Origin of the sequence: Micromonospora sp. NBC_00330 (assembly GCF_036136635.1) — a bacterium.
GTDB classification, from domain to species: domain Bacteria; phylum Actinomycetota; class Actinomycetes; order Mycobacteriales; family Micromonosporaceae; genus Micromonospora; species Micromonospora salmantinae.
This window is the reverse complement of record NZ_CP108012.1, coordinates 2,070,071-2,127,741: the sequence shown is the minus strand read 5'-3', so window position 1 is coordinate 2,127,741 and position 57,671 is coordinate 2,070,071. Positions and strand designations below refer to the sequence as shown.

Genomic DNA, 57,671 nt, shown 5'->3' with positions numbered 1-57,671 from the left:
CCGAGCGGGTAAGCGCTAGGAGGTGAAGCTCCAGAGGAAGTAGAAGCCGGGGGCGTTGGGGCCGTACTGGCGGTACTCGCAGTAGTACCGACTCCAGAGGCCGGTCCGAACACCCTCACTGCCGTAGCTGTTGCAGAACTGACCGTCGGAGTAGACGTTGCGCAGCGTGCCGCCCGGCGGATCCGCCGCAGCCGGAGCGGCGCTGAACCCCACCAATCCGCCCAGCGCCAGCGCCACCGCCGTCACCAGGGTCGCCCATCTGCGTCCACGCATGAAGCCTCCTCGCATCACTGTCCACAGTGCAAAGCGGCGCCACGCTGAGCCGAGACCAGGACATCGAAGTTCGTAAAAGTAGAGGCTTGCATGGCCACGTGCGGTTCGGCTCCTGACAACGGGCGGCGCTACCGCGACGATCCGCCACCGATCTCCGTCGAATGGACATCCGCCCCGAACAAGCGTCAGCCGCCCTGCTGAACGGGGGCGTCAGGACGGACACCCTGGGACAGCCCGGTCGGTGTGTTCTCTCTGGGTCTAACCGCCGAAGCTCAACGCCCGCCGCAGGTCCACGTCCAGGCTCTCGTTGTACTGCGAATCAGGCTCAGCCCCGGCAGCGCTGAGGACGGTGCTGAAAAAACATCTGGCGCCAACGGCGAGGATCACGCCGAAGACGTCCGCGTCATCGAGACCGTGGCCGCGCAGGCCCGCGACGTCGGCTTCGGTGACGGAGTTCGCATCGGCCGCGACCTTTCCGGCGAAGTTGACGACTGCGACCTCCTGCGCGGAGAGACCGGCGCTGCCGTGGTCCGACGCGATGGCGGCAACGGTCGGCGCGTCGAAGAACTTGTCGCGGAGGACCTTTCCATGTGCCAGGCCGCAGTAGGACGACTTCAGGGCCCGGGCAGCGGCGAGGGTCGCCAACTCATAGCGGCGCAGCTCCATCCCGGCCTTCACCGCACCGTTGAGCTGCTGCCATGCCAGGTACGCCGCCGGGCTGTGGGCGAACAACCTGGTGTAGTTGGGTAGGTAACCCATCGCCTTCGTGTCCGTATCGAACATCCGCTCGGTGTCCGGCGACTGCTCTGCCTGCTGCAAGAAACTCATCCGACTCCTCCCATGCTTGACCCGGGACGGTACGCCGTTGGGACTGCGGACGCTGTCGGGAAATCAGCCGTGCACGGGGGCCTCGGTGGTGACCCGGATCAGCAACTCGGAGATGTCCGGTGACTTGACCGTTTCGGGCGCATCAATGCGATCCGCCTCCCACGATGGATCCCAGCGCTGGTCTCCCCGTCCAGGCCCGGTACCCGTCAGCCGTCGTGCCACATGGGGGCGCTGCGGTTGACGGTCTGCACGACGATGGCGGGCTCGGCGAGGATGGTGACCAGCCGTCGGGACGCCGCGACCGCGAGCGGGCCCAACGTCTGGTGCTCGATCACGGCGTGGCACAGCTGGAGTCCCAGCTCGGCCAGCTCGCGTCGGCCTAGCTCGATCCGCCGTGGGTGCTCTCGGCGCCCTGTCAGCACCGCCCGGATACGGCGGCGCAGCTCGGCCCGTTCGTCGGTGTTGCGTCGCATCACCTCGACCGACCAGCGCCATGCCTCGGCGAGAAGCAACAGGTCGACCCGGTCGGGTGGTTGATCGGCGAGGAGTAGTTCCTGATGGCAGACAACCAGTGCCGTGGCGGGTTCACTGTCGTGCACGAGTAGCCCGGCGAGCAGGCCGGCGCCGATGGGCGCCGGCTCCCCGACGTCCTGACTGGCAGCCGTACGCAGCAGGTCCAGGCGGGCGCGCGCGGCTTCGTTGTCCCCATTGACGTGGTGCAGGACGGCCAGGAACTCCCGCGCTCCAGGCGCCGCCGGGCGGGTCGCGGACGCAGGCTCCGGCGTGACGGCGATGGCCCCGTGGCTCAGCTCCTCGGCCGCGACGATCAGCTGTGCCACCGGTGCGTCGTCGGCGATCAGGCGGGCGATCCGCTGCCGCTGCACCGCCAACGGCGTCGGCTCGCCGGGTGGTGGGACAAGTGCCAGCAGGCTCGCCAGCCGGGTCCACTCCCCCGCAGCCGCCCCGGCCAGCAGCGCCCGGCGCAGCGCCGCCACGGTGAGGTCGTCGGCGTGCCCGATGCTCGCGGCCCGTGCCTGCGTGACGTCGGCGAAGACGCCAAACGCCTCCGGCCAGTAGCCGGCGCGGGCAAGTTCGACACCCAGCTCCTCGCGCAGCCGGCTGCCCCGTCGCGCGCTCACCGACCCTCCGGCGAGTCGGCTCTGCAGGCGACCGTGCCGGAACCGGTACGCTCCCGCGCCGTCGCGCAGCAGACCGACGGTCTCGGCGTACGCGAGGAAGGCGAGCAGTCGGTGGGGCGTACGGCCACGGACGGCGAGGGCGGCACGGGTGAGGGCGAAGCGCATCCACGCCCCGCCACCGCGCCGGTGCAGCCACCAGCCCAGCCCGAGCCCCGCCCCGGCCCAGACCAGCGCCGGCAGCGGCGGTACGGCGGGCAGCGCCCCGGTGAGACGCAGCGCCGCGACGACGATGAGCACCCGGAGGACGCCGCTGGCGGCGCTGGCCAGCGCGGAGGCGACGCTGGCGGCACGGTCGGCTTCGACGGTCTCGACCACGCTGGTCGCCCCAAGTTCGGGAGCGGGTGCGGCGACGTCCACCCGCAGTCCGGCCCGGACCGCTCCGTACGCCCAGCTCACCAGACCGACCGCGACGGCGGCCCGGACCGGATCTGACCACGGTGGCAGTCCCGGCACGCGGTCCAGCAGCGCGAGCAGTTGCGGGGTGGGCGCAAAGGCCGTGAGGAAGCCGAACGTGAACAGTGCCAGGAAGGCCCCGCCGAACAACCCACTGAGCAGCCCGTCGCGGAACGCTCGGAGTCCGCCGACGAACGCCACCCGGCGGGGTCGTTCTTGACCGGCCCGACCAGAGCCGCGGACCAACGCCACGACAGAGGCCAGCAGGAAGGCCGTGATCGTCAGGGCGTCCGTCTCGTGGACCAGGTCGTCGAGGAGACGCCGGGTCGGTGGGTGGGTCACCAGCTCCGCCGTCGCCGTGAGGGCGTCCGCGGAGAGGGTCAGCGCCAGCCACACCGCCACCGCGGTACGCGCACCGGCGACGAGCGCCCAGAACGGGCCGGGCTGCGCGTTCGCCAACTGCCACCAGCGGAACTCCCGGACGTCGAGCGACTCCAGGTGCGCCGCGAGGAAGGCCAGGTAGCGCCGGGCGGTCTTGGGTTCCCAGCGCCGTAGGCCCTGGGAACCGCGGCGCGACCGCAACGCGGCGTCGACGGCCCTGGTCAGCAGGTCGTCCTCGACGGAGCGCCGACCCCGCTCGCTAGCCAACGGCACGAGGTCCCGGGGGTCGGTGCCAGGCTGGTCGAAGGCGCTGCGGGCCATCGCCACCATCAGCGGGGTGGAGAGGGCGGCGGTCAACTGCGGGGCGTCCCCGAGTGTGGTGGCGACGGCGGTCCAGTTCTCGACCTGATGTAGCGGAGCCGCGTCCACCAGGTAGTCGGCGACCTCGGCGGGCGACGGCGGTTCGAGCATCACCACGGCGGCACCGCGGAGCTTCTCTCCCTGGGTCAGGTAGCGCTCGTACACCGAGGTCCGGCAGGTGAGGACGAAACGCTGGGTCGGCAGTGCGTTGAGCTCGTCGAGGCAGGTGATCAGCCGGTCCTCGGGCACCTCGTCCAGTCCGTCGAGGACGGGCACCACCAGGCCGGTCTCGACGAGGTCGCGCAGCACGGCGTCCCGGCGCGGGTGACCGGCCGCGAGCTGCGGGTAGCGCCGGGCGAGCCGATCGACCAGCCAGTCGTGGAAGCCCTCCCGATCGGGATCCCAGGAGTCGGCGGGGACCAACGCCGGTACGGGCGTGTCCGGCTCGCGGTGCACGGGCAACTCTCGCGCCATCCGCAGCGCGAGGATCGACTTACCAGAGCCGGCCGGTCCCAGCAACAACAGCCGACCAGAGGGTACGCGCCGGTAGCAGCTCCACAGTGTCCCGTCGCCCCCGGCGAGGTCCACCGGGACGGGTGCGCTGGATCGGCCAATGGCCCGCCAGGAGGGGAGGAACCGGTCGGGAGCGGTGCGCCACCGGACCGGCAGCGGGTACGGCTCGTCGACGGTACGCAACAGCGTCTCGTCAGTCGGGTCGCGTCGGATCAGCTCCACGAGTTCGTCGGCGGCGGCGCGCCGGTGGGCGGCGGCCTCGGCGAGACCCGCCGTTCCGGTGCGGAAGAGCTGATCCAGCAGGACGTAGACGGCGATGACCCCGGCGACGACGCCCCAGGTCCAGTTGACCTTCTCGAAGTCGTACCGTAGCCACACCCATGCCGTGCCGCCCGCCGCCAGCGCGGCCACGACGCCCAGCGATCCCCACTCCCACCCGCGACGCCGCACCGCACGATTGTGGTCGACCCGCGCCCGCCAGGACACCCCTCCGGCACCGTCGCGCTCAGTTGGCGGGCACCTCCGGCGTGGCGGTGGACCGGTCGACCAACGCCTGCCGCAGCGCCGCGGACTGCTCCACCGACCCCCCGCGTACCCCGAGACTGCGCCGGGCCGCCCGGTAGTAACCGTCGCGGGCCTCGTCGACGCGGGTCAGCAGCTCCGCCACGTCCGATGGCGGCTCGACGATTCCCCGGGCGAGCCGTTCGACCTGCCAGACCGCGTCCCGCCAGCTGGCGGCGGCGGCGACAGTCGGCTCGTCGCCGAGCAGGAGCAGGTTCTCCCAGACGATGGTGCGCCGGGCGTCCGCCTCAGCCAGCCGGACCAGCCCCTCCTCGCGGTCGATGGGGTGGCTTCGCGATCCCGGCCGGTGGTCGGCCGTGAGTCGCAGCGCCACCGCGTGACTCTCCTTGAGGGCGTGCGCGTAGTCGACGTACGCGTCGAGCCGCCTCTCGTCCCAGCGGACGCTCTGGCTTCGCCGCCATCGGGCGCGGTCGGCGAGGGAGGTGGCGAGGATCGTGCCCACGGTGCCAACCAGGACGCCGAGGAGCGCCGGAAGTTGCGTCAGAAGGTCGTTCACCCGCCCGAGGCTGCCAGCCCCGGGCAACCCTCGTCCGCCCCGACCCGTCGCGTCAGGTTCGGCGGGTCGCCAAGATGGCGAGGGTTTCCCGGCGTACTTCGTCGACGTCGTGCACGAGGCGGCGGTGGGCGAAGCGGACGACCAGGATCCCGACGGTAGCCAGTAGGGCGTCACGGCGCAGGTCGATCTCCCGCTGGCCTGGGCTGCCGTGGGTGGTGGCCCCGTCGAGTTCGATGTTGACCCGTTCCCCCTCGGCGAACATGTCGAGGTACACCATGCGGCGCCCGACCCGGACCGGCACCTGTCGGCGGAACGCCGGCATCCCGGGACCGGCGAAGACGTGCTCGTGTCCCAGATTTCGAGTGGGCTGCGGCAGCCATCGGCAAGCTTCGTCAGCAGGTGCCGGAGCGCCGCCCGGTCGATCAGCTTCGGCGCCCGCTCCAGGGCTGCCGACAGCCGTTCGGGTGTGGTCAGCCAGTCGTTGACCGCTCGGATCACCAACGCTCGCCGGTCGGCAGGCGGCACCGTCGGCCACGAGTCGACGAGGGCCTGTTCGAGGCGGGTGACCGTCAGGCCCTGCCGGACCATCACCTGCGGCGGCTCGATGCTCAGGCCCTGGCGTCGGTGCACGATCACCCCGGGCCGGGTGCGCAGGCTCGCGCTCGCCGGCGCGCTCAGGTGCACGAGGTCACCAACACCTCGGGGTGCAATCCCCACACAGCGAGCGCGCTGAGATGACTGAGCGCGCCGTGGCCGCCGGCCCAGGCGAGAGCCGCCCGCCGACTCATGGCCGGGTCGAGTCGACTCAGAACCGGAGCGCCGGGCCGGCCAAGGACGAGGTGCGCCGCCACGAACACCTCGGGCAGCGCCCTTACCAACTCGCCGTTACGGCAAGCCTGCTGAAGCGTCCACGACGGCACCACCTGCCTGGCCGTCCCGAGCGTCACCAGCCCACCGCCAAGGTCCACGAGTTCCCGAAGCACCGAGTTCACGCACGGAACCTGGAGCCTTACCTCAGCCCTCCGCAACCGCAGCAGCCGGCCCTCTGTGGACACCCGCCGACCTGTGCACAACGCCCGACCGTAACCAACACGTGCTAGTTCAGGTGATCGGTGGCAGCTCAGCAGGGCCGGCGTCGGCGTGTCGAGTTGCTGAGCTGCCTGCGATCATCGGGACGCCCGAGCCGCGGCTCAGGACGGGACGTCGCGGTGGCGGAAGGCGGCCACGCCGACGGCAAGCAGGGCCGCGGCCACCGCCGCCAGCACCACCAGGGGAAGCGCTGCCGGGTCGACGGCGGGCACGGCCGGCACATGGGTGTACGGCGAGACGTTGAGCGCGGCCTGCGGCAACTCCAACACCGCGCCGAGCTGCCCGAGGAGCAGGAAGACCAGCAGCGCCGTCCAGGACAGCACCACCGACCAGCGGGGCAGCAGCCCGAAGATCGCGGTCACCACACCGGCGATCACGAGCAGGGCGGGCAGGCGCAGCAGCGCGGCACCACCCAGCTCGACGGCCTGGCCGAGCGGGTCTCCGATGACGATGCCGTAGCCGAGGCCGGTGGTCACGCCGGCGAGGAGCAGCAGGGCGACCGCGCCGAATGTCGCGGCGAGCACCTGGGTGCCGAGCCAGCGGGTACGGCTGACCGCCGTGGCGAGGGCGGCCTCCAGCACCCCGTCGGCTTCGTCGCCGCGTACGCGGAGCAGGGCCTGCACGACGTACGCGCCAATGGTCAGGGCGAAGAGGCCGAGCATCGCGGCCAGGTACGCGTTGATCAGGTCGGCTCCGCCACCCATCGCGTTGATCGCTTCGGCGGCGGCCGGATTCGCGTCGATCATGTCGTCGAACTCGTCGGCGGCGACGCCCATGGAGAGGCCGAGCACTGCCACGCCGACCGCCCAGCCGAGCAGCGTGCCGCGCTGCATCCGCCAGGCCAACCCGGCGGGGCTGAGCAGCCGTGGCGCGCCGGTGGCCGGGCCGCGTCGGGGGGCGATCAGCCCGGCGCCCTGGTCGCGTCGCTCGGCGAGGGCGTACGCCAGCGCCACCCCGGCGAACAGCAGCGCGACGGGCAGGGCGAGCACCCACCAGCGTTCACCGTCGAAGGCTCGTACCTGGTTGCCCCAGCCGAGCGGGGAGATCCACGACGGCCAGGCGCTGCGCACGCGGGTGCCGTCGGCGCTCTGTTCGCCGAGGACGTCTCCGGCGGCGCGCAGCACGAAGGACAGCCCGACGGTGGCGGCGGCGAGCGCGTTGGCGCCGCGCGAGGTGACGGAGAGCTGGGCGGTGACCGCGGCGATCGCGGTGAAGGCGACCCCGACGCCGCCGATCGCTGCCGCTGCCGCGACGGAGCCGGCGAGCGGCAGACCGGCGCCGACCAGCGCGACCGCGAGCAGCACGGCGGCCAGTGTGTTCGCCGCGACGATGACGAGCAGCGCGGCGGTGAGCGGCGCGTACCGGCCGACCACGTTGGCGCCGAGCAGTTCGGCCCGGCCGGTCTCCTCGTTCTGGCGGGTGTGCCGGGTCACCGCGAAGGTGCTCAGCAGCGCGACGATCAGGGCCAGCGTCACGTATGTCTCGGCGACGACCACGGCGCCGAGGTCGGTGCCGTGGATGGGGCCGTTGAAGGCGCGGGCGACCAGACTGGACGCTGAGGTGGTGGCGTAGCCCAGCCGGGTCTCCTGGTCCGGGTAGATGCCGGCGACGCTGCCGGCGAGGGCGTAGCCGAGCAGTGGCGTGCCGAGGATCCAGATGGCGAGGCGGATGCGGTCGCGGCGCAGCACGAGCCGGGCCAGCCGGGTCGTGCCGGTGAGGGCGCTCACCGGGCACCGCCCTGCGGGGCGTCAGCCTGCACATCGGCGTCCGAGGAGCCGGCGGCGGGACCGCCCGCGACAGCAGCGGCGGGACCGCCCGTGACAGCAGCAGCGGCGGGACCGCCCGTGACAGCAGCAGCGGGATCGTCGCCGTAGTGGCGCAGGAAGAGCTGCTCCAGGGTGGGTGGTGTGCTGGTCAGCGCCCGGACGCCGAAGCGGATGAGCTGGCCGAGCAGCTCGTCGAGGTGGGCGGGCTCGACCTCCAGGTGGGTGCGGCCGTCGACCTCGTGCACGTCGTGCACGCCGGGCAGCGCGTCCAGGCCGGTGACCGGGCGGGCGGTCTCGACGGTCACCGCCGTGCGGGTGAGGTGGCGCAGCTGGGTGAGGGTGCCGGATTCGACGGTGCGGCCCTCGCGGATGATGCTGACCCGGTCGCACAGCGCCTCGACCTCGGCGAGCACGTGGCTGGAGAGCAGCACTGTGGCGCCGGCCTGCTTGACCCGCCGGACCTCGTCCTGGAACACCGCCTCCATGAGGGGGTCGAGGCCGGAGGTCGGCTCATCGAGCACGTACAGCTCCACCGGGGAGGAGAAGGCGGCGACGATGGCGACCTTCTGCCGGTTGCCCTTGGAGTAGGTGCGGCAACGGCGGGTCGGGTCCAGGTCGAAGCGGTGCAGCAGCTCGTCGCGGCGACGCCGGTCGAGGCCACCGCGTAGTTGACCGAGCAGGTCGATGGCTTCACCGCCGGTGAGGTTGGGCCAGAGGCTGACGTCGCCCGGCACGTACGCCAGGCGGCGGTGCAGGCGGACAGCGTCGCGCCACGGGTCGGCGCCGAGCACCTGGGCGTCGCCCGAGTCGCGGCGGAGCAGCCCGAGCAGGATCCGGATGGTGGTGGACTTTCCGGAGCCGTTGGGCCCGAGGAAGCCGTGCACCTCCCCCTGCTCGACGTGCAGGTCCAACCCGTCGAGTGCCCGGATGGCGCCGAACGTCTTGACCAGGTTGCCGATCGAGATGACGGGCATGGCCCCTCCTGCCGTTGGCTACGTCGACCGACACCACTGTACTGACCAACGGTCAGCCGAATCAACGGTGATCGTGCCCACCGGTCAGGACGTCGCTAGGCTGGCCGGCATGACCGCCGATCCCGCGGACGACACCCGCACCCGGATCCTGCGCGCCGCGCTCGACCTGTTCGCCGAACACGGCTACCAGCGCACCTCGCTGCGCCAGATCGGCGAGCGGCTGCGGCTCACCAAGACCGCGATCCTGTACCACTTTCCGGCCAAGGAGCATCTGCTCGCCGCCCTGGTCGAGCCGTTGGTGGCGGACCTGGAGGCGCTGCTCGACTCGGCGCAGACACAGCCGACCGAGCGAGCCCGGTGGACGGTGCTGGAGGGCTGGCTGGACGTCATGCTCGCCCACCGCCGGCCGCTCGGCATGCTCTTCCACGACATCGCGCTGATCGGCCGGGGCGACACGTACCACCGCCTGATGGAGGTCGCGATGCGGGCCAACGACCTCATCGCCGGACCGAACGCGGGGCGCCGCGAGCGGGTACTCGCGGTCCAGGCGGTGGGCGCGTGCAGCGATCCGGTCGTCTTCTTCACCGATGTGTCCGACGAGGTGCTGCGCGCCGACATGCTCGACGGCGCACGCCGACTGTTGGCCCCGCTGCCCGCGGACCCCGCGGCCGCGCCACGCACGGACGCCTCGGCCGGGCCACATGCCGACGCCGCAGTCGGGCCGCGCGCCGACGCCGCAGCGAGGCCGCGCACGGACGCCGCCGGGCCGCACATGGACGCCGCAGCCGGGCCACACGCAGACGCCGCCGGGCCGGACGCGGACGCGACAGTGGGGAGCGCGATCCCGGCGACGCCAGCGGGCGCTGCCGGCGGGGCGGCGAGCCGACGTCGGCGGCCGGGACGGCCGCCCGCGCTGGGCCGGGAGCAGGTCGAGGCGGCCCGCCGCATGCACGCGGCCGGCACCCACTCGGTGGACGCCATCGCCGCCGCGCTGGGTGTCTCGCGGGCCACCGTCTACCGCCACCTGACCACGTCATAACGAGACAATTCCGAGACTGTTTCGAGACGGTTGTGATCCGGTGTTCAGGCGGCCAGCGTGGCGTAGCGGCCGTTGCGGCCCAGCAGGCTGTCGTGGGTGCCGGCCTCGACGATCCGACCGTGGTCGAGCACCGCGATCTGGTCGGCGTCGCGGACCGTGGAGAGCCGGTGCGCGATGGTGATCGTGGTGCGCCCCTGGGCGAGTACGTCGAAGGCCCGCTGCACGGCGCGTTCGGTCTCGGTGTCCAGTGCGCTGGTGGCCTCGTCGAGGACCAGGATGCGCGGGTCGCGCAGCAGCGTCCGGGCGATCGCGAGGCGCTGCTTCTCGCCGCCGGAGAACCGGTGTCCGCGTGAGCCGACCATGGTGTCGTACCCGTCGGGCAGCCCGGCGATGAGGTCGTGGATCTGGGCGGCGCGGGTGGCGTCCTCGATCTCGACGTCGGTGGCGTCCGGCCGGGCGTAGCGCAGGTTCTCCCGGACGGTGGTGTGCAGCAGGTACGTCTCCTGGCTGACCACGCCGACGATCGCGGCCAGGTCGGCCAGGCGCAGGTCGCGCAGGTCGACGCCGTCGACGGTGATCCGGCCGGCGGTCGGGTCGTGCAGGCGACTGACCAGGCCGGCGAGGGTGCTCTTGCCGGAGCCGGTCTCGCCGACCAGGGCGAGGCTGGTGCCGGCGGGCACGTCGAGCGTGATCCCGGCGAGGGCGGCGGTGTCGCTGCCCGGGTAGCCGAAGGTGACGTCCTCCAGGCGCAGGTGGCCGCGCACCTGGGCGGGGTCGAGGCGGACCGGCTCGGCGGGGTCGGCCACGTCGACCGGCAGGTCGAGGTATTCGAAGATCCGGGCGAAGAGCGCCAGCGACGCGGTGAGCGAGACACCCACGTTGAGCAGGCCCATCAACGGTCGGAACAGGCCGCCCTGCAGGGCCGTGAAGGCGACCAGGGTGCCGATGCTCAGCGTGCCGGCGGTGCCGGGCAGCCCGGCGGCGAGGTAGATGACCGCCGGTACGGCGGCGAAGATGATGCTCATCGAGGCCATCCGCCAGCGGCCGGCCAGTTCGCTGCGCAGCTCCAGGTCGACCAGTCGGGCCGAGGAGGCGGTGAACCGGTCGATCAGCGCGGGGCCGGTGCCGAGGGTCTTGGCCAGCTGTACGCCGCTGATCGAGAGCCCCTCCTCCACAGTGACGTTGAGGTCGGCGAGTTCGCGTTGCCGTTGAGCGGTGATCTCGCGGCGCATCCGGGCGACCCGACGGGTCAGCCAGATGGCCGGCGGCAGCACCACGAGCGAGACCAGGGAGAGCTGCCAGGAGAGCGCGACCATGGCGACGGTGGTGGCGACCACTGTGGTGAGGTTGGCGGCGACGGCGGTGGCGGTGGAGGTGACCACCGACTGCATGCCGCCGATGTCGTTGGTGATCCGGGACTGCACCTCGCCGGTGCGGGTGCGGGTGAAGAAGCCGAGCGACTGGCGCTGGAGGTGGCTGAAGACGTCGGTGCGCAGCCGGTGCATGACCCGCTGGCCGACCTGGGTGGAGATCCAGGTCTGTACGACGCCGAGGGCGGAGGTCACCGCCGCGACGGCGACCATGCCGAGGACCAGCCAGACCAGCAGCGTCACGTCGCCCTGCGGCAGGGCCCGGTCGATCACGGCGCGCAGCAGGAACGGGGTGGCCATCGCGACGATCGAGGAGACGACGATGATCGCGGTGACGGCGGCCAGCGCGGGCCGGTGGGGGGTGAACAGGCGGCCGATGCGGCGCAGCGACACCTGACGGGCCTGCGTCTTCTCTTCGGCGCTGACGGTGCGGTGGCCGCGGTCGCGGCCCTTCGGGGTGGGTTCCAAGGGGGCACTGCCTTTCGTCGACAATATTGCTGAGGTTACCTCATCATGAGGGAGCAACCACATATCCTGCTACCGTATTCCGGTGACCGAGCACACCGTCGAGAGCGCCGACGACGAGAGCCTGGCGGAGACGTTCTGGGCCGTGGCGTCCCGTCTGCGCCGGCAGAGCCGCGACTCACTGGCGCCCTGGGACGTCACCCCCAGCCAGTCCCGGGCCCTCGGCGTGCTGGCCCGGCACGGCGAGGTACGCCCCGGCACCCTCGCCGAGCACCTGCGCATCGCGCCCCGCTCGGCGACCGAGGTCGTCGACGACCTCCAGACCCGAGGGCTGGTCGAACGCCGACCCGACCCGGCCGACCGTCGGGCGACCCTGGTCGCGCTCACCGAGGAGGGCGAGCGGGTCAGCACCGCCATCCGGGCCGCGCGCCGGGCCGAGGCCGACCGCTTTTTCGGCCACCTCAACGACACCGACCGCGCCGAGCTGGCCCGCATCCTGCGCACCCTGCGCGGCTGACGGGTTTGCTCCCCACGCCCACGGGTAGCCAGCGGCCCCGTCCGGTCGGCGGGACCGGCCGGCACCGGTCGGGGGCGAGGTGACGGGAGGCCCGGCTGATGTGCGGGATCAGCGGGGAGGCACGCTTCGACGGCCGCACGCCCGACGCGGCGGCGGTCACCCGGATGATCGAGGCCATGCGCTCCCGCGGCCCGGACGACGAGGGCCTGTTCGCCGACGGCTGGGTGACCCTGGGGCACCGCCGGCTGACCATCATCGACCTGTCCGACGCGGGCGGGCAGCCGATGGTCCGCGACGACCTGGGCCTGGCATTGGTCTTCAACGGCTGCATCTACAACTACCCGGAGCTGCGCGAGGAATTACGCCGCGCCGGGTACGCGTTCCACTCCACCAGCGACACCGAGGTGATCCTGGTGGCGTACGCCCACTGGGGTGAACGTTTCGTCGACCACCTGGTCGGCATGTTCGCGATCGGGCTGGTCGACCGGGTGCGGCGGCGGCTGATCCTGGCCCGCGACCGGCTCGGCATCAAACCGCTCTACCTCGCCGAGACACCGGGTCGGCTGCGGTTCGCCTCCACCCTGCCCGCGCTGTTGCGGGCCGGCGACGTCGACACCGGCATCGACCCGGTGGCGCTGCACCACTACCTGTCCTGGCACTCTATCGTGCCCGCGCCGCGGACGGTACTGCGTGGCGTGCGCAAGCTGCCACCGGCCACCCTGCGGGTGATCGAGGCGGACGGGAGCAGCCGCGAGGAGGTCTACTGGCGACCCGACTACGTGCGGGAGCCCGCCGACGCGGGGATGGACGCCGCCGACTGGCGGGCCGCGATCGGCGACGCGCTGCGCGCGGCGGTACGCCGACGGCTGGTCGCCGACGTGCCGGTGGGGGTGCTGCTCTCCGGCGGACTGGACTCCAGCCTCATCGTGGCGCTGCTCGCCGAGGCTGGCCAGCAACACCTGCGGACGTTCAGCATCGGCTTCGACAGCCGCGACGGCGAGTCCGGCGACGAGTTCCACTACTCCGACCTGGTGGCCCGCGCGTACGACACCGACCACCACCGGATCCGACTGGCCGACGACGACCTGGTGCCGGCCGTCCGACGGGCCGTGCTGGCGATGACCGAGCCGATGGGCAGCCACGACGTGGTCGCCTTCCACCTGCTCTCCGAGCAGGTGGCGCAGCACGTGAAGGTGGCCCAGTCGGGGCAGGGCGCCGACGAGGTGTTCGCCGGCTACGGCTACCACCAGCCACTGGTCGAGGCGCCCCGGCACGGCGCCGCCGAGACGTTCGCCGCCGCGTTCTTCGACCGCGGCCACGAGGAGTTGCGCCGCATCGTCGGCCCGGCGTACGCGCTGGAACACGACGCCAGCCGGGACCTGCTCACCGGGCACCTCGCCGCGCCCGGGGCGCAGACCGCGCTGGACGCCGTGCTGCGCCTGGACACCCACCTGATGCTCCCCGACGACCCGGTCAAGCGGGTGGACAGCATGAGCATGGCGTGGGGTCTGGAGGTGCGTACGCCCTTCCTCGACCAGGACCTGGTCACCCTGGCCGCGCTCTGCCCGCCGGAGCACAAGGTCGGTCAGGGCGGCAAGGGCGTGCTCAAGGAGGTCGCCCGGGAGGTGCTGCCCGCCGAGGTGATCGACAGGCCGAAGGGCTACTTCCCGGTACCGGCGCTGCGCAACGTGGACGGCCCGGTGCGCGAGCTGGTGGCCGAGGCGTTGCAGGCGCCGGCCGCGCGCGAGCGAGGGCTGTTCCGTCCGGAGTACGTGGCACACCTGCTCGCCGAGCCGGACCGGGCGGAGAGTGCGGCCGGCAGCAACAAGCTGTGGCAACTCGGCCTGCTGGAGCTGTGGCTACAGACCCACGACATCCGCTGAACCGGGTTTATCTGGACACTTGGAGCACCCTGTGGGCACCTCACAACTGTCGAGTGGCCTGTCAGGCCGGTATGGCGCGAGTGCGGTTGTACTCATCGCGGGTGATCGCATACACGCGGGTCGGGCGGTTGCAGGAGGGGTCGATCGTTTCGCGGTCTAGCCGCATGCCGAGTTTCTGCATGACACGTTCAGATGCGTCGTTGCCGATCTGGTGGATGCTGAGGATCCGATCGAGTTCTCGATCGACGAACGCGAAGTGCAGCGCTGCGTGGGCGGCCTCGGTGGCGAAGCCTTGTCCCCAATACGGTCTGCCCAGCCGCCAACCGATCTCGACCGCGGGCATAACCTCGGGCAGGAAGGTTGGGATCGCCAAGCCGGTAAAACCCGCCAGTTCGCTGGTCTGGCGGACCTCAACCGCGAACAGCCCGAACCCGTGGTCGTCCCAGGCGCTTTCGCAGCCGGCGATTCCCGCCGCCGTGCGTTCTGGATCGGCAGGCGTCCCGCTGCCGATCCAGCGCATGACGTCCGGATCCGCGTTGATCGCCGTCATGGGCATGATGTCGTCATCGCGCCAACGGCGCAGCACGAGTCGTGGAGTTTCGAGTCTCGCCATCGTCCTATCTTTCACGATCCGCACTATCGCCGTCCGCCGCGGGGCGGATCGGGCCTGTTGCCCAGCCCGAGCACCAGCAACCCCCTCCTCACCCGCATGCCACACGACGTGAGGGATTCGCCAGGCAATGGCAGAACCGTCCGAGCGCAAGGTGTCCAGATAAGAGGGTGGGCCGTGCCGGCGCTCAGCCGGCGGCGGTGCGGGCGACCAGGTCGTCGAGGACCACGTGCAGGTCTCCGGCGCGCTCCAGCACCCGTCGCTGCCGGGTGGCGCCGGTGCCGTCGCGACGCAGCCGGGCGAGCTGCGCCACCACGTACCCGAGGTCGCCGTGGCGCAGCAGGGCCGGGGCGATCACCGCCATCAGCTCGTCGACGAGCGCCCAGGCCGGCCGGGTGCCACCGGCACGCAGGTCGATCAGCTCGCCGTCGAGACCGTCGTGGGCGGCCCGCCAGTGCGCCGCGGCGACCAGGCAGTCCCGGACGTCCGGGGCGGTCACCCCGGCGCGTACGTCGTCGGCGAGGGTGGCCACGAGGGACCGGACCAGCGCGGCGACCAGCACCGCGTCGTCCACCTCGGTGCAGACGTCACCGACCCGCACCTCCACCGTCGGGTACGTCGACGACGGCCGGGCGTACCAGTAGACCATCGCCGCGTCGAGCATGATGCCGGCGGCGATCAGCTCGCCGACGGTGCGGTCGTAGTCGGCGACGGAGTCGAAGTACGGCGTCGGACCGATGCTGGGCCACCGTTCCAACTGCATCGAGCGCCAGCTGGCGTGCCCGGTGTCGTACCCGTCGTGCAGCGGCGAGTTGGTGGTGACCGCCTGCACCACCGGCAGCCACACCCGCAGGTGGTTGCAGACCTGCACGGCCAGTTCCCGGTCGGGCAGTCCGACGTGCACGTGGCAGCCGCACACCGCCGGGTCGTGCGCCACCGGCCCGTACCGGCGCGACATCGCGTGGTAGCGCGGTTCGTCGGGGACCGTCCGGTGCGGTTCGGCCACCGGTGTGGCGCCGACCGCCACCAGTCGGGCCCCGGCCGCCGTGGCGGCCTCGGCGGCGGAGCGACGCAGCGACACCAGGTGCGCGCGCAGTTCGGTGAGTTCGGCGCAGACCGGGGTGACCATCTCCACCATGCTGTGCCGGAACTCCTGGCGGCTCTGGTCCCGGACGGGGCCGCGCAGCGCGGCGAGCACCTGGTCGGCGACCGGGAGGTTCCGGCCGGTGCCCGGGTCGAGCAGCAGGTACTCCTCCTCCACGCCGAGCGTGAGGGTGGACAGGTCGGGCGCGGTGTCGACGGCGGTCGGACGGTACGCCATGGCCCCTCCCCATCCCCTGCTGCGGCGGTGCCTCGGGTTCCCTGCCGCCCCAGCGGCAAACGCGCCCTCAGAGCGCCGCAAGGGCCGTCGCGCGTGCGGTGAGAAAGGCCCGTTCGGCCGCGTTGTCCGTCAGGGCGACGGCCGTCCGGTACGCCTCGACGGCCTCCCCGCCCCGGCCGAGGCGAGCCAGCAGGTCGGCGCGGACCACGTGGTAGACGTGGTAGCCGACCAGGTCGAGGCGGTCCACCTCGGTCAGCGCCACCGCCGGTCCGGACAGTTCGGCGAGCGCGACGGCCCGGTTCAGGGCCACCACCGGGCTGGGGGCGACCACCGTCAGCTGGTCGTACAGCTGAAGGATCTGTGCCCAGTCGGTGTCGGCGGCGCGCCCCGCGGCGCTGTGCACGGCGGCGATCGCGGCCTGGATCTGGTACGGGCCGGGCCGGTCGCGGCGCAGGCAGCGGCGCACCAGCGCCTGCCCTTCGGTGATCAGTTGGGCGTCCCACCGGGCCCGGTCCTGGCTCGGCAGCGCCACCAGCTCACCCTCGGCGTTGGTCCGCGCGTCGCGGCGGGACTCGGTGAGCAGCATCAACGCGAGCAGACCGAGCGCCTCCGGCTCGTCCGGCATCAGCTCGACCAGCAGCCGGGTCAGCCGGATCGCCTCGACGCACAGCTCGGCGCGGACCAGTTGTCGCCCGGCGCTGGCCGTGTATCCCTCGTTGAAGATCAGGTAAAGCACCGCGAGAACCGCGTGCAGCCGGTCGGGCAGGTCGGCGTCGCGCGGCACGCGGTACGGGATCCGAGCGTTCCGGATCTTCGACTTGGCACGGACCAGCCGCTGCGCCATGGTCGGCTCCGGCACCAGGAAGGCTCGGGCGATCTCGGCGGTGCTCAGTCCGCCGAGCAGCCGCAGGGTGAGGGCGACCCGGGTGCTCGGGGCGAGCGCCGGATGGCAGCAGGTGAAGATCAGCCGTAGCCGGTCGTCGTGCACCGGTCCCTCCTCGACGGGACTGTCGGCGGCGAACAACAGGGCCGCCTGGGCGTGCCGGTCGACCCGGGACGCGTCGCGGCGCAGCCGGTCGATCGCCCGGTTCCGGGCCGTGGTGATGATCCAGCCGGCCGGGCTGGGCGGCGGACCGGTCGTCGGCCAGCGCGCCACCGCCACGACGAAAGCCTCCTGGACGGCCTCCTCGGCGAGGTCGATGTCGCCGAGGAGGCGAACCAGGACGGCGACCGCGCGGCCGTACTCCGCGCGGAACACCGTCTCCACGTCGGGCACCGTCAGTCGCCGGCCCCGCCCTGGAAGGGGCGCACCTCGATCGGCAGGGTGGTGGCCAGCGCGTAACGGCGACCCCAGTGCAGGGCGGCGTCCAGGTCCGGCACGTCGATGATGGTGATGCCGCCCAGGTACTCCTTGCCCTCCACGAACGGGCCGTCGGTGACCAGGACGTCACCGTCGCGGGCACGCAGCACGGTGGCGGTTTCCGGGCCGTGCAGTCCCTGGCCGAAGACCCACGAGCCGGTGGAGGCCAACTCGGCGCGCAGCTCACCGATCTGGCGCATCACCCCGGCCAGGAACTCCGGGTCCGGGGGCAGCTCACCCTGCGGCTGGTGAATGCTGAGCAGGTAGAGCGTCATCGTTCCTCCTCACGGGGGGGCCGGCCCGTCGCCGACCTCTCATCCTCCACACGATCGGCCGCCGTCCGAATCGACAGGCCGGCGGAAAGTTTCTCGGCGGCCGACCCGGGCCCGGTGTGTGCCGCGACCGGAGCCGGTAGTCATGCCTGCGACGGTTGTGGGTAGACCGCTGTGTGGTCGACGGCTTGCGCGTGGTTGTGGTCGGCGCCGGCTTCTCCGGTCTCGCGGCCGCGTTGGCGCTGAGCCGTGCCGGCGCCCAGGTGCGGGTGCTGGAGGCCCGCGACCGGGTGGGCGGTCGGGTGCTGACCCGCTGGCTGCCCGAGCTCACCCAACTCGACCTGGGGGCGCAGTGGATCGGGCCGACCCAGGACCGGATGTACGCGTTGGTCGCCGAGCACGGGCTGGCCACCTTCGCCTCGGCATCGGTCGGCGCGCCCACGGTGCTCTGGGCCGGTGCGCGCCGGGCCGAGCCACCGGCGCGGGTGGGTCGGGTGCTCGGTCTGCTCGACGAGTACGCCGCACGACTGGACCCGGCCGCACCCTGGGCGACGCCGGAGGCCGCACTGTGGGACCGGACGACCCTCGGCGGGTGGCTCGCCGTCACGGCCGGGGACGACGACACCGCCGACTACCTGGGGCGGGTGCTCGCCGGTGGGCTGCTGGCCACCGGCGCGGACGAGCTGTCAGTGTTGCACCTGCTGTTCTACCTGCGCAGCGCCGGCGGGACCGGGCCGTTGCTGGGGATGGCCGGCGGCGCGCAGCAGGACCGGATCGTGGGCGGGCCGTCGGCGCTGGCCGAACGGATGGCCGCCGCTCTGCCGGCGGGCGCGCTGACGCTGGCCGCGCCGGTGCGGGCCATCGAACAGACGGTCGGCGGCGCGACGGCGTGGACCGACACCGGGCGCGTCGACGGCGACGCCGTGGTGGTCGCGCTGGCCCCGGCACTGGCCGGCCGGATCCGGTACGACCCGCCGCTGCCCCCGTTGCGTGACGGGCTCACCCAGCGCATGCCGATGGGTTCGGCGCTGAAGGTGCACGCCGTCTACCCGGAGCCGTTCTGGCGTGCCGACGGGCGCTCCGGCGTGGCCACCGCCAGCATCGGTCCGCTCACCGAGACGGTCGACAACTCCACCCCGACCTCACCGATCGGGGTGCTGACCGGGTTCAGCTACTCCACGGACGCCGCGACCCTGCGCGGCATGTCCCTCGCGGCGCGTCGGCGATGCCTGCTGGAAGCGTTCGCGAGCGTGGTCGGGCCACGAGCCGAGGAGCCGGTGGATCTCATCGAGTACGACTGGTCGGCCGACGAGTGGACCCGGGGCTGCTTCTCCGGTGCGCTCACCCCGGGCACGTGGCGGACGTACGGCCCGCACCTGCGGACGCCGGTGGGGCGGGTGTACTGGGCGGGCACCGAGACGGCCACCCGCTGGAGTGGTTACCTGGAGGGCGCGGTGCTCGCCGGTGAACGGGCGGCGGCCGAGGTGCTGGCCGGCTGAGCGGCACGACCGCGGCCGGCCCGGTCTCGGCGGGACCGGGCCGGCCACGGCCCTGGGTGCCACCCGGCCGACCCGGTCACAGAGGACCGGGCCGGCGCGGGCGCCCCGGTCAGGGGTAGGTGGTCAGGTACACCTGCTGGTTGGCCGCGTTCGCGGTGCCACCGGCGTTGTTGATCACCCGGTTGATGGTGCCGACGCCTCCGAGCGAGACGGTCACCATGTTCGTGAAGCGCACGTTCGGGTTGGTGGGCACCTCGAAGGCCCGCTCCTCGACCACCGCGGGGTTGACGTTGAAGTAGCTGTAGCTACCCAGCCCGAACGCCTGGTGACTGGTCACCGAGTCGGCGACCTTGTACGCGGCGTAGCCCCGGGTCGACCCGTTCATCCAGGCCGCCTGGTTGGGCGGGTCATAGGGCAGTTCGTTCTGGTAGAAGTACGTCCGCCCGCCGTTGCCGTTCCAGATGGTCTGGTACTTCTGGTAGTGCTCGACGAAGAGGCCGTACATGGTGACGTTGTCGCCGTTGACGGTGAGCCCGGTGTCGGCGGTGTTCAGCGTCCACCCGGTCGGTACGCCGCTGGCGGCGTGGTCGGCCCGCCACAGCCACATGTGGTCGCCGATCACGTTGTCGCTGTTGACAGTCAGCGTGTTGGTGGCCTTGCCGACGTGCGGCCCGCCGATGCGGAAGAACACGTCGTGCAGCGAGGTCGGGTTCGTGGCGTGGCTCGCGGACGAGCCGGACGGGCCGACCTCCATCAGCACCGGCGAGTTCGTCGTACCGGCCTCGAACATGAGGCCGGCCACCTTCACGCCGTCCACATCGGCCACCCGCATGCCCACCGCGCCGTTGTCGGCCTGGATGGTGGCCAGGCCGAGACCGAGGACGACGGTGTCGGCCCGGTTGACCTGGATCGGCTCGGTGACGTGGTGCACGCCCGGGGTGAAGAGCAGGTGCCGCCCCTGGGCGAGGGCCGCGTTGATGGTGGCGGCGCTGGTGCCGGGCTGGACCACGTAGAACTGCGACAGCGAGATGGACGAGCCGGCCGGGGTCTTGTTGTACCAGCTCGTTCCGGTGGAGTTGGTGCGCAGCGCCGGCACGAAGACCCGGTACTCACCGGTGCCGTCGACGTAAAGGAACGGCTTCTCCCGTACCTGCGGGGTCTGCGGGATGACGGTGTGCGACGGGTTGGGGAAGCTCGGCGCGGGAGCGCCGTTGACGCCCTGGAAGACCATGTTCCACACCGAGCCGGTCCAGCCGTTGCCGAACTCGCTGTTGCGCGAGTACCACTGCTGCTGCGAGCCGGAGACGACCAGGCCGTCGACGCGGGTGTCGGCCATCAGGCCACCGCTGGACCAGCCGTCGCCGCCGTTCCAGAGCTGGATCTGGTTCTGCGCGCCGCGCAGGTGCATCCGCCGGTACGGCGCCGCCTGGGACACCGCCCAGCGCTCCACCGTCTGCCCGGCGGGCAGGGTGACCGACAGGTTCTCGGCGGCCCGCCAGAAGTTCTGGGTGGCGTTGCCGCCGAACCAGAACGCCTCGGTACGCACGTGGCCGTTGAGGTTGACGTCGTCGGGGCTCATGCCGAGGCCGGCGACCTGGGTGAAGAAGCCGAGGTTGACGTCGGCCGTGTAGGTGCCGGGCTTGAACAGCACCGCGTAGCGCTGCGGGCCGAACTGGTTGGTCTCCTGCTGGGTGAAGAGGGTGTTCAGTCGACTCTGGATGGTCGACGTCGGCGTGCTCGGGTCGAAGACGAACGTGTTCGGCCCGAGGTTCGGGTTGCGCGGGTCGGTCGTGTCGACCGGGGGCTCGCCGGTCCCGCCGCCGGTGGTGTTCACCGCCAACTCCCAGAGCGAGTAGCCGTAGGCGGTGCCCCGGGCGGTGCCGTACATCCGCAGGTAGCGCCCACTGCCGGTGACGGTGAGCGACTGCGTGCCGCCGGTGGCCGTGGTGGTGGAGTAGATCGTCGTCCAGGTGGTCCCGTCGGCCGAGGTCTGGAGCTGGAAGGCCCGGGCGTACGCGGCCTCCCAGGTGAGCACCACCCGGCAGATGGTGCGGGTGCTGCCGAGGTCGACGCGCAGCCACTGCGGGTCGCTGGCGGCGCTGGCCCAGCGGGTGCCCGTGTTGCCGTCGACCGCCGCGGAGGCCGCGAGGCCGGCGTCCTGGCTGGACGAGGCGGTCGCCGGGCTGCCCTGCGCGACGTTGCTGCTGCCGCAGGTCGGCGTGGTGCCGCCGGTCTCGCCGTACACCTGGAACTCCCAGAGCGAGTAGCCGTAGCCGGTGCCCCGGGCGGTGCCGTTCATCCGTACGTAGCGGCCGGCGCCGGTGACGGTGAGGTTCTGGGTGCCGCCGGTGCCGGTGGTGGTCGAGTAGATCGTCGTCCAGGTGGCACCGTCGTCGGAGGTCTGGAGCTGGAAGGCCCGGCCGTAGGCGCCCTCCCAGAGCAGGTTCACCTGGCTGATGGTGGCCCGGGCGCCCAGGTCGACCTGGAGCCACTGCGGGTCGCTGAACGCGCTGGCCCAGCGGGTGCCGGTGCTGCCGTCGACGGCCGCGGAGGCCGGGGTGCCGGCGTTCTCGCTGGACGAGGCGGTGGCGGTGCGGCCCTGGGACAGCAGGGTGGGTGCTGCCTGCGCGGGCGCGGTGGCGCCGGTCGGGGTGAGCGCCGCGACCAGGGCCACGGTGAGCCCGACCAGCAGGTGCCGGACGACGCGTCGAGGACGCGGGCGTACGGATGTTGCGCGAGATGTCATGACATCGCCTGTCGATAGGGGGCTACGAGGGGGTGCCGCGCGGATGGGATCGGCTCGCCCCGTGGCGCCGTGGGTGGTGCCGCCGATGCGGCGTCGCGGGTCGGAGAGCGCTCTCGTAGGAGTGTTGCGGCGAGATTGCGACGGCGTCAAGACATCGATCTATAACTTCGTTATTTATCCCGAGAATTCTTTTTGGGTAATTTGCCGACGGCTCAGCAGTCGTCCCCGCTCAGCGGCGGACGCCACCCTCGGTGAGGAAGCGCGCGATCGGGAGGGTTGCCGCGCCCAGCGCCACCGCGTCCACCCCGAGGCGGCACAGCTCGATCGACGCCTGCTCGTACGGCTGGCGCAGCGCCTGACGGCCGGCGGCCTCCCGCACGGCCGGCAGCAGGTCGCCGAGGGCCATCGCCGCCCAGCCGCCGAGCACCACGCGCTCCGGGTTGAACAGGTTGATCAGGTTGGCCACCCCGGCGCCGAGGTAGCCGGCGGTGTCCTCCAGCACCCGTCGGGCCGTGGCCGAGGTCTCGGCGGCGGCGACCAGCGCGGCGATCTGGGACTCCTCGTCCTCGCCCGGCACCGGTCGACCCCGGCGCGCCTCCCGGTAGCGGTCGATGATCGCCTCCGCCCCCACGTACGCCTCCAGGCAACCGCGCGCGCCGCATCGGCAGACCCTGCCGCCGTACACCAGGGTGGTGTGCCCCCACTCCCCCGCGCTGCTGGACGCGCCCCGGTAGGTGGCGCCGTTGGTCACCACCGACGCGCCCACCCCGGAGCCGACAAGCGCGAAGACGGCGTGCCGGGCGCCCCGGCCGGCGCCGAACCACATCTCGGCCTGCCCGAGGGTCTTCGCGCCGTTGTCGATGTGCAGCGGCAGGTCGGTCCCGGCGCCGATCAGACGCTCCAGCGGCACCCGGTCCCAGCCGAGGGCCTGGGCGTGCACGACCGCCTCGGCGCCCTGCTCGACCACGCCCGAGACACCGATGCCGACGCCGAGCACGTCGCCGGTGGCCACCCCGGCCTGGCCGGTGACCGCCTCGATGCCGGCCAGCACGTGCCCGGCCACCAGGTCGGGCTCGGTGCGGGCCGGGTCGAGCGGGTACTCGACGCTGGCCAGCAGGGTCATCGCGAAGTCGAACAGCTCCACCCGGACCCGGGTCTCGCCGACGTCCACGCCGATCAGGAAGGCGAAGCGGGGCGCGATCCGCAGCAACATGCTGGGCCGGCCGCCGTCGGACTCGGCCGCGCCGACCTCGGCGACCAGCCCTTCGTCGATCATGTCGGCCACCACGTTGCTGACCGCGGGTTGGCTCAGCCCGGTGCTGCGCACCAGGTCCTGCCGGGTGAGCGGGCCGTCCAGGAAGAGCTTGGTCAGCAGGGCGGACCGGTTGCGCAACCGCACGCTGCGGTTGGTGGCACGCGCCAGCTCCACTCGTCACCTCGTTCCCGTCGGCCGTTCGAGGCGACTGTAACCGCCTCGTGCTTGACGACCCACCAGCCAGCAACTTTAATGACGACATAAATTAAGCCGTGATGTAACTCCCGGGAAACGCCGACGAACCCCGACGGCGCACCCCCGAACCCTGTCCGCAGCCGGCCCCCGTCGCCCGACCCCTATCGGTGACGAAGGCCGGCGGACCCCCACCACGCACCGGAAGGGCTGACCCGTGTCGAGACGACACCTCGGGATATTCACCGCCGCCGTACTGGCGGCCGCCTCGCTGACCGCCTGCGGAGGCTCCGGCGACGACTCCGCCGCATCGCCGAAGACGCTCACCTACTGGGCCAGCAACCAGGGCGCCAGCCTGGAGGCCGACAAGACCATCCTCCAGCCGGAGTTGGACAAGTTCGAGAAGCAGAGCGGGATCAAGGTCACCGTCGAGGTGGTCCCCTGGTCGGATCTGCTCAACCGCCTGCTGGCCGCCGCCGCCTCCGGCAAGGGCCCGGACGTGGTCAACATCGGCAACACCTGGTCGGCGTCGTTGCAGGCCACCGGCGCGCTGGTCGAGTTCGACGACGCCGCCCTGCAGGCCGTCGGCGGCAAGGACCGGATCGTGCCCGCCGCGCTCGCCGCCGCCGGCGCCCCCGGCAAGCCGCCGGCCGCCGTGCCGCTCTACAGCATGGCGTACAGCCTGTACTACAACAAGAAGTCGTTCGCCGACGCCGGCATCACCGCGCCGCCGACCACCTGGGAGCAGCTCGCCGAGTACGGCAAGAAGCTGAGCACCGGCGGCAAGTGGGGCCTGGCGGTCGAGGGTGCCAACCCGTCGGAGAACGCCCACCACGCCTTCACCTTCAGCCAGCAGTACGGCGGCGAGTGGTTCGACTCGGCCGGCAAGCCGACCTTCGACACCCCGCAGAACGTCTCGGCGATCAAGCGGTACGTCGACTTCATGGCCGCCGACAAGATCACCAACCCGAGCAACGCCGAGTACGCGCAGAACCAGTCGGTCTCCGACTTCGCCAACGGCAAGGCCGCCATGCTGCTGTGGCAGTCCGCCGGGTCGAACCTGAAGACGCAGAACATGCCCGCCGACGCGTACGGGGTGGCCCCGGTGCCGTTCCTGGCCAGCCCGCCGGCCGGCGGCAAGAAGGTCAACAGCATGGTCGCCGGGATCAACATGGCGGTCTTCAAGCACACCAAGAACAAGGACGGCGCACTGAGCTTCGTCAAGTTCATGACCAGCGACGAGGAACAGACGATCCTCAACAAGACGTACGGCTCGCTGCCGGCGGTGAAGACCGCGGCCTCCGACCCGGCGTTCAGCGCCACCGAGCAGAAGACCATCCAGGAGACCCTGGTCACGACCGCGGCCCCGCTGCCGCAGGTGCCCGACGAGAGCACCTTCGAGACCCTGGTCGGCACCGCGATGAAGGAGCTGTTCGCCGACGCGGCCAGCGGCAAGCCGGTCACCGAGGCGTCGGTGAAGGCCAAGCTGACCGACGCGCAGCAGAAGATGCGCTGACCCAGGCGTCACCGGTGGCCGTGGTCGGGCGCTGAGCCCGGCCCCGGCCACCGCCTCCGAGAGGACCCCGATGGCAACCAGCACCACCGCGCCGGACGCCGACCGACGCGAACCCCGGGCCGGGTCGCCGGCCCGGCGGCCGGCCCGCCGGCCCCGCGGCCCCCGCCGCTCGCTCCTGCCGTACCTGCTGCTCGCACCGGCCGTCGTGCTGGAACTCGCCATCCACGTGATCCCGATGGTCGTCGGGGTCTGGATGAGCCTGCTGGAGCTGACCCAGTTCCACATCCGTGACTGGTCCACCGCGCCCTTCATCGGGCTGGAGAACTACCGGGCGACGCTCGACCTCAACAGCGCCGCCGGCAAGGAACTGCTGCACTCCTTCTGGATCACCCTGGCCTACAGCCTGCTCTCGGTCGGGTTCGCCTGGCTGCTCGGCATCTCGGCGGCGGTCGTCCTGCAACGACCGTTCCGTGGACGGGCGATCCTGCGGGCGCTGTTCCTCACCCCGTACGCGCTGCCGGTCTACGCCGCCGTGATCACCTGGAGCTTCCTGCTGCAACGCGACACCGGCCTGGTCAACCACGTGCTCGTGGACCAGCTCGGGCTGATGAACGAACGGCCGTTCTGGTTGATCGGCGACAACAGCTTCTGGTCGCTGCTGGTCGTGTCGGTCTGGCGTAACTGGCCGTTCGCGTTCCTGTGCCTGATGGCCGGGTTGCAGAACGTGCCCGGCGAGCTGTACGAGGCCGCCGCCATCGACGGCGCCGGGTTCTGGCGCCGGCTGCGCTCGGTCACCCTGCCGATGCTGCGGCCGGTCAACCTGGTGCTGCTGCTGGTGCTGTTCCTGTGGACGTTCAACGACTTCAACACCCCGTTCGTGCTGTTCGGCGGCTCCGCGCCCGAGCAGGCCGACCTCATCTCCATCCACATCTACCGCAGCTCCTTCAAGACCTGGGACTTCGGCTCCGGGTCGGCGATGTCGGTGGCGCTGCTGCTGTTCCTGCTGGTCGTCTCGGCCGCGTACCTGCTGATCACCAACCGTCGGAGGGACGACCATGCGTGAGACCGCCGGCGAGCGCTGGGGCCGGCGCATAGTGCTGACCCTGCTCACCCTCTTCGTCGTCATCCCGCTCTACGTCATGGTCACCTCGGCGGCGAAGCCGTTGCAGGACGTGCAGAACGGCTTCACCTGGTGGCCCAGCCGGCCCACCCTGCAACCGTTCATCGACATGTGGAGCACAGTGCCGCTGGCCCGGTACCTGGTGAACAGCCTGGTGGTGTCGAGCATCGCGGCGGTCTGCTCGGTGGCGGTGGCAATCTTCGCCGCGTTCGCGGTGAGCCGGTACCGGTTCCGCGGTCGGGGTGTCTTCTCGGTGACGGTGCTGTCCACGCAGATGTTCCCCGGCATCCTGTTCCTGCTGCCGCTGTTCCTCATCTACGTCAACCTGGGCAACGCCACCGGCATCGAGCTGTACGCCAGCCGCACCGGCCTGGTCATCACGTACCTGACCTTCTCGCTGCCGTTCTCGATCTGGATGCTGGTCGGCTACTTCGACTCGATCCCCCGGGGTCTGGACGAGGCGGCGCAGGTCGACGGCGCCGGTCCGCTGCGCACCCTGTTCCAGGTCATCCTGCCGGCCGCCGTGCCCGGCGTCGTCGCGGTCACCGTGTACGCGTTCATGACCGCGTGGGGCGAGGTGCTCTTCGCCTCGGTGATGACCGACGAGGGCAGCCGCACCCTGGCCGTCGGCCTGCAGGGCTACTCCACCCAGTTCAACGTCTACTGGAACCAGATCATGGCCGCCTCGCTGGTGGTCAGCATCCCGGTCGTCGTCGGGTTCCTGGCCCTGCAGCGCTACTTCGTCGCCGGCCTCACCGCCGGCGCTGTCAAGTGAGTCATCCAACCCCAGAGGAGAACCGACCCGTGCCCGACCTGTCCAAGCTGCCACCCGACTTCCTCTGGGGTGTCGCCACGGCGGCGTACCAGATCGAGGGGGCCGTCGACGTCGACGGCCGGGCGCCGTCCATCTGGGACACCTTCTCGGCGACCCCCGGAAAGGTCGACAACGGCGACACCGGCGCGGTGGCGTGCGACCACTACCACCGGTGGCCGGAGGACCTGGCGCTGGCGCGCCGACTCGGCGTGGACGCGTACCGTTTCTCGGTGGCCTGGCCCCGGGTCATGCCCGATGGCGTCGGGCGGGTCAACGCCGCCGGGCTGGACTTCTACGATCGGCTCGTCGACACGTTGCTCACCGACGGGATCCGACCGTTCGTCACGCTCTACCACTGGGATCTGCCGCAGGTCCTTCAGGACCGGGGTGGTTGGCCGGAGCGCGCCACCGCCGAGGCGTTCGCCGACTACGCGGCGGTGGTGGCCGCCCGCCTCGGTGACCGGGTCGCCGACTGGTGCACCGTCAACGAGCCGCTCTGCGTGTGCTGGATCGGGCACCTGGAGGGCAACATGGCTCCCGGCGAGCGGGACCTCACCCGGGCGGTGCACGCCTCGCACCACGTGCTGCTCGGGCACGGCCTGGCCACCCAGGCGATCCGCGCCAACGCCGCCCGGCCGGCCTCGGTGGGTCTGGTGGTCAACCTCAGCCCGATCGAGGCGGCAACCGACCGACCCGAGGACGTCGCGGCGGCCCGCCGGGCGGACGGGCACGTCAACAGGTGGTGGCTGGACCCGATCCACGGGCGCGGCTACCCCGCCGACATGACCGCCACCTACGGGGTCGAACCGCCGGTACGCGGCGACGACCTTGCGGTGATCGCCACGCCGACGGACTTCCTCGGGGTGAACTACTACTTCCGTCAGCTGGTCGTCGACGACCCGACCGGCGCGGCCCCGTACGCCCGGCAGGTGCCGGTGCCCGGCTCGGTGGAGACCGCGATGGGCTGGGAGATGTATCCGGCGGGCCTGGAGCGGCTGCTCGTCGACGTGCACGAGGAGTACCGGCCGGGACGGATCATCGTCACCGAGAGTGGCTCGGCGTGGCCGGACGAGGTCACCCCGGACGGCACCGTGGAGGACAAGGAACGCACCGACCACCTGGAGCAGCACCTGGCCGCCTGCGCGGCGGCGGTGGCCCGAGGGGTTCCCCTGGACGGCTACTTCGTCTGGTCACTGCTGGACAACTTCGAGTGGGCGTACGGCTACGACAAGCGCTTCGGGCTGGTGCACGTCGACTACGCCACCCAGCGCCGGACGATGAAGGCGAGCGGTCTGCGCTACGCCGAGTTGATCCGCGCCCACCAACGGCTCGCCCGCACCACCGGCACCGCGACGCCGGTGGCCTGAACGGGGGCGGCGCGAGCGGCCGTCCGGGGATTCGACCCCGGGCGGCCGTTCCCGTCCCGATCGGACGAAACCGGCACCAACCGCGTTGCTGAGTGGCTAGCCTGCGGCAATGTCCGCAGCACCCGACGAGGTCGAGCAGCCCGACCCCAAGGGGCGACTGTCCGCAACCGACCGGATGACCGCCTTCAGCGACGGTGTCTTCGCCATCGTCATCACACTGCTGGTCATCGAGCTGCGGGTGCCCGAATACCACGAGGGCGACCTGCTCACCGGCCTGCTCGGCGAGGGCGCCTCCTACCTGGCCTTCGTGGTGTCCTTCGTCTACGTCGGGGTGCTCTGGCTCAACCACCACGCGCTGCTGCGGCTGATCCGTGGCACCACGCTCACGCTGAGCTGGATCAACCTCGGTGTGCTCTTCGGCGCGGTGATCATCCCCTTCCCCACAGCGGTGCTGGCGTCCGCGTTCACCCACGGCGACACCGACGACCAACGCGCTGCCGTCGCCCTGTACGCGCTGGCCGCGGCCCTGATGTCGGCCCCCTGGCTGGTGTTCTTCGGCTACCTGCACCGCCACCCGGCGCTGCTGGAGCGCCGGGTCAGCCCCGAGTACGTGCGTACGCAGCGGCTGCGACCGGTCACCGGCCTGGCCCTGTACGGGCTCAGCGGTCTGCTCGGCTGGTTCGTCAGCCCGCTGCTGGGACTGATCGGCGTCATCATCATGATCACCTATCACGCGGTCACCAGCGAGGGGCTGCCCCGCTGGCTGAGCCGCCGCTGAGCGGGCGGAGTCGGAGCAGGTCGGCCGGGGTGTCCACGTCGGCCGGGGACCCGACGTCGTCACAGGGCACCTCGACCACCAGGTCCGGCCGGTCGCGCAGCAGGTCGCGAGCGCCCCGGTCGCCGAGGGCGTAGCCGCTCAGCAGCGGCCAGGTACGTCGAGTCAGCAGGATCGGGTGCCCGGGCCGGCCGGCGTAGGTGGCGACCGCGACGACAGCGCCGTCGGCGTACGCAGTGCGCACCCGGCGCACCGCGATCGGGCTGAGCAGCGGCTGGTCGACGAGGACCACGACGGCGGCCGGCACGGCGGCCGGCAGCGAGGCCAGGCCCCGCAGCAGCGACGAGCCCAGCCCGTCGGACCAGCCGTCGTGCCGGACCGGCACCGCGCCGGGTAGGTCGGGCATCTCGTCGGCGCCCGCGCCGAGCACCACGTGCACGGGTGCGCAGCCGCCGTCGCCGAGCAGCCGGATCGCACGCCGCACCAGCGGCTCGCCGTCCAGCTCGACCAGCGCCTTCGGCCGGCCGTAGCGCCGCCCGGCGCCGGCGGCGAGCAGCAGTCCGGCGGTCACCGTCGTCACCTCCCGTACGAAGGGCTTTGCGTTATTCGCCCTGAGATATACCGACAAAGCTAGTCTGGGCCGGTGCAGGGCGGAGGAGAGAACGCGACGACGATCGACGAACGCCACTCGTCCCGGGTGACGGTCGAGGTCAACGGCGCGTCCCGTGCGGTGACCCTGGACAACCGCACCACACTGCTCGACACGCTGCGCGAGCACCTCGACCTGACCGGGGCGAAGAAGGGCTGCGACCACGGCCAGTGCGGCTCCTGCACCGTGCTGCTCGACGGCCGGCGGGTGAAGAGTTGCCTGGTCTTCGCGGTCACCGTGGACGGCCGGTCGGTGGTGACCGTCGAAGGGCTGGCCGGTCCGGACGAACTGTCCCCGTTGCAGGCCGCCTTCATCGCGCACGACGCGTTCCAGTGCGGCTACTGCACCCCCGGGCAGCTCTGCTCCGCCCGCGGCATGCTCGACGAGGTCTCCCGGGGTTGGCCCAGCGCGGTCACCGACGACCTGAACACGCCCGCCGAGCTGACCGACGCGGAGATCCGCGAGCGGATGGCCGGCAACCTGTGCCGCTGCGCCGCGTACCCGCACATCGTCGCGGCAGTACGCGAGACGGCGGCGTCCTCGTGAAGGCGTTCCGCTACCACCGGCCCGCCGACGTGGCCGACGCGGTCGCCGTGCTGGCGGCCGAACCGCAGGCCGCCTACCTCGGCGGCGGAACCAACCTGGTGGACCTCATGAAGCTCGGGGTGCAACGCCCCGACGTGCTGGTGGACGTGACCCGGCTTCCACTCGACACCGTCGAGGAGCTGCCCGACGGTGGGCTGCGGATCGGCGCGACGGTACGCAACAGCGACCTCGCTGCCCACCCGGTGGTACGCCGCGACTACCCGGTGCTGGCCCGCGCCCTGCTCGCCGCCGCCTCCGGACAGCTACGCAACATGGCCACCACCGGCGGCAACCTGTTGCAGCGCACCCGCTGCGTCTACTTCCAGGACACCGGCAAGGCGTGCAACAAACGAGAGCCGGGCAGCGGTTGCGCCGCTCTGCACGGCCAGAACCGCGACCTGGCGGTGCTGGACTGGTCCGAGCAGTGCGTGGCCACCCACCCGTCCGACCTGGCCGTCGCGCTGGCCGCCCTCGACACGGTGGTCGAGGTGCACGAGGCCGACGGCCCCCGTGACCTCCCGATCGCCGACTTCTACCGCTCCCCCGGCACCCACCCGGAACGGGAGACCACACTGGCCCGGGGCGCGCTGATCACCGCCGTGCGCCTGCCGCCGCTACCGGCCGCGCGCCGCTCGACGTACCTCAAGGTGCGCGACCGGGCCTCGTTCGCCTTCGCCGCCGGCTCGGTGGCCGCGGTGCTGGACCTCGACGGGGACGTGGTCCGCGACGTGCGGCTGGCGTACGGGGCGGTGGCGCACCGGCCGTGGCGGGCGTACCGGGCCGAGGCGGAGCTGCGCGGTCGTCCGTTCAGCCCCGAGTTGGCGGCACGGTCCGCCGACGCGGAGCTGGCCGAGGCGCGCCCGCTACGGCACAACGGCTTCAAGCTGCCACTGACCCGGGCCATCACCGTGCGGGCGCTCACCGAACTGGCGTCGTCGTGAGCACCGGGGCGGTCGGACGGGCGTACCCCAGGCTGGAGGGCCCGGCGAAGGTCACCGGCACGGCCCGGTACGCGGTGGAGTACCCGGTGGACGGGGTCACCTACGGCTGGGCGGTGCCGTCGGCGGTGGTGCGGGGCCGCATCACCCGCATCGACACGACGGAGGCGCTGGCGTCGCCCGGTGTGCTGGCCGTGGTGCACCACGGCAACGCGCCCCGGATGGCGCCCGGCCCGCAGCCGGAGCTGCGGCTGTTGCAGGAGCCGACAGTGCACTACCGGGGGCAGTACGTGGCCGTGGTGGTGGCCACCAGCCTGGAGGCGGCCCGCGAGGGCGCCCGACTGGTCCGCATCGACTACGACACCGGCCCGCACAGCACAGTGCTCACCGACGACCATCCCGGCCTGTACAAGCCGGACCAGGTCAACCCCAGCTATCCGACGGACACCGCCGAGGGCGACTTCGACGCCGGGTACGCGGCCGCCCCGGTGCAGGTGGACGTCACCTACCGCACGCCGGCGTACCACAACAACCCGATGGAACCGCACGCCACCACCGCGCAGTGGCACGACGGGCGGCTCCTGGTGCACGACTCCACCCAGGGCGCGACGCCGGTGCGCGCCACCCTCGCCGAGCTGTTCGAGCTGCCGCAGGAGTCGATCCGCGTCGTCGCCGAACACGTCGGCGGCGGCTTCGGCAGCAAGGGGTACGCCAAGGCGTCGGTGGTGCTGGCCGCCCTCGCCGCCCGGCACGTGGACCGCCCGGTCAAGCTGGCGCTGACCCGCCAGCAACTGTTCGGGCCGGTCGGCTACCGCACCCCCACCATCCAGCGGGTCCGCCTCGCCGCCGACACCGACGGCCGGCTCACCGCCATCTGCCACGACGCGATCAGCCAGACCTCGACCGTCCGGGAGTTCGCCGAGCAGACCGCCGTCTACACCCGCAGCATGTACGCCGCACCGCACCGCCGCACCACACACCGGCTGGTCCGCCTCGACGTTCCCACGCCGTTCTGGATGCGCGCCCCCGGCGAGTGCCCCGGCGCGTACGCCCTGGAGTCCGCTGTGGACGAGCTGGCCATCGCCGTCGGCATCGACCCGGTGGAGCTGCGCGTCCGCAACGACACCGCCGTCGACCCCGACCAGGGACGCCCGTTCACCAGCCGCAACCTGGTGGCCTGCCTGCGCGATGGCGCACAGCGGTTCGGCTGGGCCGGCCGTGATCCGTCGCCCCGGTCCCGACGCGACGGGCGCTGGCTGATCGGGACCGGGATGGCCGGTTCGAGCTACCCGGCCCGGGCCCGGCCGTCCACGGCGACGGCCACCGCTCGGTCCGACGGGAGCTTTCTGGTCCAGATCAACGCCACCGACATCGGCACCGGCGCCCGGACGGCGATCTGGCAGGTGGCCGCCGACGCCCTCGGAGTGCCGCCGGAGCGGGTGGAGATCCGCATCGGGGACAGCGCGTTGCCGACGGCGGCGCTGGCCGGCGGCTCGATGGGGACCGCGAGTTGGAGCTGGGCGGTGATCCGCGCCGCGCAGGCGCTGCGCGAGAAGCTGCGCGACGGCGGGCCGCCGACCGACGAGGTGACCGCCGAGGCGGACACCACCGAGGAGGTGGGCGGGCAGCCCGCGCTGCCCCGGTACGCGTACGGGGCGCAGTTCGTCGAGGTGCGGGTCGACGCGGACACCGGCGAGGTACGGCTGAACCGGATGCTCGGGGTGTTCGCGGCGGGGCGGGTGGTGAACCCGACGACGGCGCGCAGCCAGCTCATCGGCGGCATGACGATGGGGCTGTCGATGGCGCTGCACGAGGAGGGCCTGCTCGACGAGCGGTACGGCGACTGGGTCAACCACGACCTGGCCACCTATCACATCACCGGCTGCGCGGACGTGGAGTCCATCGAGGCGTACTGGTTGGACGAGCGCGACGACGAGCTGAACCCGGCCGGGGTGAAGGGCATCGGCGAGATCGGCATCGTCGGCGCCGCCGCGGCGGTCGCCAACGCGGTGCACCACGCGACCGGCGTACGGATCCGGGAGCTGCCGATCCGGCTGGACAAGCTCATCGGCGTATCAGACTTGGCTTAAATAAGTCGTCAGTGATACAACTGTCGTCGTGCACGCCTTCGACGTGCTGGGCGATCCGGTCCGGCGCCGCATCCTGGAGCTGCTCGCCGGTGGCGAGCAGACCGCCGGCGCGGTCAGCGCGGTCATCCGCGAGGAGTTCGGCATCTCCCAGCCCGCCGTGTCCCAGCACCTCAAGGTGTTGCGCGACAACGGCTTCGCCACAGTGCGGCCGGAGGGCGCCCGACGGCTCTACGCGGTCGACCCACGCCCACTGCGCGAGGTCGACGGCTGGCTGGAGCACTTCCGCCGGTTCTGGGCCCCACCCCTGGCGGCACTCGCCACCGAGCTGGCCCGGGGCCGACGCGAGCGTCGGCTGCGCGGGCCCGCCGACCCACCCGATGAGAGGAACACCTGATGTTCGACGCCACCGAGCAGATCAACGCCGTCCAGCGGACGGTCGGCAGCCGCAACCTGGAAGCCGGTGAGGCGCGGGTCACCACGATCAGCCAGACCTACCAGGCGACGGCCGAGGATCTGTGGGACGCCTGCACCAGCGCCGAGCGCATCCCGCGCTGGTTCCTGCCGATCTCCGGCGACCTGCGGCTGGGCGGCACGTACCAGCTCCAGGGCAACGCCCACGGCACCGTCGAGAGCTGCGAGCCGCCGCACCGCTTCACCGCCACCTGGGAGATGGGCGGCGAGGTGAGCTGGATCGAGGTGCGGGTCACCCCCGTCGGCGACGAGCGGGCCCGCCTCGACCTTGACCACATCGCGCACGTCGACCAGGACCGGTGGGCCCAGTTCGGGCCGGGCGCGGTCGGTGTCGGCTGGGACCTCGGGCTGCTCGGCCTCGCCTCGCACCTGGCCGCCGACGGCAGCGGGATCACCCCGGAACAGGGCGCCGAGTGGACCGCCTCCGCCCAGGGACGACGGGCCATGGAGCTGAGCAGCCAGCTGTGGTGCGAAGCGAGCATCGCCGCCGGCACCGACGCCGACGAGGCGAAGGCCGCCGCCGAACGCACCACCGCCTTCTACACGGGCGACCCGGCAGCCTGAGCGCGCGACGAGGCGGGGGCGCGGCAGGCGAGGGGCCGGCGCGACGGCGGCGGGCTGAGCGCGGGACGAGGCGGCGGTCCGGGCGGGGATCGGAGTAACGTGCTGCGGCATGACCGGCACGCCGTACTCGCACTGTTCCTACTGCGGCGCCGCCTACCCGCCGGCCGCCGGATGGCCGCGAGTCTGCGCGGTCTGCGGCGAGACCGTCTGGCGCAACCCGCTGCCGGTGGCGGTCGCGGTGCTGCCGGTCCGTACCGCCCAGGGCCTGGGAGTGGTGGTGGTCCGCCGGGACATCGAACCGGCCCGCGGCCTGCTCGCGCTGCCCGGCGGCTTCATCGAGTACGGCGAGGAGTGGTCCGACGCACTCGTGCGGGAACTGCGGGAGGAGACCGGCCTCGTCGCGGCGGCCGAGGACGCCCGCCTGTTCGCTGTGCACGGGGCGCCGGCGGGCGGCACGATGATGGTCTTCGGAGTGCTGCCCGAGCGGGCGGCCGAGGACCTGCCACCGTCGGCGCCGACCGAGGAGGCGACCGAGTGGCTGGTGCTCACCGACCCGGTCGAGCTGGCGTTCTCCACCCACACCCGGGTACTAGCCGACTTCCTGACCCCCAACCACCCCGCCTAACCCCACGCCCCGCCCCGCCCCGCCCCGCCCCGCCCCGCCCCGCCCCGCCCCGCCCCCGCGATCTTGCACTTACTGTCCCGGCACAAGGGGCGTTCCCACGCATTTCGACAACCGAAACTGCAAGATCGGCGCGGCGGACGCGCCGGACTTCAGTCCGGTGGGCCCTCGGTGATCGGTAGGAGGACCCGGAAGGTGGTGCGCCCCGGCTCGGTCTCCACCCGGATGTCGCCGTGGTGTTTGTGCACCACGATCCGGTACGAGATGTCCAGCCCCAGACCGGTGCCCGCGCCGACCGGCTTGGTGGTGAAGAACGGCTCGAAGATGCGCGGACGCACCTCCGGCGGGATGCCCGGCCCGGTGTCGGTGATCTCCACCGTCAGTTGGTCGCCGACCCGTCCGGTGCGGACGGTCAGCACACCCTTCTCCCCCATCGCGCCCAACGCGTTGTCGATCAGGTTGGTCCACACCTGGTTCAGCTCGGCCGCGTACGCCGGGACCGGTGGGAGGTCCCTGTCGTACTCGCGGACCAGCTTGACCTCGGCGGGGATCTTGCCCTTGAACATCACCAGCGTGGCGTCGAGCAGGTCGTGCACGTCCACCACACGGTGCGGCGCGCGGTCCAGCTGCGAGTACTGCTTGGCGGCGTCCACCAGCCCGGAGATCCGGGTGACCGCGTCGCCGATCTCGCGCATCAGCAGCTCGGTGTCGACGGTGTAGGTGAGCCAACGCACCGCCGCCTCCAGGTCCGCGGCACCGACCGCGGCCTTGACCTGCGCCAGCCAGGCCGCGTCGAGCCCACCGCCGACCAGGATCGGCGCCAGGTCCCACGCCCCGCCGACGCCATGGTCCTCCAGCCAGTCGGTCAGGGCGTCCTCGGCGTCGGCGGTGGCCATCGGGGTCAACTTCGGCGCGGTGGCCACCCGGGCGACCGCCTCCTCCTGCAGCGCGACCAAGCCGTGCAGGGCGCTTCCGTCGAGCCGCCCGTCGGCGATCATGGCGAGCTTGTGCCGCATCCCGGCGACCCGGTCCCGCAGAACCGACGTGGCCCGCACCGCCGCCGCGGCCGGATTGTTCAGCTCGTGGGTCAGGCCCGCCGAGAGCGAACCGAGGGCCAGCAACCGCTCCCGCTCACCGACGATGGCCTGGCTGTCCCGCATCCCGAAGAACAACCCCTCCAACAGGTGCATGGGCATCGGGAACCAGGACCGCAGGGCGTACGCCATGTCCTCCGCCGGCAGCACGAAGAACTCCGCGTCGGTCACCGCCCGCAGGCTGTTGCGGTAGATCTGCTCGACCTGGTCACCCAGGTACGCCTGAGTCGCCCCGCCGTACACCCCGCGCTGGTCGGTCCGGCTGACCTCGACGTCGTCGCCGCGCACCAGGCGACTCAACGCCACCGCCCCGCGCACCAGCACGAAGAAACAGGTGGCGGGCTCACCCTCGCCGTACACGAGGGTGCCGCCGGCGCGCTGCTCGACCCGGCCGTGCTCGGCCAGCCAGTCGAGCTGCCCGTCGTCGAGCGCCTCGAACAGGAACAGAGTGCGCAACTGCGCCGGTGTCAGCCGGTCAGACTCGGTGGTCACAGGGACTCCTTCGCTCGCGACTGCGGGGCTCGCAACACCGGCTCACTCCTCGCGTTCACTGGAACTCCTTCGCTCGCGTAAGCCGGCTCATTGGGCCTCCAGGTAGCGGTGCACCAGCGACACCGCCATCGCACCCTCGCCGACGGCCGAGGCGACCCGCTTGACCGACTCGGCCCGCACGTCCCCGGCGGCGAACACGCCCGGCACGCTGGTTTCCAGGTGGTACGGGTCGCGCGACAGCGACCAGCCGGCCGGCCGCCGCCCCCCGGCGAGCAGGTCCGGACCGGTCACGATGAAACCGCGCGCGTCGCGGACCAGCACCCCGTCCAGCCAGTCGGTGCGGGGCTCCGCCCCGATGAAGATGAACAGCCAGGAGGTGTCGACCGAGCGGGCCTCCCCGGTGCGGGTGTCGCAGAGGGTGAGCCGTTCCAGGTGACCGTCCCCGGCCCCGCCGACGACTGCGGTGTGCGGGTGCACGGTGATCCGGTCGATCCGTTCGAGCTGGTCGATCAGGTAACGCGACATCGAGGCGGTCAGGTCCGCACCACGGATGAGCAGGTGCACCCTCGACGCGTACCGGGAGAAGTGGACCGCCGCCTGGCCGGCGGAGTTCGCCCCGCCGACGATGTAGACGTCCTGCTCGACGCAGCTCGGCGCCTCGGTGGCGGCGGCGCCGTAGAACACCCCACGCCCGGTGAAGTCGGCCAGCCCCGGGGCGTCGAGCACCCGGTACGACACGCCGGTGGCCAGCACCACCGTGTGCGCGGCGATCTCGGTGCCGTCGCCGAAGCGCAGCAGTCGGGCACCGCCGGCCTCGCTGAGACCGACCACCTCCCGGGCGCTGAGCAGCTCGGCGCCGAACTTGACCGCCTGCCGCCGGGCCCGATCGGTCAACTGCGCGCCGGAAACCCCGTCCGGGAAGCCCAGGTAGTTCTCGATGCGGCTGCTCTGCCCGGCCTGACCGCCGGTCGCCCGTCGTTCCACGAGCACGGTGCGCAGCCCCTCCGACGCGCCGTACACCGCCGAACCGAGACCGGCGGGCCCGCCGCCGATCACCACCAGGTCGTAGAAGTCACACGCCGGCACCACAGTCAACCCGGCCAGCGCGGCCAACTCGGCCTCGCTCGGGGCGACCAACGCCTTGCCCTCCGGCGTCACCACCAGCGGCACATCCGCCTCGGTGGCCCCGGCCGCGTCGAGCAACCGGACGCCCTCCGGATCGTCGGACAACAGCCACCGGTACGGCACCAGGTTGCGGGCCAGGAAGTCGCGGACCTTGAACGACGGCGCCGACCAGCGGTGCCCGACGACCCGGATCTCCGCGCTGGCCGCGTCCGGGGTGACCGCCCACGCCTCCAGCAGCCCGTCGACCACCGGGTACAGCTTCTCCTCCGGCGGGTGCCAGGGCTTGAGCAGGTAATGGTCCAGGTCGACCACGTTGATGGCCTCGATCGCGGCGTCGGTGTCCGCGTACGCGGTGAGCAGCACCCGGCGGGCGGCCGGGAAGATGTCCATTGCCGCTTCCAGGAACTCGACACCGGTCATCTCCGGCATCCGGTGGTCGGCCAGCAGCAGCGCCACCTGTTCGCCGCGCAGTTTGACCTCGCGCAGCGCGTCCAGCGCCTCCGGGCCGGAGGACGCCCGCAACACCCGGTAGCGGTCGCCGTAGCGGCGCCGGATGTCCCGGGCCACCGCCCGGGACACCACGGGGTCGTCGTCGACGGTCAGGATCACCGGGTTCGCCATGGCGCCATGAAATCACCTGTCGAGGGTCGACCGCACCATCGCCGAGCCCCGGCCCACGGTTGACAGCCCCGCAGACGGGTAAGCCGGGGAGCCGCGCGGGTGGCCGGACATCGACGACCCGCCCGGTTGCCGCGCACACCTCGGGGGGCCCATGGCGGACGCGACACCGACCGGACCGACGACGTCGGGCGGGATCGTGGAGCTGCGGGTGCACGGTGTCTCCGGCGCGGGCGCGGACCAGGTGTTGGACCGGCCGTACGTGCACCAGGTCGCCGGGGACCGCAGCGGAGGTTTCTACCGACCGCGCCCCGGCTATCCGGACTCCACCGGGACCGACGGGGTGACGCTGGAGGCGTACCGCTGGAGTGACCTGCCGTCCGGCACTGCCGTGCGGACGCTGTCGCTGGTCTTCCTGCTGCCGTTCATGCTCTGCAACGTGGCGCTCTGGATGCGCCCGGCGAACACCGTCTCGACGCGCGGCTTCATGGCGCTGTGCCGGGTGCTCGCCCTCACCCTCACCATGCTCTACGTGCTCTCCATCGTCGGGGTGGCGCTGGACCTGATCGCCTGGCGCTGCATGGACACCCCGTCGTGCCTGGCCGGCCGGAGCTGGCTGTCCTGGCTCGGCGGGCGCCCGCCCGGGCTGCGCCTGGGTGTGCTGGCGCTCGTGCCGGTCGCCGCCATCGGGCTCGTCTGGTGGTTGGGCGCTCGCCCGGGCCATTCGTTCGACGCGTTCCGGACGCCGTCGACGCTGACATCGAAACACCAGTTGAGCGCGGTCGGCCAGTGGGACGGCGAGCCGCTGGTGGGTCGGCTGCGCTCGGTCCACGTCGCGGCGGCGTTCGCCACGCTGAGCGGAAGCCTGCTGGCCGCGCGCGCCAGCCAGCACCGCTCGTGGGTGATGGTGATCCTGCTGACGGCCACCGGAGCGGTGCTGATTGCCTGCCTGGTCCTGGTCAGCGTGGTGCCCAGCATCGACCGCACCGACCCGTCGCCCCGGGTGGACGGCGTCTTCCGCGGGCTGCGCATCATCGCCTGCGGCCTGACGATGCTGGTGATCGTGCACGTCGTCATCAGCCCGGCGCCGTGGCCGCAGGGCGGTGCACTGCCCGGTTACGGCGCGATCGTGGCCTGGCTGTTCGTCAGCCAGACGGTGCTGGTGGTCGCGCTCGCCGTGCTGGTGATCTGGCGTCGGGGCGGCGGGCAGAGCCGGTCACCCATCCGGGCGTTGGGAGCGCCGGTCTTCATCACGATCTCCGCCGGGCTCGCGGTGGCGTTCTCCGCCGAGCTGGTCTACCGGGTGGCGGACCTGCTCGATCGTGAGGGGACGACCGCGGACGGCCTGGAGACCAGCCCTCCCCTGGCGTACAAATGGGCGATCTTCGGGTTTTTCCTGGCGGTGGTGACGGCGCTGCTGGTGGCCGGCCTGGTCACCAGGCTGACTCGGCGCGGCCGGCGGCGGGCCGCGCACGCGATCGTGGCCGCCGACTTCCCGGACGCGCCGCCGCGCGCGGCGGCCCGGCTGCGGCGGGTCGAGCAGGCGGTGGCCCGGGCCCGCTTCACCGAACGGTTGGAACCGCTCTCCGTGGTGTACGCCGGCCTGGCGGCGCTCGGCCTGGCCACCAGCGTGCTCGGCCTGCTCCAACTCCTACCCGGCGACGTGGCGCAGCGCTACCTCGGAGTGCCGGAGAGCATGGTCAACTTCCTGATCGGGTCGGGCAGCTACGTGATCGCCGCGATCCTGCTCGGCCTGGTGGTGGGCGGCATCTTCGCGTACCGGACGGCGCAGTTCCGTCGGTACGTGGGAGTGCTCTGGGATCTGGGCACCTTCTGGCCCCGCGCGGCGCACCCGTTCGCGCCGCCCTGCTACGCCGAGCGGGCCGTGCCGGAGTTGGCCAAGCGGATCACCTACCTGGTGGAGCAGGGGCAGGGTGTGCTGCTGGCCGGACACAGCCACGGCTCGGTGCTGCTCGCCGCCACGGTCCTGCAACTGCCCACCCGGATCACCGAGCGGGTAGCCCTGCTGACCTACGGGTCACCGCTGGGCCGGCTGTACTCCCGGCTCTTCCCGGCCTACGCCGACGAGCCGGCGCTGCGGGAGATCGGCGAACGGGTCGGCTGGCGCTGGATCAACCTGTGGCGCGACACCGACCCGATCGGCGGCTGGATCTTCGCCTCCCACCGTCCCGGGGAGGCCGAGACACTGACCGGTCCGTCGGCGACCGTGGACCGGCGGTTGACCGACCCGCAGGACGTGGTCCCGGCGCCCAGCGACAGCGTTCCCCCACCGATCCTCGGGCACTGGCCGTGTGAGTCGCAGGAGGCGTTCGGGGACGCGGTACGCGACCTCACCGCGCGACTACGCCCCGCGCGCCCGGCACGCGACTGAGCCGGCCGGTACGACTTGCTCCGACGGCCGGATATCGTCGCCTGGTGACCCCGTCCACGCCACCCGCCCGCCGGTTGATCGCCTCGAACAAGAAGGCGCAGCACGAGTACACGGTGCTGCGCACGTACGAGGCGGGCATCGTGCTGGTCGGCACCGAGGTCAAGTCGCTGCGCGAGGGGCGGGCCTCGCTGGTGGACGCGTTCGCGCACGAGCGCGACGGCGAGATCGTGCTGTACGGCCTGCACATCGCCGAGTACGCCTACGGCACGTGGACCAACCACGCCCCGCGGCGCAACCGCAAGCTGCTGCTGCACCGCGCCGAGATCGACCGGATCCTGGACAAGGTCCGCGAGGGCGGGGTGACCCTCGTTCCGCTGTCGATGTACTTCGAGAACGGCTACGCCAAGGTCGAACTGGCCCTCGCCAAGGGCAAGCGCTCCTACGACAAGCGGCAGACGCTGGCCGAGCGCGACGCCAACCGGGAGATCGCCCGCGAGCTGGGCCGGCACCTCAAGGGCCACCCCCGCCGGCCCTGACGCCCCAACGGGTCCTCCGCGCGCTCTTAGCGGGTTGGCCTTCACACGGGTTGGCGCGTTCTTATGTGCTCTGCCTGTGGGTCGCGGCGTGGCGCGCCGGGGGATCGTTGACGTCGTCCGAGAGACATGGTCTGCTCAGTCGACGCCGTTGTTGAAAACGGTAATCATTAGCTGAAGCGGAGGAGAACCATGTCACTCACCGTCCCGCCCGCCCTGCTCGACGCCGCCGAACGCGGCCCCATCGACGACGAGGCGTTCATCGCCTGCGTCCGCGACTCGCTGCCGTACGCCTGGGCCACCGTCAGCCGGGTGGTCGCCGACCTGGAGGCCGGCGACGGCGACCTGGCCGACAACGTCGTCCCGCCGCCCACCGACGCCGACCGGGGTCAACTGCTCCGCGCACTGGCGAGCGACGCCATCCGCGGTGGCCTGGAGCGACACTTCGGCGTACGCCTGGCCTTCCAGAACTGCCACCGCGTCGCCGCGTTCCGCCCATCGGCCGTCGACAGCGAGCGCTACCGCCGCTTCGTATCGACCCGTGGCCAACTGCTCAACCAGTCCCCCGAACTCCGCAACTGCTGACCGTCGAGGCGGGCGGGCTCACGCGGGCCCGCCCGCCGCACACCCGGCTCGCCCCGCACCCCACGACCTGCCAGACAAGGCCCCCTCGTAACCCCGCCCCACTTCCCGCACCCCGCCCGCGCCCGCACCCCGCCCGCGCCCGCACCCCGCCCGCGCCCGCACCCCGCCCGCGCCCGCACCCCGCCGGCGCCCGCACTCCGCCGGCGCCAAGATCTACGCAACTTCGCGGATGTTGCTGCCTCCGACGCCCGAGAGACAGCAACATCCCTGATATTGAGCGGATATTGACGGCTATCGCCGCGTTCGACCGACCGGGATCGAGTTTTGGGGCGCCTACGCCCCCGCCATTGCCCCGCGCTCCCGAGATCTTGGACAGTTTCCGTTCCGTCGGAACGGAAACTGTCCAAGATCTCCAGGCTCAGAGCACGGACATGCCACTGGCCGGCATCCAGGGCGCGGGTGCAACGCCCAACGCCCAACGCCCAACGCCCAACGCCCAACGCCCAACGCCCAAGATCGTGCTCGAACAAGGATGCGGTGGTCTCACCGATACGCCGACACCACTACTTCCTGGTTCGAGCGCGATCTTGCGGGCTCACCCAAGGGAGCCGCAGGCGTCGTGAGGCCGAGAAGGCAGACGCAACTGCTGGCCCTGCAACCCCCTGGTCCACGCGGTTGCTGCCTATCTCGGGCTTTCGCCATCGCAAATGCTGGCGTTAGGGTGAGCGGGTGACGACGTACCGGATCGGGGAGGCGGCCGACCTGCTCGGCGTCAGCGCCGACACCATTCGCCGCTGGGTGGACGCCGGGCGCCTGACGGCCGGGCGCGACGAGCACGGCCACCGGGTCGTCGACGGCGTCGACCTGGCGGCGTTCGCTCGCGCTCAGGCCACCGACCCGGACGCGGGCGCCGAGTTCTCCTCGGCCCGCAACCGGTTGCGCGGCATCGTCGTCGACGTCCGTAAGGACACGGTGATGGCCCAGGTCGACATCCAGGCGGGCCCGTTCCGGGTCGTGTCGCTGATGAGCCGGGAGGCCGTCGACGAGCTCGACCTGCGGGTCGGTTCGGTGGCCGTTGCGGTGATCAAGTCGACAACGGTCGTGGTGGAGCGGGCCGCGCCCGCCCCGGCGCGCGGACGGTCGGCCAGATGAAGGCGGAGGCGAACGCGCGGGTGAGCGTGGAGACGGTCGGCCAGATGAAGGCGGAGACGAACGCGCGGGTGAACGCGGAGACGGTCGCGCGGATGAACGCGCGGAGCAGGCGTACGGCGGTGGCTGTCCTGGTGGCGGCCGGGCTGGCGGTGACGGGCTGCGGCGCCGGCGACGGCCGGGCAACCGGCAGCGGTGGGGACGGGCGGGTGACCGGCCCGGTGACCGTGTTCGCGGCCGCCTCGCTGACCGAGTCGTTCACCCGCATCGGGAAGGACTTCGAGGCGGCCAACCCGGGCAGCCGCGTGACCCTCAACGTCGCCGGCAGCTCCGCCCTGGCCAACCAGATCACCCAGGGCGCGCCGGCGGACGTGTTCGCCTCGGCAGCCCCAGCGAACATGACCACTGTCATCGAGGCCGGCGACGCCGACGGCACGCCGCGCGTCTTCGCCCGCAACCAGCTGGTGATCGCGGTTCCCCGGGGCAACCCGAAGGCAGTGGCCGGCCTGGCCGATCTGACCAGCCCGGGTGTGAAGGTGGCGCTCTGCGCCAGTCAGGTTCCCTGCGGCGCGGCGGCCCGCACCGCCCTGGACGCGGCCGGCGTCGCGCTGACGCCTGTCACCCTGGAACGGGACGTCAAGGGTGCGCTCGCCAAGGTGAAGCTCGGCGAGGTCGACGCGGCACTGGTCTACCGCACTGACACGCGGGCGGCGAGCGCCGACGTGACCGGCGTGGAGTTTCCCGAGTCGGCGCGGGCGGTAAACGACTACCCGATCGTCGCGTTGAGGGACGCGCCGAATCCGAACGGCGCACGGGCCTTCGTCGCGTACGTCCGCTCGGCGCCGGCGCAGGCGGTCCTCGCCGAGGCGGGGTTCCAGGCTCCGTGAGGCAGGTCCACGACCACCACACACGCCGCGGACGCCCGGCCACGCCTCGACGGCGAGGGCGGGTGCCGGCGGCGCTGCTGATCCCCGCCGGGCTGGGGTTGTTGTTCCTCGTCCTGCCGTTGGCGGGGCTGCTGATCCGGGCACCGTGGACGACCCTGCCGGAGCGGCTCACCGAGCCGGGCGCGTTGACCGCCCTGCGGCTGTCGGTGCAGACCGCCACCCTGGCCACCACGCTCTGCCTGTTGCTCGGGGTGCCGCTCGCCTGGGTGCTGGCCCGGGTCGAGTTTCCCGGCCGTCGGATGGTACGCGCGCTGGTCACCGTGCCGCTGGTGCTGCCGCCGGTCGTCGGCGGGGTGGCGCTGTTGCTGGTCTTCGGCCGGCGTGGCCTGCTCGGCGGCTGGCTCGACAGCACGTTCGGCATCACCCTGCCCTTCACGACCACTGGTGTCGTGCTGGCCGAGGCGTTCGTCGCCATGCCGTTCCTGGTGATCGCCGTGGAGGGTGCGCTACGCGCCGCCGACCACCGCTTCGAGGAGGCCGCCGCGACGTTGGGCGCCAGCCGGTGGACCACCTTCACCCACGTCACGCTGCCGCTGGTGGCGCCCGGTCTGGCCGCCGGGGCGGTGCTGTGCTGGGCGCGGGCGCTCGGCGAGTTCGGTGCCACCATCACCTTCGCCGGCAACTACCCCGGCCGGACGCAGACCATGCCGCTCGCCGTCTACCTGGCGTTGGAGACGGACCTGGAGTCCGCGATCGTGCTCAGCCTGGTGCTGCTCGTCGTGTCGGTGGGCATCCTGGTGGCGTTGCGGGACCGCTGGATGACCACCGCATGAGCAAGCGACTTCTCGACGCGCGGCTCGTCGTCGACCGGGGCGTCTTTCGGCTCGACGTGCCGCTGCGGGTCGCGCCGGGCGAGGTGGTGGCGCTGCTCGGCCCGAACGGCGCCGGCAAGACCACCGCGCTGCGGGCGCTGGCCGGGCTGCATCCCCTCACCGACGGGCACGTCACCCTCGACGGCGTCGACCTGGACCGCCCGGCGACCGGGGGCTGGGTGCCCACCGAACGCCGGTCGATCGGCGTGGTCTTCCAGGACTACCTGCTGTTTCCACACCTCAGCGCGTTGGACAACGTCGCCTTCGGGCCGCGCCGGCACGGCGTCGAGCGGCGGGCCGCCCGCGCCACGGCCCGGGAGTGGCTGGGCCGGGTGGGGCTCGACGCGCAGGCGCAGCGCCGGCCTCGGCAGCTCTCCGGCGGCCAGGCGCAGCGGGTGGCGCTGGCCCGCGCGCTGGCAGTGGCACCGTCGCTGCTGTTGTTGGACGAGCCGCTCGCCGCGCTGGACGCCCGCACCCGGCTGGACACCCGCGCGGAGCTGCACCGGCACCTGTCGGCGCACGCGGGCGCGACGGTGCTGGTCACCCACGATCCGCTGGACGCGCTGGCGTTGGCCGACCGACTGGTCATCGTCGAGGGTGGCCGGGTGGTGCAGGAGGGCGACGGGCCGAGCGTCACCGCCCGCCCGCGCACCGACTACGTCGCCCGGCTGGTCGGGTTGAACCTGTACCGGGGTCGCGCCGACGGGCACGGGGTGCAGGTGTCGCCGGAGCTGACCCTCACTGTCGCCGACCGGTTGGACGGCGAGGCGTTCGTGGCGTTCCGTCCGGCCGCGGTGGCTCTGCACCCGGCCCAACCGGAGGGCAGCCCCCGGAACACCTGGGCGGGCACGGTGGCCGGCGTCCAGCGCCACGGTGACAACGTACGGGTGCAACTGGACGGGCCGATCGGGGTGGCCGCCGACGTCACGCCGGCCGCCGCCGCCCAGCTGCGGCTGATCCCCGGCCAGCGGGTCTGGGTGGCGGTCAAGGCAACCGAGACCCACGCGTACCCGGCCACCGGCTGACCCGACGACCGCCGGCCCGCAGCGGAGGCGAGTCAGCCGGCGAGCAGGTCGGCGTGTGCGGCACGCAGCCGGGCCAGCATCGGGTCGCTGCCCGGGACGACCCGGCTGTCCAGCTCGGCCCACACCTCGGCCAGCGCCGCGCGGACCGCGCCAAGCTCGGCGGCGTGCCGCTGTGTGCTGCGTCGGTGCTGCTCCTCGAGGCGGCGGGCCCAGCCGGCGGTGACCGTCGCAAGCCGGTCGGCGTCGGCGCGGGCCTGGGCGCCGCTGCGGGCGGCTGCGGCGGGGACGATCGCGGCGACCGGGCGGGGATCGCCGTCGCGGGTGACGACGGTGACCGCGTCGGTCAGCTCGGCCAGCGCGACGAGCTGGCTGAACCGGGTGCGCGCCTCACGCAGCGGCACGGAACGCGGCGGGTCGGAATGAGGGGTGAGCGCGGGGACGGCCATGGATGCATGGTGCCGCGCGGGTATGACAACTATTCGCTGTCGTCAGTGGACGGTGCGTGGCGGGCGGACCACTCGTCGGCCAGCACCGACCAGACCTCGAGGTCGATCCGGCCGTGCGGACCCGGGCTGACCTGGCGCAGCGTGCCGTCGAGGCGCAGGCCGAGCCGGTCGGCGAGGGCCTTGCTGCGGGTGTTGTCGGCGTTGGTACGCCACTCCACCCGCTGGATGCCGCGCTCGCGCACCGCCCAGTCGACGATTCGGCGCACCGCCGGGGCGACCAGGCCCCTGCCCTGCGCCGCCGGCTCCACCCAGCAACCGACCTCGCAGACGCCCCGGGTCACGTCGAACGACACGAACATGACCCCGCCGACGAGCGTGCCCCGCCACCACAGCCCCCAGATGCCACCGTTGTCGCTGGCCCAGAGGTCGGCGTACCGCTGCAACACCGCACGGGCCGACGGCAGATCGGTGGCGACGAAGGACGGCGACACCCAGGGCTGGATGTGCTCGCGGGCCCGATCGAGGTGGGCGAGGAACTCCTCGGCCCGCCACGGGTTCAACGGGCGCAGCTCGACGTCCTCGGTCAGCGGCAGGGCGAACACCGGGCCTCCCCGAAGGTGCGTTGGCAACGACGGGTAGCAGACTCGCACAGGGCCGCAGGTCGGTCACGGCCCGGGGCCGCTCACTCCGGCAGGTGGGTCCGCAGCGCGGCGAACTGGGCCACGGTCAGGTAGGAGGGGTTGGCGGCCTGCGGCTGACGGAACACCTCCAGGGCGGCGAGCCGGTCATCGGCGCGCAACAGCAGCCGGGGCACCCGGTCCCGTTCGGCGAGGATGGGCAGATCCAGCGGCACCGACCACTGTTGCCCCGGTGCGCCTGGCTCGGCCGCCCCGGTGACCCGCCCGACGCCCCACACCCCGTACGGCAGTCGGCCCCGGCTGCCGCTGGCCCAGAAGACCACCGGCTGCCCGGCGCACATCAACCGCGCCCGGTAGCCGGGACGCACGCACCAGCTCGTCACCAGTGGCTTCCGGGCGAATCGGGCGGCGAGGTCGACCAGGTCCGCGTTGCCCTTGATCAGCCAGGCGCCCAGGTTGTCGAGGCGTACCCGTGGCTCGGTCATCGCGTCCATCTTGCCCGGCCGGAGGCAGCGTCAATCAGATGATCATGTGGGTCCAGTAGGTGAGCCAGAGCACGAACAGCACGCCCTGCACCAGGGCGAGCGCCGCGGTCAGCCACACGTCGACGCCGGCGTGGCGGGCCCAGCGGGCCAGCACCAGCGCCACCGGGAAGGCGGCGAGCAGATAGCGCAGCAGGCTCTTGTACACCGGCGGGCCCATCGACAGCGGCACCAGCACCATGAGGACGCCGTACACCAGGTAGGCCAACTCCCGGCGACGGAACCCGGCGACCAGCACGGCGAGGACGGCCACGGCGAACCACGCCCTAGCCGCGTCGCGCGGCTCCCCGGTCAACCCGTCGAGCAGCACCGGAACGGGGTTCTGCACCTCGATGCCCCATCCGGTCTCCTGGGCGTGCTGGTAGGCGAACCAGTCCCCGCCCCGCCACCGGCAGTACGCCATGAAGGTGAACCACCCGGCGGGGAGCAGCAGCAACGGCCAGCCGATCCGCAGGTAGCCGAGCAGGGCGCGCGGCCCGAGCCGCCAGTCGTGCTGCCGGAGCAGCACCAGGGCCAGCGGCAGCGCCACGAGCAGGCCGACGGAGCGGCTCATCGCCAGGAAGTAGCCGATCACGCCGACCAGAAGCCACCGGTGTCGCTCGGCGTAGTAGAAGGCGGCCAGCGCGAGGCAGACGAAGAGCGACTCGGTGAGCGCGGCCTGGAACAGGAACGCGGTCGGCAGCAGCACCAGGTACCGGGTGAACCGGCGGGCCGCGTACTCGTCGCCGAGCAGCAGCTCCGCCAGCCGGTAGCCGTACCAGAGCGCCAGCAGGAACGCGACGTTGCTGATCACCAGCAGAGCCAGTGCGTTGTCGCCGCCGAGCACCGCGCCGAGGGGCCGGGCCAGGAACGGGTACAGCAGCGGGAATCCGAAGTCTCGCCACGGCCCGCTCAGGGGCAGCTCGCTCAGCCGCAGGTAGAGCAGCGAGTCCCAGGCGAACCAGAAGGAGATCCACCGGTGCCCGGAGATCTCCAGCTGCTGCGCCCACATCAACGCCTCGTCCGGCGGCGGGGCCCCGGGGACGCCGTCCCAGGCGTGCAGGACCAGGAGGCCGAGCAGTGTGAGCAGCAGCTTCGCGCCGAGGAACAGGCCGATGACGTACGGCCAGGGCGCCGGCACCCGGCGGGCCAGGTGCGCTCCGCGGCGGCCGGCCGCGACCGTCCGGGCGGCCAGCGTCGCCGCGCCGCTGCGCCACCGGTCCATCCGCCCCGCTTCCCCGCTCCCCCGGTCCGCCGGCCGCGCGGGGGAGTCGCTCTTCTCGTGGTACGCCGCATCGCGCCCCGCCGAAGCGAGGACCAGCTATCACCAAGTGTGACATTCTGCCCATAGCGGGTGGACGCCGCGTCTCAATCATGGCGGTGAGCAGGGAGCGCGTCAGCATGAGCGAGCAGAACGGCACTGTGGTCATCGGTGCGGGGCCGGCCGGGCTCACCGCGGCGTACGAGTTGCTCCGGCACGGCCGGTCGGTGCAGGTGTTCGAGGCCGACGAGGTGGTCGGCGGGATCAGTCGGACAGTGGAGCGCGACGGGTGGCGGTTCGACATCGGCGGGCACCGGTTCTTCACCAAGGTGCCCCGGGTGGAGGCGTTCTGGCACGAGATCCTGCCGGACGAGGACTTCCTGACCCGGCCCCGGATGAGCCGCATCTTCTACCGGGGCGCCCTGTTCAACTATCCGCTGAGCGCCGTGAACGCGCTGCGCAACCTGGGTCTGCCGGAGGCCGTCCGCTGCCTCGGCTCGTACGCCCGCGCCCGGCTGCGGCCGCCACGAGACCAGTCACACTTCGAGGGCTGGGTGTCGGCCCGGTTCGGCTGGCGGCTGTACTCGATCTTCTTCAAGACGTACACCGAGAAGGTCTGGGGTATGCCGGCGGACCGGTTGCAGGCCGACTGGGCGGCGCAGCGGATCAAGAACCTGTCGCTGGCCACGGCGATCCGCAACGCGCTGGTGCCCCGGCGTCGACGCACCGACGTGACGAGCCTGATCGAGGAGTTCCAGTACCCGAAGTACGGGCCCGGGATGATGTGGGAGCGCTGCGCCGAGCAGGTCCGCGAGCGGGGCGGGCAACTGTCCACCGGCAGTTGGGTCACCGCCGTACACCGTGACCCGGCCCGCCGTCGGGCGATCAGCGTGACGGTCAACGGCGCGGGCGGGCAGCGTACCGAAGCTGCCGACCACGTGATCTCGTCCATGCCGATCTCGGAGCTGGTGACCGCGCTGCACCCGCCGGCGCCGCCGGAGGTGCTGGCCTGCGCGGCCGACCTGCGCTACCGCGACTTCCTGACGGTCGCCCTGGTCGTGCCGGCGGAGTTCTCGTTCCCGGACAACTGGATCTACGTGCACGACCCGGGGGTACGGGTGGGCCGGATCCAGAACTTCGGCTCCTGGTCGCCGTACCTCGTCAAGGACGGCCGCACCTGCCTGGGCCTGGAGTACTTCGTGTTCGAGGACGACGAGATGTGGCGTACCACGGATGCCGACCTCGTGGCCCTCGCCACCGCGGAGCTGGAGCGGTTGGGGTTGGTGCGGCCCGGCGTGGTGGAGGCCGGCTACGTCGTGCGGATGCCCAAGGCCTACCCGGTGTACGACGAGCGCTACCAGCACAACGTGGACGTGATCCGAGCCTGGCTGAGCGAGGCGGTGCCGAACGTGCACCCGGTGGGCCGCAACGGCATGCACCGCTACAACAACCAGGACCATTCAATGCTGACCGCGATGCTGACCGCCGAGAACATCGCCACCGGGAGTTCTCACGACGTCTGGTCGGTCAACGTGGAGCAGGACTACCACGAGGAATCCTCCGGCGGCGGCAGCCGGCGGGGCACCGGCCGGGACGCACCGGTGGTGCCCAGCCGGATCATCGCGGCGCCGATCACCATGCCGGAGGGGTCGGACGACCGAGCCCCCGTCGCAGCTCCCCCGTCTCACGCCTGAAGCCGAGCACCCTCTCGCGGCACGGGCAGGTGCTCACCACGGCAGGTGCGTGCAGTGGGCCACTGTGGCGTCATCCGGGCTGTGCGCATCCGCGCCACCGGTGGTCCGCTCCTCGGCCTGCCGGACGCGGGCGATGACACCGGCCGGCCCGCTGGCCCGAAGCAGGTCCAGCACGCCCGGCCAGTCCGTCAGACCGTACGGGCTGACGATGCGGCTGGCACCGTTGCTGAGCAACGCGACACCGTTCAGGTCGGCGAGGGACCGGTTGCCGGTCACCGCTTCCCGCGCCGCGCGCGGGTCATCCTTGGCGATCCAGTAGCCGCCCGGTTGGTTCCGGCGGGCACGCAGCGCGGTGACGCAGGAGGCTCGCACCCGGTCGTACTCCGGTGTTCCCTGGGCGATGCCGGTCAGCGGCGCCGCGCATTCCCGCCGGGCAGTCATCTCGCGCTCATCGGTGATCACCAGCGGGCCGGCGTCGACCTGGTCGATGACGAGGAAGGAGTCCGCGAGCAGGAGCCAGTCCAAGCGGTAGTGGTGGGCGCGGACCATCGCGACGGTGGCCTGCGGGCTGCTCGGGTCCGCGATGTCGCAGGTGTCGCCGTGCTCGGCGGCGATCTCGCCGATGGCGGTGGCGAGGATCGCGGCGAGCTCTCGCCCGTCGCCGCGCGACAGGTGGCCGAGCAGCGCGCCGCCGAGGCGGTGCGTGTACCAGGCGACGCCGTGAAGGCAGAGGGATTCGGCTCCCGGAATGCCGGCGCCGTCGAGCAGGACGACAGCGCCGGGAACCGCACCGACGAAGTCCTCGTTCGGCCGATCGGCCCTGCCGGCGCTCGTCGCCAGGCTGACGTCCACTCGTGGGCTCCTGTCTGGGCTCGCGTCGCCGTTGTCTGGGTACGGCCAGTCGAGCGGGTCAGGTTGGTGGAGACGGCTATACCTCGGCGGTCACGTTGGGCGTCGGCGCGTGATGCCGTCCAGGATGGTGGTCAGGTTGTGGTGGAAGGTCTCCTCGGCGTTGAGGTGGGCGCCGTCGATGACGAGCCGGGCCACTGTGGGATACCTGCCGGTTGCCAACATACGTGTGAGGTAGGGGCCGAGGCTGGCCTGGAAGGCGGCTTCGTCGGTGCCGGTGGAGCGTGCGGTGCGTCGTTCGGTGACCTCTCTGCGGACCGATCCGATGATGAAGGCGTTGAGGGCGCCCACGGCTCGCTGGAGATCGTCGATGTCACGCACGCCGGGGGCCGCACTGAGCGCCGCGGCGGTCGTTTCGCCCACGGCGAGCGCGTGTGGTCCCAGGTGTGGCCGTCCGCCGAGCACGTCGGAGAACCATTCGTGGTCAAGGGCGGCAGCGCGGGTCGCGTGGGCGACGGCCAGCACCGTGTCGCGCCACCCGGAGCGCTGGCCCACCTCGGCGATCCGGGCATAGACGACGTCGACCATGAGATCGAGGAGCTCCGACTTGTTGATGACGTAGTCGTAGAGCCGCATCGGACCGACACCGAGCTCTTTGGCGATCTTGCGCAGTGACAGCCCGTCGAGGCCGTGCGCGTCGGCAAGCCGGATCGCCGTAGCGGCGATCTTCTCGCGGCTCAACGGCACCGGCACTGCCCGCGGCTGAGGCTCGGGCCGCTCCCAAACGGGCAGGGGCTCGTTACCGTACGGTGTATCCACCAATACAGTGTACGGTAGCGCCGTGAGAACGCGAATTGCGATCGCCGGTGGTGGACTCGGCGGGTTGACGCTGGCTCGGATCCTGCACCGACACGGCATCGACTCGATGGTGTACGACCGGGAAGCAAGCCGATCGGCGCGGCCCCAGGGCGGCGCCCTCGATCTGCACCCGGAGTCCGGGCAATTGGCCCTGGCCGAGGCGGGCCTCGCCGGCCGGTTCCGTTCGGAGGCGCGGCCCGACGGCGAGGAACATCGCATCCTCGACCCGACCGGACGCACCCTGGTGCACCACGAGCCACAACCCGGCTCATTCTCCGGACGTCCCGAGATCGACCGGAGCGCACTGCGTGATCTGCTGCTCGACTCCCTCCCCGGCGACACGGTCGCCTGGCAGCACCGGCTTGTCGCGGCGACCCCCCGACCCGACGAGGGCTGGGAACTGACGTTCCACGACGGTCACCGGACCAGCTGCGACATCCTCATCGGCGCGGACGGCGCGCGCTCGATCGTCCGGTCACTGCTGACCGACGTCGAACTGTCCTACGTGGCCACGCTCGTGGAGCTGAGCGTCGACGACGTCGACCGGCGTCATCCCGATCTCGCCGAGCTGGTCGGCCCCGGGAACCTGTGGTGCGTCGGGGTGAACCAGATCCTGGCAGCGCAACGTCTCGGCGACGGCAGCCTCCGGGTCGGGATCTCGCTGCGCGCGGAGGACCGGCCCCTGGATACGTACCGCAGTAAGCGCGCACTGCTGGACCTGTTCGCTGGCTGGAACCCCCGCCTCACCGCACTCATCGAGGCCGCCGAGAGCGCGCCGACGCCACGCCTGATCGAGGCGATGCCCATCGGTACGCGATGGACCAGCCGGCCGGGCGTCACACTCATCGGCGACGCCGCGCACCTCATGCCACCGGTCGGCGAGGGCGCGAACCAGGCCATGCTCGACGCCGCAGAACTCGCCAGCCAGCTCGTCGCCAACCCCGCCGACCCGAATGCGGCGATTCGGACGTACGAAGAGTCGATGTTCAACAGGATTCAGCCGATCGCCGAGATGTCCGCACGAGTCCAGGCGATGATGCTCTCCCCCACCGCGGCGCAAGACATCGTCCGTTTCTTCACCCGACCGGCGGAGCCCGCACGCGCAGAATGACATCTGGCGCTGTCGACGCGGCTGGCGATAATCGTTTCATGACGACGGATGCGCACAGTGAGTCCGGTCTCCGGAAGGCCACCTTGACGGATCAGGACCTGGTGGAGACGCCGTGGGACTACTGCCGAATTCACGCGCTCGCCGTCACCGACGACGAGGGTCCGACAGAAGATCCGACAGTGGACTATCGGGAGGACGACGACCTCGATCCGACCGCACCGTCGGCCTTGGCGCTGCATCTCGACCTCGACTACATCGTGCGCCGAGTCGATCCGGGGCCGATGCGGCAAGTTCACTTCTGGGTCGCGCCGGCCACGCTGACCTTCCACAACGTGTGGGACATCGTCGGCAGCTTGCACTCCATCTGCCTGCCGTTCGAGTTGAAAGACCTGCGCCAGGAGGCCCGTTCACGCTCGGGGGAACCCTGCTGGCACCTGGAAGGGCGCGACCTGGACCTGAGGTTCCAGGCGACGGGCTACACCCTCTACCTGCGCCAACCCCCGCGTTACGGCAATCGGGTGCTCCGGATGGCCGAACGGGGCGGCATCAGCTTCGACCCGAAGCCGTATGCCTGACCGGCATGGGCCCGGCCCGCGCCCCGACGCCCGATGCGCTGGCGGCGGCGAAACCCGTTGTCCGAATGCCGGGACGCGGTGTTAGACAGTCAGTGTGACGAGAGCCCCGGATTTCCCCGACCTGCTGCGGGGGGCGTTCAGGCCGGGATACTTGGCCGGTGTTCGACTTCGGGATCGACGGATATCAACCGCGTTGGTTGAACGGGGAAGACAGCGTCGCGAAGCATCACGGAGGACGCCTGGCCAGGCTTGTCGGCCGAACGCTGACGGGTCCGTGGGTCGTGTGGGACACCGCACACGACGAGTGGTTCGCCGACTGCCCGGTGGTGCTCGACTTCGCCGGGGAGCGCCTGGAGGTCAATCACCAGAAGTTCGATGACCTGTCGATCACCTGGAACTCGATCGATGTGACCCGCCCACCGGCGTGGCCGACGTCGGACGACTTCCGATTGGCCTGGCGGGATGACGTTCCCGCAGTGCTGGCTGCCCGGCGCGGGCAGCGGCTGGAGGCGGTCGAGCTTCTCGAATGGGCCGGCGGGGACCTGGCGGACGGTTCCGTCGCTGTTGGCCTTTGCTTTCCGGACGGCTGGTTGACTCTGTACAACGCGTTGGACGAGAACGGACTAGCGTTCGGCCAGGTGGAGCCGGAGTATCGCCGACACCGACTGGGTTAGGGCTTGCGGGCCACTGCGCCGTAGATGGAGGCGTCGGCCAGAGGCGGACGCCGCTCCGGTGGCACCTGCGGCCGCCACTCGGTGACCGGGGCGATGCCCGGTTCGGCCAGTTCCAGACCGGTGAAGAAGCGGGCGAACTCGGCGCGGTCGCGGGGTACGGCGTCCTGCTTCATCCGGCCGGCGGCGAACTCGGCCTCCATCCGCCTGACGATCTCGGCGGGGATGTGGTCGGTGGTGAAGTGGGTAAGCGCCAGCCAGCTGCCCGACGGCAGCGCGTCGAGCAGGCGGGCGACCTGCTCGTGTGGGCGGTCGTCGTCGGTGAGGAAGTGCGTCACGGCGATGAGCACCAAAGCCACCGGTCGGGACAGGTCCACTGTGGCGTGCAGCTGCGGGTCGGCGAGGATCTTCTCCGGGTCGCGCAGGTCGGCGTCGAGGTAGGCGGTGGCGCCGGCCGGGTCGCTGGTCAGCAGTGCCCGGGCGTGGACCAGCACCATCGGGTCGTTGTCGACGTAGACCACCCGGGAGTCGGGGGCGACGGACTGGGCCACCTCGTGGGTGTTGTCGGCGCTCGGGATGCCGGTGCCGATGTCGAGGAACTGCCGGACGCCGGCCTCTTCGGCGAGGAACCGGACCGCGCGGCCGAGGAAGGCCCGGTTTTCCCGGGCGAGCGTGCGTACCCCTGGGTAGACGGCCGCGATCTGGTCGCCAGACTCCCGGTCGACGGCGAAGTTGTCCTTGCCGCCGAGCCAGTAGTTGTAGCGGCGAGCCGGATGGACAGTCGTGGTGTCGATCCGGTCGGCACCGCGACCCTCGGGCAATTCCGATGTGGACGGCACCGTCACGAGACCTCCCCAGGTCGATAGAACACGCCGCATCCATAGAGTCACCGGGCGTATCCAGAGGACATCTTAAGCCGTACCCGTGGGGCTGCGGGGCCCACCGACGGGCGGACGCCGCCGGGGCGGGAAACCGCTTACCAGGAGGCTATTGACGGTCGTCACTGGCTGTCAGTACCGTGATGCGGGCAGCGAGAAAGCGCTTTCCGACCCCTCACCGTCCGACAGGGAGCGCCCCCATGCCCCGACACCTCCGTGCGTTCTGCCTGATCCTGCTCGCCATCGCCACAGTGGTGAGCACCACCACCGCCCTGCCCGCCGAGGCCGCCCCGCGCTTCCGGGTGCTGGTCTTCTCCAAGATCACCAACTTCTACCACGACTCGATCCCGGCCGGCATCGCCGCGATCCAGCAGCTCGGCGCCGCCCACAACTTCGAGGTCGTCGCCACCACCGACGCTGCGGCCTTCACCGACGCCAACCTCGCCACCTTCGACGCTCTCGTGTTCAACAACACCAACAGCCTCCCGACCTCGGGTGACCTGCTCAACGCCAGCCAGCGGGCCGCGTTGCAGACGTTCATCCGCAACGGCGGTGGTTGGGCCGGCCTGCACGCCGCGTCGGCCAGCGAACGTGACTGGCCCTGGTACGAGGGCCTGGTCGGCACGATCTTCGACTATCACCCCGACTTCTCGTCCACCGGCGGCACCTTCCCCGGCCGGGTCAAGGTGCTCGACCGGGCGCACCCCTCCACGCGCAACCTGCCGGAGCTCTGGGAGCAGAGCGAGGAGTGGTACAACTGGCGGACCAACCCGACCGGCAACGTGCACACACTCGCCCAGATCAAGGTGCGCGACGGGATCAACGGCCTGGACGAGGGCGTCGACCACGCGTACTCCTGGTGTCAGCGTTACGACGGCGGCCGATCCTGGTTCACCGCCGGCGGGCACGCCAGCTCCCAGTTCAGCACCCCGACCTTCCTGGAGCACCTGCGCTACGGCATCGAGTGGGCGGCCGGCGCGGTCGCCGGTGACTGCTCGGCCACCAAGACCAGCAACTTCGAACGGGTGGGGCTGGTCACCGAGAACCTGGCCGACCCCTTCGAGCTGGCCGTCGGCCCGGACCGGAAGGTCTACTACATCCAGCGCACCGGCGCGCTGAAGGTGGTCAACTCCGACACCCTCCAGGTCACCACGCTGCTGGACTTCGCGTACACCTCGGCGATGACCGACCAGTCCGACGGGCTGCTCGGGATGACCCTGGACCGCAACTTCGCCAGCAACGGCTGGATCTACCTGCTCTGGTCGGACAAGACCCTCAAACAGCTCAACCTGTCCCGGTTCACCGTCGCCAACAACAGCGTCGCGCTCTCGTCGGAGAAACGTCTGCTGACCGTCCCCACCTACCGGGGTGAGGGCCGGGCCAACTCGCACATGGGCGGGTCGCTCGCCATGGACGCGGCCGGACGGCTCTACGCGGCGATCGGTGACAACACCGACCCGTTCGCCTCCAGCGGCTACACCCCGGTCGACGAACGCGCCGGTCGCGCCGCCTGGGACGCCCAGGGCACCGCCGGCAACACCAACGACCTACGCGGCAAGATCCTGCGGATCACCCCACAATCCGACGGTACGTACACAGTGCCCAGCGGCAACCTCTTCCCGGCCGGCACCGCGAGGACCCGGCCGGAGATCTACGCGATGGGCATGCGCAACCCGTTCCGGATCACCATCGAACCGCAGACCAACGCGGTGCTGGTGGCCGACTACGGTCCCGACGCCCGCGCCGCCGACCCCAACCGTGGTCCGGAGGGGACTGTCGAGTTCAACCGGATCACCAACGCCGGCAACTTCGGATGGCCGTACTGCGTCGGCAACAACATCCCCTTCAACGACTACAACTTCGCCACAAACACCTCGGGGGCGAAGTTCAACTGCGCCGCACCGGTGAACAACTCACCCAACAACACCGGCCTGACCACGCTGCCGGCGGCGAAGTCCGCGCTGGTCTGGTACGCGTACTCCGCCTCCACCCAGTTCCCCGAGCTGGGCACCGGCGGTGGCGGGCCGATGAGCGGCCCGGTCTACGACTACGACCCGGCCAACACCCGCACCACGAAGTTCCCCGAGTACTTCGAGGGCAAGTGGATCACCTATGAGCTGACCCGCAGGTGGTTCAAGACGTTGTCGATCCACAAGACGGCGCAGACCTTCAGCAACGCGCGCTTCGGCCCGACGGCCGTGGGTGACCTCCAGTCGATCAACGGGATCTTCGGCAACATGAGCTGGATCCAGCCCTTCGAGGCGGAGTTCGGCCCGGACGGTTCGCTCTACGTCATCGACTTCGGCGAGGGCACCGGCAGCGGTCGCGGCGGCAGCAACGCCGGCGCGGGCATCTACCGGATCGACTACGTCGCCAACGGGCGGCCACCGACCGCGAAGATCGCCGCCACCCCGGACACCGGACGTACGCCGCTCGCTGTGACGTTCTCCTCGGCCGGGTCGTCCGCCGGTGACGGGTCGGCGCTCAGCTACGCCTGGGATTT

Annotated in this window: 51 protein-coding genes and 1 pseudogene (1 of these 52 cut by a window edge); 27 read left to right on the top strand and 25 right to left on the bottom strand. The window is 71.7% G+C overall.

Annotated features, from left to right (window positions below):
* Positions 1–15: 15 nt before the first annotated feature.
* From OG598_RS09310 to OG598_RS09275, 8 genes and pseudogenes are all read right to left on the bottom strand, one after another.
* Complete coding sequence (locus tag OG598_RS09310; RefSeq protein WP_210821414.1) at positions 16–273, bottom strand: hypothetical protein; 258 nt, start codon at positions 271–273, stop codon at positions 16–18.
* Between the two features lie 258 nt (positions 274–531).
* Positions 532–1,101 carry a peroxidase gene (locus tag OG598_RS09305; protein WP_328654031.1) on the bottom strand — a complete coding sequence of 190 codons (570 nt, stop codon included), beginning with the start codon at positions 1,099–1,101 and terminating at the stop codon, positions 532–534.
* A 206-nt stretch (positions 1,102–1,307) separates the two neighbouring features.
* Positions 1,308–4,397, bottom strand: coding sequence for an NACHT domain-containing protein (locus OG598_RS09300; RefSeq protein ID WP_328654030.1), 3,090 nt, complete (start codon positions 4,395–4,397; stop codon positions 1,308–1,310).
* Positions 4,398–4,452: 55 nt separating this feature from the next.
* The gene (locus OG598_RS09295) at positions 4,453–5,025 is read right to left on the bottom strand and encodes a hypothetical protein (RefSeq protein ID WP_328654029.1); all 573 of its coding nucleotides are present in this window, start codon (positions 5,023–5,025) and stop codon (positions 4,453–4,455) included.
* Between the two features lie 52 nt (positions 5,026–5,077).
* Positions 5,078–5,347, bottom strand: coding sequence for a DUF559 domain-containing protein (locus OG598_RS09290; RefSeq protein WP_328654028.1), 270 nt, complete (start codon positions 5,345–5,347; stop codon positions 5,078–5,080).
* Positions 5,348–5,699: 352 nt separating this feature from the next.
* Positions 5,700–6,017, bottom strand: coding sequence for a hypothetical protein (locus OG598_RS09285; protein ID WP_328654027.1), 318 nt, complete (start codon positions 6,015–6,017; stop codon positions 5,700–5,702).
* A gap of 198 nt (positions 6,018–6,215) precedes the next feature.
* The gene (locus tag OG598_RS09280) at positions 6,216–7,841 is read right to left on the bottom strand and encodes an ABC transporter permease (RefSeq protein ID WP_328654026.1); all 1,626 of its coding nucleotides are present in this window, start codon (positions 7,839–7,841) and stop codon (positions 6,216–6,218) included.
* Between the two features lie 98 nt (positions 7,842–7,939).
* Positions 7,940–8,854, bottom strand: a pseudogene (locus OG598_RS09275) (ABC transporter ATP-binding protein); the annotation flags it as partial.
* Between the two features lie 109 nt (positions 8,855–8,963).
* On the opposite strand from OG598_RS09275, the gene OG598_RS09270 reads away from it, so the two are divergent.
* On the top strand, positions 8,964–9,893 hold the full coding sequence (locus OG598_RS09270; RefSeq protein ID WP_328654025.1) for a TetR family transcriptional regulator: 930 nt from the start codon (positions 8,964–8,966) through the stop codon (positions 9,891–9,893).
* Positions 9,894–9,937: 44 nt separating this feature from the next.
* Here OG598_RS09270 and OG598_RS09265 read toward each other — a convergent pair whose 3' ends face one another.
* Positions 9,938–11,731, bottom strand: a complete 1,794-nt coding sequence (locus OG598_RS09265) for an ABC transporter ATP-binding protein (protein WP_328654024.1) — start codon at positions 11,729–11,731, stop codon at positions 9,938–9,940.
* A gap of 82 nt (positions 11,732–11,813) precedes the next feature.
* Here OG598_RS09265 and OG598_RS09260 point away from each other — a divergent pair, with 82 nt between their 5' ends.
* Both OG598_RS09260 and OG598_RS09255 read left to right on the top strand, forming a co-directional pair.
* The gene (locus tag OG598_RS09260) at positions 11,814–12,245 is read left to right on the top strand and encodes a MarR family winged helix-turn-helix transcriptional regulator (protein WP_328654023.1); all 432 of its coding nucleotides are present in this window, start codon (positions 11,814–11,816) and stop codon (positions 12,243–12,245) included.
* A gap of 98 nt (positions 12,246–12,343) precedes the next feature.
* Positions 12,344–14,128, top strand: coding sequence for an N-acetylglutaminylglutamine amidotransferase (locus tag OG598_RS09255; protein WP_328654022.1), 1,785 nt, complete (start codon positions 12,344–12,346; stop codon positions 14,126–14,128).
* Positions 14,129–14,189: 61 nt separating this feature from the next.
* Here OG598_RS09255 and OG598_RS09250 read toward each other — a convergent pair whose 3' ends face one another.
* The 4 genes from OG598_RS09250 to OG598_RS09235 form a co-directional block, all read right to left on the bottom strand.
* Positions 14,190–14,741, bottom strand: coding sequence for a GNAT family N-acetyltransferase (locus OG598_RS09250; RefSeq protein WP_328654021.1), 552 nt, complete (start codon positions 14,739–14,741; stop codon positions 14,190–14,192).
* A 184-nt stretch (positions 14,742–14,925) separates the two neighbouring features.
* Positions 14,926–16,059 carry a carboxylate-amine ligase gene (locus tag OG598_RS09245; protein WP_328654020.1) on the bottom strand — a complete coding sequence of 378 codons (1,134 nt, stop codon included), beginning with the start codon at positions 16,057–16,059 and terminating at the stop codon, positions 14,926–14,928.
* Positions 16,060–16,126: 67 nt separating this feature from the next.
* Complete coding sequence (locus OG598_RS09240) at positions 16,127–17,335, bottom strand: RNA polymerase sigma factor (RefSeq protein ID WP_328654019.1); 1,209 nt, start codon at positions 17,333–17,335, stop codon at positions 16,127–16,129.
* A gap of 2 nt (positions 17,336–17,337) precedes the next feature.
* Positions 17,338–17,694 carry a YciI family protein gene (locus tag OG598_RS09235; RefSeq protein ID WP_328654018.1) on the bottom strand — a complete coding sequence of 119 codons (357 nt, stop codon included), beginning with the start codon at positions 17,692–17,694 and terminating at the stop codon, positions 17,338–17,340.
* 191 nt (positions 17,695–17,885) lie between these two features.
* Between OG598_RS09235 and OG598_RS09230 the strand changes: the two genes are divergently transcribed.
* Positions 17,886–19,190, top strand: a complete 1,305-nt coding sequence (locus tag OG598_RS09230) for a flavin monoamine oxidase family protein (protein ID WP_328655300.1) — start codon at positions 17,886–17,888, stop codon at positions 19,188–19,190.
* A 109-nt stretch (positions 19,191–19,299) separates the two neighbouring features.
* Here OG598_RS09230 and OG598_RS09225 read toward each other — a convergent pair whose 3' ends face one another.
* Positions 19,300–21,936 carry a discoidin domain-containing protein gene (locus OG598_RS09225; protein WP_328654017.1) on the bottom strand — a complete coding sequence of 879 codons (2,637 nt, stop codon included), beginning with the start codon at positions 21,934–21,936 and terminating at the stop codon, positions 19,300–19,302.
* A 229-nt stretch (positions 21,937–22,165) separates the two neighbouring features.
* Positions 22,166–23,365, bottom strand: coding sequence for an ROK family transcriptional regulator (locus OG598_RS09220; protein ID WP_328654016.1), 1,200 nt, complete (start codon positions 23,363–23,365; stop codon positions 22,166–22,168).
* A 235-nt stretch (positions 23,366–23,600) separates the two neighbouring features.
* Here OG598_RS09220 and OG598_RS09215 point away from each other — a divergent pair, with 235 nt between their 5' ends.
* The 5 genes from OG598_RS09215 (at position 23,601) to OG598_RS09195 (ending at position 28,978) form a co-directional block, all read left to right on the top strand.
* Positions 23,601–24,899, top strand: a complete 1,299-nt coding sequence (locus OG598_RS09215; RefSeq protein ID WP_328654015.1) for an ABC transporter substrate-binding protein — start codon at positions 23,601–23,603, stop codon at positions 24,897–24,899.
* Between the two features lie 70 nt (positions 24,900–24,969).
* Complete coding sequence (locus tag OG598_RS09210) at positions 24,970–25,962, top strand: carbohydrate ABC transporter permease (protein WP_266302358.1); 993 nt, start codon at positions 24,970–24,972, stop codon at positions 25,960–25,962.
* Positions 25,955–26,794, top strand: coding sequence for a carbohydrate ABC transporter permease (locus OG598_RS09205; RefSeq protein ID WP_091398610.1), 840 nt, complete (start codon positions 25,955–25,957; stop codon positions 26,792–26,794). The genes OG598_RS09210 and OG598_RS09205 overlap by 8 nt, the downstream gene beginning before the upstream one ends.
* Before the next feature lie 29 nt (positions 26,795–26,823).
* Positions 26,824–28,200 (top strand): GH1 family beta-glucosidase, encoded by a 1,377-nt coding sequence (locus OG598_RS09200; protein ID WP_328654014.1) that lies wholly within the window; start codon positions 26,824–26,826, stop codon positions 28,198–28,200.
* 109 nt (positions 28,201–28,309) lie between these two features.
* On the top strand, positions 28,310–28,978 hold the full coding sequence (locus tag OG598_RS09195) for a TMEM175 family protein (protein ID WP_328654013.1): 669 nt from the start codon (positions 28,310–28,312) through the stop codon (positions 28,976–28,978).
* On the opposite strand, the gene OG598_RS09190 is transcribed toward OG598_RS09195, so the two are convergent.
* Complete coding sequence (locus OG598_RS09190; RefSeq protein WP_328654012.1) at positions 28,938–29,546, bottom strand: nucleotidyltransferase family protein; 609 nt, start codon at positions 29,544–29,546, stop codon at positions 28,938–28,940. The two genes, OG598_RS09195 and OG598_RS09190, sit on opposite strands and share 41 nt — an antisense overlap.
* 126 nt (positions 29,547–29,672) lie before the next feature.
* Between OG598_RS09190 and OG598_RS09185 the strand changes: the two genes are divergently transcribed.
* From OG598_RS09185 to OG598_RS09160, 6 genes are all read left to right on the top strand, one after another.
* The gene (locus tag OG598_RS09185; RefSeq protein ID WP_181518587.1) at positions 29,673–30,170 is read left to right on the top strand and encodes a 2Fe-2S iron-sulfur cluster-binding protein; all 498 of its coding nucleotides are present in this window, start codon (positions 29,673–29,675) and stop codon (positions 30,168–30,170) included.
* The gene (locus tag OG598_RS09180) at positions 30,167–31,150 is read left to right on the top strand and encodes an FAD binding domain-containing protein (protein WP_328654011.1); all 984 of its coding nucleotides are present in this window, start codon (positions 30,167–30,169) and stop codon (positions 31,148–31,150) included. The genes OG598_RS09185 and OG598_RS09180 overlap by 4 nt, the downstream gene beginning before the upstream one ends.
* Positions 31,147–33,237 carry a xanthine dehydrogenase family protein molybdopterin-binding subunit gene (locus tag OG598_RS09175; protein WP_328654010.1) on the top strand — a complete coding sequence of 697 codons (2,091 nt, stop codon included), beginning with the start codon at positions 31,147–31,149 and terminating at the stop codon, positions 33,235–33,237. Before OG598_RS09180 ends, OG598_RS09175 begins: the two co-directional genes overlap by 4 nt.
* Positions 33,238–33,265: 28 nt before the next feature.
* The gene (locus OG598_RS09170) at positions 33,266–33,631 is read left to right on the top strand and encodes an ArsR/SmtB family transcription factor (RefSeq protein WP_328654009.1); all 366 of its coding nucleotides are present in this window, start codon (positions 33,266–33,268) and stop codon (positions 33,629–33,631) included.
* Positions 33,631–34,272 carry an SRPBCC family protein gene (locus tag OG598_RS09165; RefSeq protein ID WP_328654008.1) on the top strand — a complete coding sequence of 214 codons (642 nt, stop codon included), beginning with the start codon at positions 33,631–33,633 and terminating at the stop codon, positions 34,270–34,272. The genes OG598_RS09170 and OG598_RS09165 overlap by 1 nt, the downstream gene beginning before the upstream one ends.
* 109 nt (positions 34,273–34,381) lie before the next feature.
* On the top strand, positions 34,382–34,897 hold the full coding sequence (locus tag OG598_RS09160) for an NUDIX domain-containing protein (protein WP_328654007.1): 516 nt from the start codon (positions 34,382–34,384) through the stop codon (positions 34,895–34,897).
* Between the two features lie 149 nt (positions 34,898–35,046).
* On the opposite strand, the gene OG598_RS09155 is transcribed toward OG598_RS09160, so the two are convergent.
* The gene (locus OG598_RS09155) at positions 35,047–36,480 is read right to left on the bottom strand and encodes an ATP-binding protein (protein WP_328654006.1); all 1,434 of its coding nucleotides are present in this window, start codon (positions 36,478–36,480) and stop codon (positions 35,047–35,049) included.
* A gap of 87 nt (positions 36,481–36,567) precedes the next feature.
* Complete coding sequence (locus OG598_RS09150; RefSeq protein WP_328654005.1) at positions 36,568–38,226, bottom strand: FAD-dependent oxidoreductase; 1,659 nt, start codon at positions 38,224–38,226, stop codon at positions 36,568–36,570.
* 151 nt (positions 38,227–38,377) lie between these two features.
* Between OG598_RS09150 and OG598_RS09145 the strand changes: the two genes are divergently transcribed.
* The 7 genes from OG598_RS09145 to OG598_RS09115 all read left to right on the top strand — a co-directional run bounded on the left by OG598_RS09145 (position 38,378) and on the right by OG598_RS09115 (position 45,666).
* Positions 38,378–40,615, top strand: coding sequence for a hypothetical protein (locus OG598_RS09145; RefSeq protein ID WP_328654004.1), 2,238 nt, complete (start codon positions 38,378–38,380; stop codon positions 40,613–40,615).
* 44 nt (positions 40,616–40,659) lie between these two features.
* A complete protein-coding gene (smpB, locus tag OG598_RS09140) occupies positions 40,660–41,151 on the top strand; it encodes an SsrA-binding protein SmpB (RefSeq protein WP_328654003.1) in 492 nt (163 codons plus the stop codon).
* A 189-nt stretch (positions 41,152–41,340) separates the two neighbouring features.
* A complete protein-coding gene (locus tag OG598_RS09135; RefSeq protein ID WP_328654002.1) occupies positions 41,341–41,733 on the top strand; it encodes an SCO5389 family protein in 393 nt (130 codons plus the stop codon).
* Positions 41,734–42,462: 729 nt separating this feature from the next.
* On the top strand, positions 42,463–42,885 hold the full coding sequence (locus OG598_RS09130; protein WP_328654001.1) for a TOBE domain-containing protein: 423 nt from the start codon (positions 42,463–42,465) through the stop codon (positions 42,883–42,885).
* Between the two features lie 92 nt (positions 42,886–42,977).
* Positions 42,978–43,769, top strand: coding sequence for a molybdate ABC transporter substrate-binding protein (modA, locus tag OG598_RS09125; protein ID WP_328655299.1), 792 nt, complete (start codon positions 42,978–42,980; stop codon positions 43,767–43,769).
* A complete protein-coding gene (gene modB / locus OG598_RS09120) occupies positions 43,766–44,602 on the top strand; it encodes a molybdate ABC transporter permease subunit (RefSeq protein WP_328654000.1) in 837 nt (278 codons plus the stop codon). Before modA ends, modB begins: the two co-directional genes overlap by 4 nt.
* Positions 44,599–45,666, top strand: a complete 1,068-nt coding sequence (locus OG598_RS09115; protein ID WP_328653999.1) for an ABC transporter ATP-binding protein — start codon at positions 44,599–44,601, stop codon at positions 45,664–45,666. Before modB ends, OG598_RS09115 begins: the two co-directional genes overlap by 4 nt.
* Before the next feature lie 32 nt (positions 45,667–45,698).
* Here OG598_RS09115 and OG598_RS09110 read toward each other — a convergent pair whose 3' ends face one another.
* The 4 genes from OG598_RS09110 to OG598_RS09095 form a co-directional block, all read right to left on the bottom strand.
* Positions 45,699–46,112 (bottom strand): type II toxin-antitoxin system Phd/YefM family antitoxin, encoded by a 414-nt coding sequence (locus OG598_RS09110; protein ID WP_328653998.1) that lies wholly within the window; start codon positions 46,110–46,112, stop codon positions 45,699–45,701.
* Between the two features lie 29 nt (positions 46,113–46,141).
* Positions 46,142–46,714, bottom strand: a complete 573-nt coding sequence (locus tag OG598_RS09105) for a GNAT family N-acetyltransferase (protein ID WP_328653997.1) — start codon at positions 46,712–46,714, stop codon at positions 46,142–46,144.
* Between the two features lie 80 nt (positions 46,715–46,794).
* Positions 46,795–47,235: a hypothetical protein gene (locus OG598_RS09100; RefSeq protein ID WP_328653996.1), complete on the bottom strand. Its 441-nt coding sequence runs from the start codon at positions 47,233–47,235 to the stop codon at positions 46,795–46,797.
* 34 nt (positions 47,236–47,269) lie between these two features.
* Positions 47,270–48,496, bottom strand: a complete 1,227-nt coding sequence (locus tag OG598_RS09095) for a hypothetical protein (protein WP_328653995.1) — start codon at positions 48,494–48,496, stop codon at positions 47,270–47,272.
* Positions 48,497–48,672: 176 nt separating this feature from the next.
* Between OG598_RS09095 and OG598_RS09090 the strand changes: the two genes are divergently transcribed.
* Positions 48,673–50,226 (top strand): NAD(P)/FAD-dependent oxidoreductase, encoded by a 1,554-nt coding sequence (locus OG598_RS09090; RefSeq protein ID WP_328653994.1) that lies wholly within the window; start codon positions 48,673–48,675, stop codon positions 50,224–50,226.
* A gap of 33 nt (positions 50,227–50,259) precedes the next feature.
* On the opposite strand, the gene OG598_RS09085 is transcribed toward OG598_RS09090, so the two are convergent.
* Together OG598_RS09085 and OG598_RS09080 are read right to left on the bottom strand one after the other, a co-directional pair.
* Entirely contained in the window at positions 50,260–51,078 is an 819-nt protein-coding gene (locus OG598_RS09085; RefSeq protein WP_328653993.1) for a hypothetical protein, read from the bottom strand.
* A gap of 90 nt (positions 51,079–51,168) precedes the next feature.
* Positions 51,169–51,894 carry a TetR/AcrR family transcriptional regulator gene (locus OG598_RS09080; protein WP_328653992.1) on the bottom strand — a complete coding sequence of 242 codons (726 nt, stop codon included), beginning with the start codon at positions 51,892–51,894 and terminating at the stop codon, positions 51,169–51,171.
* Positions 51,895–51,916: 22 nt separating this feature from the next.
* On the opposite strand from OG598_RS09080, the gene OG598_RS09075 reads away from it, so the two are divergent.
* From OG598_RS09075 to OG598_RS09065, 3 genes are all read left to right on the top strand, one after another.
* Complete coding sequence (locus tag OG598_RS09075; protein WP_328653991.1) at positions 51,917–53,044, top strand: FAD-dependent oxidoreductase; 1,128 nt, start codon at positions 51,917–51,919, stop codon at positions 53,042–53,044.
* Positions 53,045–53,082: 38 nt separating this feature from the next.
* Positions 53,083–53,619: a hypothetical protein gene (locus OG598_RS09070; RefSeq protein WP_328653990.1), complete on the top strand. Its 537-nt coding sequence runs from the start codon at positions 53,083–53,085 to the stop codon at positions 53,617–53,619.
* 158 nt (positions 53,620–53,777) lie between these two features.
* Positions 53,778–54,293, top strand: coding sequence for a hypothetical protein (locus tag OG598_RS09065; RefSeq protein ID WP_328653989.1), 516 nt, complete (start codon positions 53,778–53,780; stop codon positions 54,291–54,293).
* Here the strand turns inward: OG598_RS09065 and OG598_RS09060 are convergent.
* Entirely contained in the window at positions 54,290–55,135 is an 846-nt protein-coding gene (locus OG598_RS09060) for an SAM-dependent methyltransferase (RefSeq protein WP_328653988.1), read from the bottom strand. The genes OG598_RS09065 and OG598_RS09060 overlap by 4 nt on opposite strands.
* 233 nt (positions 55,136–55,368) lie before the next feature.
* On the opposite strand from OG598_RS09060, the gene OG598_RS09055 reads away from it, so the two are divergent.
* Positions 55,369–57,671 carry the 5' portion of a ThuA domain-containing protein gene (locus OG598_RS09055; RefSeq protein WP_328653987.1) on the top strand. Its footprint extends 1,162 nt past the window's final position, so the window shows 2,303 of its 3,465 coding nt (coding positions 1–2,303); it begins with the start codon at positions 55,369–55,371; its stop codon lies off the right edge, out of view.

Coding starts and splice junctions, on each gene's coding strand:
- OG598_RS09310 (WP_210821414.1), bottom strand. CDS start 273: ATGCGTGGACGCAGATGGGCGACCCTGGTGACGGCGGTGGCGCTGGCG.
- OG598_RS09305 (WP_328654031.1), bottom strand. CDS start 1,101: ATGAGTTTCTTGCAGCAGGCAGAGCAGTCGCCGGACACCGAGCGGATG.
- OG598_RS09290 (WP_328654028.1), bottom strand. CDS start 5,347: ATGCCGGCGTTCCGCCGACAGGTGCCGGTCCGGGTCGGGCGCCGCATG.
- OG598_RS09270 (WP_328654025.1), top strand. CDS start 8,964: ATGACCGCCGATCCCGCGGACGACACCCGCACCCGGATCCTGCGCGCC.
- OG598_RS09255 (WP_328654022.1), top strand. CDS start 12,344: ATGTGCGGGATCAGCGGGGAGGCACGCTTCGACGGCCGCACGCCCGAC.
- OG598_RS09250 (WP_328654021.1), bottom strand. CDS start 14,741: ATGGCGAGACTCGAAACTCCACGACTCGTGCTGCGCCGTTGGCGCGAT.
- OG598_RS09245 (WP_328654020.1), bottom strand. CDS start 16,059: ATGGCGTACCGTCCGACCGCCGTCGACACCGCGCCCGACCTGTCCACC.
- OG598_RS09235 (WP_328654018.1), bottom strand. CDS start 17,694: ATGACGCTCTACCTGCTCAGCATTCACCAGCCGCAGGGTGAGCTGCCC.
- OG598_RS09225 (WP_328654017.1), bottom strand. CDS start 21,936: ATGACATCTCGCGCAACATCCGTACGCCCGCGTCCTCGACGCGTCGTC.
- OG598_RS09210 (WP_266302358.1), top strand. CDS start 24,970: ATGGCAACCAGCACCACCGCGCCGGACGCCGACCGACGCGAACCCCGG.
- OG598_RS09205 (WP_091398610.1), top strand. CDS start 25,955: ATGCGTGAGACCGCCGGCGAGCGCTGGGGCCGGCGCATAGTGCTGACC.
- OG598_RS09195 (WP_328654013.1), top strand. CDS start 28,310: ATGTCCGCAGCACCCGACGAGGTCGAGCAGCCCGACCCCAAGGGGCGA.
- OG598_RS09165 (WP_328654008.1), top strand. CDS start 33,631: ATGTTCGACGCCACCGAGCAGATCAACGCCGTCCAGCGGACGGTCGGC.
- OG598_RS09160 (WP_328654007.1), top strand. CDS start 34,382: ATGACCGGCACGCCGTACTCGCACTGTTCCTACTGCGGCGCCGCCTAC.
- OG598_RS09150 (WP_328654005.1), bottom strand. CDS start 38,226: ATGGCGAACCCGGTGATCCTGACCGTCGACGACGACCCCGTGGTGTCC.
- OG598_RS09145 (WP_328654004.1), top strand. CDS start 38,378: ATGGCGGACGCGACACCGACCGGACCGACGACGTCGGGCGGGATCGTG.
- OG598_RS09135 (WP_328654002.1), top strand. CDS start 41,341: ATGTCACTCACCGTCCCGCCCGCCCTGCTCGACGCCGCCGAACGCGGC.
- modA (WP_328655299.1), top strand. CDS start 42,978: ATGAACGCGCGGAGCAGGCGTACGGCGGTGGCTGTCCTGGTGGCGGCC.
- OG598_RS09115 (WP_328653999.1), top strand. CDS start 44,599: ATGAGCAAGCGACTTCTCGACGCGCGGCTCGTCGTCGACCGGGGCGTC.
- OG598_RS09110 (WP_328653998.1), bottom strand. CDS start 46,112: ATGGCCGTCCCCGCGCTCACCCCTCATTCCGACCCGCCGCGTTCCGTG.
- OG598_RS09100 (WP_328653996.1), bottom strand. CDS start 47,235: ATGACCGAGCCACGGGTACGCCTCGACAACCTGGGCGCCTGGCTGATC.
- OG598_RS09095 (WP_328653995.1), bottom strand. CDS start 48,496: ATGGACCGGTGGCGCAGCGGCGCGGCGACGCTGGCCGCCCGGACGGTC.
- OG598_RS09090 (WP_328653994.1), top strand. CDS start 48,673: ATGAGCGAGCAGAACGGCACTGTGGTCATCGGTGCGGGGCCGGCCGGG.
- OG598_RS09070 (WP_328653990.1), top strand. CDS start 53,083: ATGACGACGGATGCGCACAGTGAGTCCGGTCTCCGGAAGGCCACCTTG.